Here is a 55266-nt window from a genome sequence, read left to right as displayed (position 1 = left end):
GCCGGCGTGCGGGTCGGCTCGGCCGTGGGCGGCGCGGTGGGCTGTGCAGTGGGCTGCGCGGTCGGCGCCGTGGTCGGCTCAGCCGTCGGCGCCACCGTCGGCTCGACAGTCGGTCCCGGAGTCGGCACCGTCCCCGCCCCGAACACGGACGCCGCGGAGCCGAGCGATGCGAGCACCGTCTCGCCGTTCGCGTCGTCCACGCCGTCGTTGTCGGTCACCGCGAACACCTCGCCGGAGCCGGTGATCCCGAGGCCCTCGAGCTTCTCCTGGGTCCAGCCGTTCCCGGCCTGCAGCGCGGGCAGCACGTCGACCGCGAGGGTCTTCTCGAGCATCGGCAGCGTCTCGCCGACCGCCGCGCCGGCCTCCGTCGGCAGCGGCACCGAGTACACGGCCTTCAGCGCGGCGTCCGGCCCGTTGAGCTTGTCGCGCTCGATCACCGCGAGCGTGCCCGCGGGGGTCAGCGTGATCTCCGAGAGCCCGTTCCAGTCGCCGTCCGCCCCGGAGACGGCCTCCAGCGGGTAGCCGAAGAAGCTCCAGCTGTCGGCGGCGACGTCGTAGCGCCCGATCCGGACCACTCCGTCGGCGTCGATCGAGGCCTCGCGCTGCAGCGCCGTCCAGACGATCTCACCGGCGGCGCCGTCCTCGACGGTCACGCCCTCGAAGCCCTGCTTGCCCAGCGCCGAGGCGAGCTCCGCGGGCAGGGCGATCCGCTCGGTCACCGCGGCGTCCGCGTCGAGTCGCAGGAGCGCGTTGCCGTCGCCTGTCCCGCCCTCCGTCACGGCCCAGAAGCCGCCGTCGACGCGGGCGGCGATCCCCTCCAGATCCAGAGCGGCGGGCTCGCCGCCCTCGGTCACCGTGAGGGTCGTGTCGAGCAGCGCCGGCGAGACGGAGGTGTCGATCGAGTGGAGTGTGCTCGGCGCGTAGGCGCTGTCGCTCACCGCGTACAGGCGGTCGGGCGCCGCCGGGTCGGTCGAGAGGCCCGAGAGCGCACCCCAGGGCAGCGGCGATCCGTCGACGTCGGCCGACAGCACGGTCGGGAACGCGGGGGCGGAGGCGCCGAGCGCGTAGAGCTGCACGCTCGCGCGGACGGCGGCCTCGGCGTCGTCGGTCTCGCTCGAGACGACCAGCAGGTCGCGCTCGGGCAGGGCGAGCAGCCCCTCCGGGCCGGGCGTCGACGGCAGCGCCTGCACGAAGCGCGGTGCGGTCGGCTCCGACACGTCGTAGACGGCCACGAAGTTGGCCCGCTCGGCGCCGACGAACACGTAGGGGACGCCGTCGAAGGTGGCCGAGAGCAGGCCCTCGGGCTCGGAGCCCTTCGCGTCGGAGCGCTTGTCCGGGTAGAGCCCGAGGCGCACCGCGAGGTGGTCGAACGAGTTCCCGGCGTCCCACTGCACGGCCCCGGTCGCGGCGTCGAGGATCGACCAGCCGCGCGTGCCGCCCTTCCAGTCGCCCTCGTTCGCGATCGCGACGTGGTCGTCGCCGACCCAGCCGATCGCGTCGGGCTCGCGCGGGACGTCGGTGATCGAGCCGGTCAGCGAGATCGAGTCGTCGTCGAGCGTGTCGATGCCGCTGACGGAGGCGGTGCCCGCGGTGTACGAGGCGGTGACGGAGCGGGTGGCCAGGTCGACGATCGCGACGGCGTTGTTCTCCTGCAGCGTCACGGCGACGGCCGTGTCGGCCGGGTTGATCGAGACGTACTCGGGCTCCGGGTCCGACGGGGTGTCGAGGCCGGCGAGACCGGTGAGGTCGACGTGCTCCGGCACCCAGGCGGAGGGGTCGCCCGCGAGGTCCATCACCACGAGCTCCCCGGCGGGCGCCTGCGGGAGGTCGCCCTCCTCGCCGCCCTCGGGGGCGAGGTCCTCGTCGCGCTGGTTCTCGATCGCGATGACCGCGGTCGAGCCGTCGGTGGTGACGTCGATGGAGTCGGGCTGGCCGCCGAGCTCGATGCTCGCGACGGGCGCGAGGTCGTCGGCGTGCAGCACGCTGACGTGGCCGGAGGGGTTCGCGAAGTCGCCGTCGCTCGTGTCGACCACCGCGAGGACGTACTCGCCGGTCGCGTAGACCGACGTCGGCTCGCCGCCCACGCCGACGCCGCCGCGCGGCTCGGGGGCGTCGGGGTCCGAGATGTCGAGGACGTCGATGCGCTGCCCGGCGGAGTCCGTCGAGTAGACCAGGCGGCCGTCGGGCGACGCGCTCGAGATCTCGGCGACGGCGGAGTCGGCGGACGGGTCGGCCGCGTTGAGGTAGGCCGGCACCGTGGCGATACGGGTGAAGAAGGAGTCGCCCGCGGCGGAGGCGGGCAGGGCCGCGGCTCCGAGGGTGCAGCCGGCGAGGGTGACGGTGAGGGCGAGGGCGGCGGTGCGGGTGCGGGTATGACGAGAGGACACGGGTCTCCTGAGCGGCTTCGAAGGAACCCGCCCACGCTGGCCGCCCCCGGTGAACGCGCCGCCGCCCGCAGGTGTCCGCCCGGCGAACGCGCGGTGGCGGAGCCGCGACCGGGCGGGGTCTCGAGACGCCGCGTGCCGCAGTCCGCCGGCACGGACGCCTCGAGATCCGCCAGGCGGCGTGGTCAGCGCGCGAGGCCCTCCGCGGCCGAGCCCCAGGAGCCGAGGGCCGCGCGGACGCGCTCGTCGCGCGCTAGCGTCAGCGCCTCCGCGTACCCCTCCTCCAGCACGTCGTCGAGCCGCACCCGCGCACCCGTCTCGGAGGAGCGGACCGCCGCCTCCACCATCGCGAGGCTCCGCACGTTCGAGTGCACCTCGCCCGAGGGGACCGCCCCCGAGCCCAGCACCCGCACGAACTCCGCGAGCGAGCCCGCGATCTCCTCGGGCACGGGCTCGAGCGTGGCGGTCCGCACCGCCTCCGACTCGCGCGACTGCCACTCCGGAGCGCCGTCGCCGTCCCAGTGCGCGGTGCCGCCGGCCCCGTTCACGCGCCAGTCGCCGTTCCACGAGGTCTCGAGACCGTCGGCGCACCAGCTGCCGGTGTAGCTGAAGCGCACTCCGCCGGCGAACTCGAACACGGCGCTCGCCGCGGCTCCGTCGGCGTACCAGCTCCAGCCCGGGTTGTACTCCTCGCAGTAGACCGCGACCGGGTCGCTGTCGAGCAGGTACCGCGCCGCGTCGAAGGCGTGGATCGCCATGTCGACCAGGAGCACGTGGTCCATCTCGTCGCGGAAGCCGCCGAAGCGGGGCGCCTTCGCGAAGTGCACGGAGGCGGTGCCCAGCTGCCCGAGCCCGGCGATCTGCTCGCGGAAGGCGGTGATCGCCGCGTAGTAGCGGCGCGACTGGCTGGTCATCAGGAGCCGGCCCGAGGCCTCGGCCGTCGCCGCGAGCACCAGCGCCTCGGCGATGGTCGGCGCGATCGGCTTCTCGGAGAGCACGGGCAGCCCGGCGAACAGCGCCTCCGAGCTGACGGGCAGGTGCGCCCGCGGCACGGTCACGTTGACCACGGCGTCGGCGCCGGAGCGCGCGGCGACCTCGGCGACGGAGGTGCCGACCGCGACCGGGCCGACCCCCTCCTCCTCCGCGGCAGCCGTGGCGAGGTCGACGTCGAGGTCGACCAGGCCGACGAGCTCGGCGTCCGGGGAGTCGCGGATGGTGCGGATCCAGGCGCGGCCCATCGCGCCGGCGCCGACCTGGACGAGGCGGACCGTCATCGGACGAGCGCTCCCTCGTAGTCCTGGCCGTTGTGGAAGTCCTCGGTCTCGTAGCGCTGCAGCACCGGGAGGCGGCGCTCGGGGCGCGAGGAGCGCACCCACTCGACGCCGTTCGCGATCACGCGGCGCACCTCGGCCTGGTGGTAGACGGGGTAGTCCTGGTCGCCGGGGGAGAAGAAGAAGATGCGCCCGTGGCCGCGCTTCCAGGTCATGCCGGAGCGGAAGACCTCGCCGCCCGAGAAGGTCGAGAGGAACACGAGCTCGTCGGGCGCCGGCACGTCGAAGAACTCGCCGTACATCTCCTGCTGCGGGATCAGGAAGGGGTGCGGGATCCCCTGGGCGATGGGGTGCGTGGGGTCGACGGTCCAGACCAGCTCGCGGTCCTGCTCCGAGCGCCAGCGCAGCGTGCAGGTGGTGCCCATGAGCTTGCCGAAGATCTTCGACCAGTGGCCGGAGTGCAGGACGACGAGGCCCATGCCCGAGAGGACGTGGCGCTGGACGCGCTCGACGATCTCGTCGGAGACGTCGCCGTGGGCCATGTGGCCCCACCAGACGAGCACGTCGGTGGCGTCGAGGACGTCCTCGGTGAGGCCGTGCTCGGGCTCGTCGAGCGTGGTGGTGGAGACGGAGGCGCGCTCGCCGAGGTTCTCGCGGATGCCGTCGGCGATCGTGCTGTGCATGCCGTCGGGGTAGATCGCGCGGACCTTCTCCTCGATCTGCTCATGGCGGTTCTCGCCCCAGACGAGGACGCGGACGGGGGAGGAGGGTGTGGTCACGGTGTTCCTTCTTCGACGGTGGAGACGGTGCGGCAGTGGGCTGCCCGACACGGGGTTAACCGCTTTACCGGCCGCGTCTCCTAGGATGCGGGAGACGTCCGCCCCGCGTCAACCACGGCCGGGCGGCGCGAGCGGAGGAGGCGCGGTGGCCACGATGAGAGATGTCGCGCGCCTCGCGGGGGTCTCGATCGCGACGGTCTCGTTCGTGGTCAACGACACCAAGCCCGTCTCGCCCGAGACCCGCGAGCGTGTGCGGGCGGCGATGCACGAGCTCGGCTTCCGGCCGCACGCCCTGGCCCGCGCCCTCGCGCGGCGCCGCTCGGGGATCGTCGCGGTCGTCTATCCGCTCGTGTCGAGCCGGCCGCTCAACACCGCCACCTCGTTCCTGCTCGGAGCCGCCGAGGCCGCGGCGGAGCAGGACCACTCGATCGTCCTGTGGCCGACGGTCGGCGGCTCCGACCGCCTCGCGGACCTGCGCGCCGACGGCCTGATCGACGGCGTCGTGCTGATGCAGGTCACCAGCGAGGACGAGCGCGTGCCGGTCCTTCGGGACTCCGGAACGCCCTTCGCCCTCATCGGGCGCACCCGCGACCCGTCCGCCCTCGACTGGGTCGACATCGACTTCGAGGGCATGGTCGAGGAGGCGCTCGGCCGGCTCGCCGGCCTGGGGCACGCGCGGGTGGCGCTCGTGCTCGGCCCGGACCGCGACGCCGCGGCCGACTTCGGCCCCTACGCGCGCACCCAGGAGGCGTTCGCGCTCGCCTGCGCGGCCCGCGGCGTCGAGGGCGTGCTGCTGCGCTGCGAGGAGTCGCCCGCCGGTGGCCGCACCCTCGCCCGCTCGTTCGACCCCGCCTCCGCGACCGCCGTGGTGATCGTCAACGGGGGCGCCGCCGTCGGGTTCGCGCACGAGGTGCGGCACCGCGGGCTGCGCGTGCCCGAAAACCTCTCGATCGTCCTGCTCGCCTCCGACCCCGACGTCGCCGACCTGGCCGACCCGGCGCTCGACCTGCTCGTCGCGCCCGGCCGCGAGCTCGGCCGCCGCGGAGTGGAGGCGCTGCTCGCCCGCCTCGCCGACCCGGCGGCGCCGCTCCTCCAGGAGCGCATCGGCGGCCCGTGGCGCCCCGGCGGCTCGGTCGCCCCTCCGCACTGACGGGCGCCCCGGGAAGCCCCGGGAGCGCGCGCTACGGCACGATCGAGTCGATGTAGCCGCCGTCGACGCGCACGGCGGCGCCCGTGGTGGCCGAGGCGAGCGGGGAGGCGAGGTACGCCACCATGTGGGCGATCTCCTCCGGCTCGATGAGGCGCTTCAGCAGAGACTGCGGCCGGTGCAGGCGCATGAACTCGCGCTGCGCCTCCTCCCACGGGAGCTCGCGGTCGACCAGCTCGTAGACGAAGTCCTCGACGCCGCCCGTATGGGTCGGCCCGGCGAGCACGCTGTTCACCGTCACCCCGGTGCCGGCGGCGGCCTTGGCGAAGCCTCGCGAGACGCCCAGCAGCGCGGTCTTCGACACTCCGTAGTGGATCATCTCGGCGGGCGTGACGACGGCGGAGTCGCTGCCGATGTAGAGGACGCGGCCCCACTCGCGCTCCATCATCCCCGGGAGGTAGGCGCGGGTGAGGCGCACGCCGGTGAGCACGTTGACCTCGAAGTAGCGGCGCCACTCGTCGTCGTCGATGGAGAGCGCATCGGCGGAGCCGAAGATCCCGAGGTTGTTGACGAGCACGTCCACGTCGGCGGCCGCGCGCAGGAGGGAGGCCGTGCCCTTCTCCGTCGACACGTCGGCCGCGACTCCGCGCACCCGCGCCTCCGGCACCGCCGCGCCGACGGCCTCGATCGCCCGGCGGATCGACCGCTCGGAGCGGGCGTTCACGATCACCTCGGCGCCCGCCTCCGCGAGCGTCGTCGCGATGGCCAGCCCGATGCCCTGCCCCGACCCCGTGACGAGGGCCGTGCGCCCGGTGAGATCCAACCCGATCATGCTGCTCCGCTCCGCGCCGCCGCCCGCCGGCCGCGCTCGGGGTCGAGCATGCCACCGAGCCCTGACATCCGGCCCGCTTCCGGCTGAGGACGCCCGCGGGTCGCCGCGGCATCGCTCGGAACGGCGGAGACCGTTGCCAACCGGACACTCGTGCGTTACGGTCTAATCAATCGGCAATACGTATTACCCGCGGGTAGTAGGCCGATGACCCAGACTGTCGACGAGGACGAGGCGGACGCGTGACCCCGATGCAAGCAGATGTCGCCGTGATCGGCGGCGGCCTCGGAGGAGTGGCGGCGGCGATCGCCCTCGCCCGCAACGGCCTCTCGGTCGTGCTGACCGAGCAGTACCCGTGGCTGGGCGGCCAGCTCACCTCGCAGGGCGTCCCGCCGGACGAGCACACCTGGGTCGAGCAGTTCGGCGTCACCGCCGACTACCGGCGCCTCCGGGACGGCATCCGCGGCTACTACCGCCGCAACTACCCCCTCACCGCCGAGGCGATGCGCGACGACCGCCTGAACCCCGGCCGCGGACTCGTGAGCCGGCTCTGCGCTGAGCCCCGAGTGGCCGTCGCCGTGCTCGACGAGATGCTCGCCCCCTACCGCTCGAGCGGAGCGATCCGCGTCGTCACCGGCGTCGTCCCCTTCGCCGTCGACGGCGGCCCGGGCCGGATCGAGCGCGTCCTGCTGCGCGACCCGGTCTCGGGCGAGGAGCTCGCCGTCTCCGGACGGTACGTGGTCGACGCGACCGAGACGGGGGAGCTGCTCCCCCTCGCGGAGGTCGACTACGTCACGGGGTCCGAGTCGCGCGACGAGCACGGCGAGCCCAGCGCTCCCGCCGTCGCCGACCCGATGAACGTGCAGGCCGTCACCTGGTGCTTCGGCTTCGACAGCGCGGACGGCGACCACACCATCGAGCGCCCGGCCGACTACGACTACTGGCACGAGTACGAGGTGCCGTTCTGGGGCGGGAAGCTCCTCTCCTTCACCGCGCCGAACCCGAGGACGCTGCGCCCCGAGACCCGCACGATGCACGTCAACGCCGTGGGCGACACCCGCACCGCCGACCAGCGCGCGCAGGGCGGGGACACCGACCTCTGGATGTTCCGCCGGATCCTCGCGACCGAGACCCTCCGACCGGGCGCGCTCGACAGCGACATCGTGCTCGCGAACTGGCCGATGCTCGACTACCTCGACAGCTCGATCCTCGACGTGCCGGAGCCGGAGAAGCACCTCGCCGGCGCCCGCGCGCTCTCGCTGTCGTACTTCTACTGGCTCCAGACCGAGGCGCCCCGGCCCGACGGCGGCCGCGGCTGGCCCGGGCTCCGGCTCCGCGGCGACGTGATGGGCACCGCCGACGGCCTCGCGCAGGCCCCCTACATCCGCGAGTCCCGCCGGATCCGCGCGCTCACCACGGTGCGCGAGCAGGACGTCTCCGTCGCCGCCCGCGGGACGGGGAGCCCCGCGCGCTTCGACGACTCCGTCGGCGTGGGCATGTACCGGATCGACCTGCACCCGACCACCGGAGGCGACAACTACCTCGACGTGGAGTGCTCGCCGTTCGAGATCCCGCTCGGCGCCCTCGTGCCGCGCACCCCGACGAACCTGCTGCCCGGGGGCAAGAACATCGGGACGACGCACATCACCAACGGCGCGTACCGCCTCCACCCCGTGGAGTGGAACATCGGCGAGGCCGTCGGCGAGCTGGCGGCCCTCGCCCTCGCCGAGGACCTGTCGCCCCACGAGATCGCCGCCGACCCCGCCCTCGTCGCCCGCCTGCAGGCGAGGCTCGAGTCGCGCGGCGTAGAGACCCACTGGCCCGACGTCGTCGGGTACTGACCGGGAACACCGAGAAGACCATTGGAGAAAGAGAGACGATGAGACCAGCGAAGAAGCTGATGGCCTCGCTCGCCGCAGTCGGAGTGATCGCCGCCCTCTCGGGCTGCGGCGCCGCCGGCGGCGGGGACGACTCAGCACCCGTCGCTCTGAGGATGTCCGTCTGGACCTCCGACGAGAAGCAGCTCGCCCTGTTCGACTCGATGGCCGACGAGTACATCGCCGACCACCCCGAGATCGAGTCCGTGACCTTCGAGTCCCTCCCGTTCGCGGACTACAACTCGACCCTGACCACGCAGGCCGCGGGCGGCAACGCCCCCGACCTCGCCTGGGTGGGCGACATCGCGAAGGATCTGATCGACGCCGGAGCACTCGCTCCGCTGAGCGAGACCTTCGAGGGGACCGAGGGCTACGAGTACGACGACATCCTGCCCAGCGTGGCGCAGTCGTTCAGCCAGGACGGCGAGCTCTACGCGTACCCGTTCTCCAACTCGCCGTTCGCGCTGTACGTGAATCAGGACCTCATCGCGCAGGCCGGGCAGACCGTCGACCCCGCGACGCTCAGCTGGGAGGACGTCGACCGCATCGGCGCGGCCGTCAACGAGTCGACCGGCAAGGCCGGCTACATCATCCGCGACTTCGACTTCTCGGGCTGGCTGAGCCTCGCGAACCTCTGGGCGGGCTGGGGAGCCCAGCCGTGGAGCGACGACGGGACCCAGTGCACGATGGACTCGCCCGAGATGGTGGAGGCGTTCCAGTTCTTCCACGACTCGGTCTACGTCAGCGGCGCGACCCCCGGACCCGGCGTGACGGCGGACTTCTTCGCCGGCGACGCCGCGTTCACGACCGCGCAGGTCTCGCGGGCGAGCCTGCTCGACGGCTCGTTCCCGTTCGAGATCTACCCGCTGCCCGTCGGCCCCGCCGGCGAGTACGGCAACATCGGCCAGGCCGGCATGGCCGCGCTCGCAGGCGGCGACCACGTGGAGGAGGCGACCGGCTTCCTCTCGTTCATGACCAACCCGGAGAACTCCGCCAAGCTCGCGCAGTTCTTCCCGCCGCCCCGCGAGTCGCTGCTGTCCGGTGAGGAGCTGGCGAAGGTCAACACGCGCCTCAGCGCCGAGCAGCTCGACCGCGTCGTGGTCGACGAGCTCGCCGACGTGTCCGCCACCCCTCCGGTGACGAGCCCCGCCGAGATCACCTCGGTCGGCAAGACGGCGCTGGACCGCATGTGGTCGGCCGATGCCGACGTCGCCGAGGTGCTCGGACGCGTCTGCGACGCCATCGCGCCCGTCCTCCAGGGGAAGTGATCCCGTGACCGCGACCTCGACGGACAGCCGCCGATCCGCTCCCGCCGGCGCCTACTGGAACCTCCGGCGCCGCGACGCGCTCGCCGGCTGGCTCTTCATCGCGCCCCAGCTACTCGGTGTGATCGTGTTCGTGCTGCTGCCCGTCGGGCTCGCGGTCTGGTTCAGCCTCAACGAGTGGAACGTCTTCACCGGCTCCATGACCTTCGTGGGCGGCGAGAACTACGAGCGGGCGATCAACGACCCGAGCATCGGCGCGGTGCTCGGCACGACCGCGGTCTTCTCCGGGGGAGTGGTCGTCCTGAACCTCGCCCTCGGGTTGGGCCTGGCCGTGCTGCTCAACCGGAGGATCCCGGGCGGCGCCCTGTTCCGCACGCTCTTCTTCTCGCCCGTCGTCATCTCGGTGGTCGCCTGGACCCTCGTCTGGGGCTTCCTCCTCCAGGACAACGGCGCGATCAACGGCCTGCTCTCGCTGGTCGGCCTCGACGGGCCGAACTGGCTCCAGGAGGGACCCACCGCGATGGCGAGCGTCATCGTCACGCAGGTCATCCGCAGCGTCGGCGTCAACATGGTGCTCTTCCTCGCCGCGCTGCAGGGAGTGCCGGGCGACCTCTACGAGGCGGCTCGCCTGGACGGCGCGAGCCCCCGCGCGATCTTCTTCCGGATCACGCTCCCGCTCATCTCGCCCACCCTGCTCCTCACCGCCATCCTCACGATCGTCGGCTCGCTGCAGGCGTTCGCGCAGGTCGCCGTCCTGACCGAGGGCGGGCCGGAGCTGTCGACGACAGTGCTCGTCTACTACGTGTTCCAACAGGCCTTCGAGTTCAGCGACATCGGCTACGGCGCGACGCTCTCGCTGATGCTGCTCCTCTTCGTCCTGATCCTCACGGTCGTGCAGTGGCAGCTGCGCAGGAAATGGGTCTTCTATGAGAACTGACGCCGTCGTCGAGCAGGGGACCCCGCTCACGCCACGCCTCGAAGCCGTCCCGGAGCCGCCCGTCAAGCGCCGCCGCGGCCGCAGCCCGCTCATGACCGCCCTGCTCGTCGTGACGCTGATCCTGCTCGTGCTGCCGTTCGCGGTGCCGACGTTCTGGATGATCGCCTCGTCGTTCAAGCCGGTGAACGAGATCTTCTCGAACCCGCCGACCCTGCTGCCGGACTCGCCGAGTCTGGCGGGCTACGCCGAGGCGTTCCGGTTCCAGCCGTTCGCGCTCCAGTACTGGAACAGCCTCTACATCGCGGTCACGGTCACCGTGGTCACGCTGCTGGTGTCGAGCCTGGCCGGCTACGCCTTCGCCCGGATCCCGTTCCCGGGACGCAACGCGGTGTTCCTCGTCGTCCTGACCGGCCTGCTGGTGCCGACGGAGGTGACGATCATCCCGCTGTTCCAGATCTTCCGGCAGCTCGGCTTCATCGACACCCACGTGCCGCTGCTGCTGGTGCCGATGGTCGGAGCGCCGGCGGTGCTGGGCACGTTCATCATGCGGCAGTACTTCATCGCGATGCCCGGCGAGCTCGAGGAGGCCGCGCGCCTGGACGGCCTCGGCCGCTTCGGGATCTGGCGGCGCATCTTCCTGCCGCTGTCCAAGCCCGCGCTGTCGGCCGTCGCGATCCTGACCTTCCTCGGGTCCTGGAACATGTACCTCGAGCCGACGGTCTACCTGACCTCACCCGAGCTCTTCACCCTGCCCCAGGCGCTCACCCGCTTCACCGACGCCTACGGCGGGGAGATGTGGGACGTGCAGCTCGCCGCGGCGACGATGACGGTCGTGCCCGTGCTGGCCGTGTTCCTCCTCGCTCAGCGGCAGTTCGTGGAAGGGCTCGCGCACTCCGGTCTGAAAGGCTGACCCGGTGTTCACGGATCGCCCCCTCGCCGCCCTCCGCGAGTTCCGTGCGGAGGTCGCGGAGCCCGACGACTTCGACGCCTTCTGGCGGGCCACCCTCGCGCTCGGGCGGGAGGGCGGCCCCGCCGTGAGCGCCGCGCCGGTCGACGCGGGCCTCCCGCTGGTGCGGGTGCGGGACGTGCGGTTCCCCGGCTTCGCGGGCGAGCCGATCGCCGCCTGGCTGGTGACCCCCGCGGTCGACCCGGGCGCCCCGCTCCCCGTGGTGATCGAGTACCCCGGGTACGGCAGCGGACGGGGCCGTCCGATCGAGCACCTCTGGATCGCCGCCGCCGGGTACGCGCACCTGGTCGTCGACGCGCGAGGCCAGGGAGCCGGCCGACTCGCCCGCTCCGGAGCCACCCCCGACCCCCACGGCAGCGGACCCGCGTACCCCGGGGTCACGACCCGCGGCATCGAGTCGCCCGAGACGTACTACTACCGGCGCCTGATCGCGGACGCGGCGCTCGCCGTCGACGCCGTGGAGGCGCTCCCCGGGCTGGACCCGGACCGCGTGTCGGTCTTCGGCGGCAGCCAGGGCGGAGCGCTCGCGACCGCCGCGGCGGCGCTGCGCCCCCGGGTGCGCGCGGCGATCGCCCTGGTGCCCTTCCTCTCCGACGTCCTCCGCGCCACGACCGTCACGAACGAGGCGCCCTACGTCGAGATCGCCCGCTACCTGGCGACCCGCCCCGAGGACCTCGACGCCGTCGAGCGGACCCTCTCCTACGTCGACGGCGTCCACTTCTCGCGGCGCCTGCGCTGCCGGGTGCACCGCTCGGTCGGCCTGATGGACCCGATCTGCCCGCCCTCGACGGTCTTCGCCTCCCACAACGTCTCCGGCGGCGAGACGTCGATCGACGTGTGGCCGTACAGCGGGCACGAGGGCGGCGGGGTCGGCGACCGCGAGCGGGCGCTGGAGGTGCTGCGGGAGGTCCTCGGGTGACCGCGCGGGCGTGACCCCGCGTCTCAGGACGCCGGCGCCTCCTCCATCCCGAGCCGGATCGCCAGGTCCATGGCGCGCAGGCGGGCCGGCGAGACGTCGTAGGGCAGGCTCCGGATGATCTCGCCGGCGCTCCGGGCGCGGGAGCCCTGTGCGGGATCGGGGGCCGGCGCGGGGTCCTCGGGCGGGTGCGCCTCGTCCCACGCGTCGAAGATCGCCTCGTCCTCCTCGAGCTGACCGGACTCCTCGACGACGCGCATCAGCCGGGCCTCGAAGGCGTGCCGCTCCCGCGCCACCTGCTCCACCCGGGGGTCGTCCTCGGCGACCGTGTCGTCGAGGGCCTCCTCGGCGGCGTCGACGCGGTCGGCCTCCGCCCGCAGCGCCGGATCGGCGGCCAGGACCACGAAGCGGCCGGCCTGGGAGACGGCGCCCAGCGGGCCGAACATCCGCTCGGTGACCAGCAGGGTGTCGAGGTCGGCCTGGCGCAGCGAGCCCTCGGGTGCGCCCTCGAGGCGGCGCGAGACGATGTCGTCGAGCAGCCCCAGCCGGCCGCCGAGGGTCCGCATGCGCCGGACCGAGGCCCGCTTCCGCTGCAGCTCCTCCTCCTGCGCGGCGAGCGCGGCGTCCAGCCGCGCGAGGACGCCCGCGACCTCGTCCTCGCGGTCGGCGCCGTCCTCGGGGCCGGCCGGGGCTGCGACGGCGAAGGCGTCCCGGATGTCCTCGAGCGCGACCCCGGCGTCGGCCAGGCGGCGGATCCAGAGCAGCCGGATGATGTCGTCGTAGCCGTAGCGCCGACGACCGTCTCCGCCCCGCTCGCGCTCGGGAAGCAGGCCGAGCCGGTGGTAGTGGCGGATCGCCCGCGGAGTGACGCCGGCGAACGCGGCGGCGTCGCCGATCTGCACCTGGCGGGGCGGGGCGGGGAACGACTGCATGGGGGACCTCTCCGATCGGGACGGTGTGCATCGAGCAGACCACATGACGCAGGGGCAGGAGCAAGCCGGCCCGGCCTGCTCCCGCCCCTCGTCCCCTCGCGCTCAGCGCGCCAGGCGCACCGTCGCGATCTCGAACGGACGCAGCTCGAGGCGCACGTCGGCCGACTCCGCCTCGACGGAGCTCTCGATGCGGACCTGCTCGGTGGGACGCTCCATCAGGTCGGTGCGGGTGACCGCCCGGACGGCGAAGGCGGCGCGGAGGGTCGCTGCGGCGCGGCGGCCGAGCGACTCGTAGAGCCGCACGATCACGTCGCCGCTCCCGTCGTCCGCCGCCTTCACGGCCTCGACGATCACCGAGGGGTCGTCGATCGACACCAGGGGATCGACGGGCGCGGCGCCGGTCAGCCTGCGGACCGGGGTGTTCAGCGCGTAGCCGGCCTCGACGGCGTCGGGCAGCTCGGCGCCGACCACGAGCGAGACGGCGAGGCGGTGGCGGCCCTGGTCGGCGTCCGGGTCGGGGAACAGCGGCGCGCGCAGGAGCGAGAGCCGGACCGTGGTCGTCGGGGTGCCGGCCGCGGCGCGGTCGCGGGTGATGTCGTGCCCGTAGGTGGAGTCGTTAACGACCGCGACGCCGAAGCCCGGCTCGCCGACGTGCACCCAGCGGTGCGCGACGGTCTCGAAGCGGGCGGCGTCCCACGTCGTGTTCACGTGGGTCGGGCGGTGCACGTGGCCGAACTGGATCTCGGACGTCGCCCGGTCCGAGAGCAGGTCGAGCGGGAAGGCGAGCTTGAGCAGCTTGCGGCGCTCGTGCCAGTCGATGTCGAGGCCGAGGTCGACGGCCGCCCGGCCGATCTGCAGCGAGACGGTCTGCACGACCGTGGAGCCGCCGAACGAGCGGGTGATCACGACCGCCGGCACCTCGCGGCCGAGCGGGTCGCTCACGGTGCCAGCGCGGACCGAGTCGACGCCGACGAGGTCCTCCACCGTGCGGCGGTAGTTGTCGTCGAGGTCCCAGGCGTCCCACTTGTTCGGGGTGTCGCGGTGGAGCTGGAGGAGCCCCGCGGCGGCACCGGCGGGCACGACCTCCCGGCCGCTCGCGAGGTCCACGACCGACTCGAGGAGCCCGGAGGCGCCGATCCGCACCCGGACGAGCCCGTTGTCGAGCACGTGGGCGTCGCCGTCTGAGCGGAGCGTCGGGGCCGAGTGCTCCGCGGCGGGGTCGGCCGCGGCCGCGCCGAGCGCCGGCACGCCCCCGACGGCGAAGGGGGAGGAGTTCACCAGCAGCTCCGCGGAGCCCTCGCCGGCGAGGGCCCGGACGGCCTCGGCGATCATCTCCTCGATCCGCTGCGCGATGCGGGCGTAGTTCTCCTCCGCCTCGCGGTGCACCCAGGCGATGGAGGTGCCGGGCAGGATGTCGTGGAACTGCTGCAGGAGGACCGTCCGCCACATCTCGCGCAGCTCGTCGGCCGGGAACGGGACCCCGGCGCGGACGAGGGCCGTGGTCGCCCACAGCTCGATCTCGCGGAGCAGGTGCTCGCTGCGGCGGTTGCCCTGCTTGGTGCGCGCCTGCGACGTGTAGGTGCCGCGGTGGAACTCGAGGTAGAGCTCGCCCGACCAGGTGGGCGCGTCCGGGTACTCGGCCTGCGCCTCCTCGAAGAAGCGGCGGGGTGTGGACAGCTCGACGGTCGGCGAGCCCTCGAGGCTGCGCGTGCGGCGGGCGGCCGCGATCATCTCGCGGTTGGGGCCTCCTCCGCCGTCGCCGTAGCCGAAGGGCACGAGCGACATGGTGCCGCTGCCCTTCTCGGCGTACTGGCGCTCGGCGCGGGCGAGGTCCTCGCCGGAGAGGTCGGAGTTGTAGAGGTCGACGGGCGGGAAGTGCGTGAACACGCGGGTGCCGTCGATGCCCTCCCACCAGAAGGTGTGGTGGGGCATCGTGTTGGTCTCGTTCCACGAGATCTTCTGCGTGAGGAACCAGCGCCCGCCCGCTCCGGCGATGATCTGCGGCAGCGCCGCGGAGTAGCCGAAGGAGTCCGGGAGCCAGACCTCCTCGGTGTCGATCCCGAACTCGTCGAGGAAGAAGCGCTTGCCCTCGAGCAGCTGGCGCACGAGCGCCTCGCCGCCGGGCATGTTCGTGTCCGACTCGACCCACATCCCGCCGACCGGCACGAAGCGGCCCGCGAGCACGTGGCCGCGGACGCGCTCGAACAGCTCCGGGTGGTCGCGCTTCAGCCACGCGTACTGCTGCGCGGAGGAGGCGGCGAAGACGAAGCCCTCCTCGCGCTCGATCAGGTCGCAGACGTTCGAGAAGGTGCGGGCCACCTTGCGGGCGGTCTCGCGGGCGGGCCAGAGCCAGGCGGAGTCGATGTGGGCGTGGCCGACGGCGTGCAGGTGGTGCGCGCTGGCCGAGGCGGGCCGCTCGAGGACGGTCCGCAGCGCCTCCCGGCCCGCGGCGGCGGTGCCGGACACGTCGTCCGGATCGAGGACGTCGACGGCGCGGTCGAGGGCGCGCACGATCTCGGCGCGGCGCTGGGAGGACTCGGGCAGCTGCCCGATCAGCCCGACGAGCACGGCCATGTCCTGCTCCAGCTCCCAGACCTCCCGGTCGAGCAGCCCGAGCTCGAGGCGGCGGAGGCGGTAGAGCGGGTCGGACGGCAGGGCGCCGTCGGCGGGGCGGCCGCCGAGCGCCGTGGGGGTGAAGGACCAGTCGCCGGTGATGTTCGGGTTGGCGGCGGCCTCGATGTAGAGCTCGACCGTGCGGTCGCCCGCCTCGCGGCCGGGCAGCCGGTCGAGCGGGACCGACTGGTTGAACGGCTCGACGGCCTTCACGACCGTGCCGGTCGCGGTGAAGACGAGCCCCTCCGCCTCGAAGCCGGACTGGGCGCCGGTGTAGCCGAGGTCGACGACGAGCTCGGGCTCGCAGCCGTCGACGCCGACCCAGGAGGCGGGGATCTCGCCGCGCACGTGGAACCACACGGTGCCCCAGGGGGCGCCCCACGGCTCCCCGATGCGGGCGGGCGCGTAGGACGCGGCCCGCGCCTGCTCGAAGGGGACCGGCTCGCCCGGAGCGGTCCACGACTCGATCCCGAGCGGCTCGACCGCCCGGTGGATCGCCGGCCGGAGGCTCTCGGCGCGGAAGCGGGCGATGCGGGCTTCGATGCGGGTGCTGTCGTCATGCATGCGTTCTGGTGCTCGTTCCGTGTGCGGTGGGGGAGGGCGGCGGCGCGGAGGGCGCCGCCGCCCGGGGTCAGGAGGCGATGACGACGCGGTGCCCGTCGGGGAAGACGGCCACCTTCCGCCAGGTGTCGCCGGAGCGCTCCCAGCCCTCGTTGACCTGCCCGGCCGGAGGGGTCGGGATGGTCTCGGGGGCGCGGGCGACCGTGGTGTAGCCGGCCGCGCGCTCCACCCGGCCGCGGCCGAGCTCGAACGAGGTCAGGCGTCCGTCGTCGACGATCAGCGAGCCCTCGTCCACTCCCGCGGCGCCGCGCTCGATGAACGGGTTCACGAGGCGCGTCTGCGAGGAGTCGCTGCCCAGCACGATCGCCTTCTGCTGCGGGAAGCGGCCGAGGCTGAGCCCGTAGAAGCCGCCGAGGACGGTGAGGTTGCGCACCTCGAAGTCCGCTCCGCCGTTCGTCAGGCCGACGCCGAGGCAGTTCGCGCCCGAGGTCGGGAAGAAGTTCGGGTTCACGATCATGTGGCTCGTGCCGGCCTCGATCAGGACCTCCCAGCCGTCGCGGGAGCCCTCCGAGCGGAAGTTGATCAGGGTCAGGCCGGAGTTGACCGAGCGCCGGTTCTCGTTGCGGATCGACCGGAGGCCGACCGTGCCGCCGATGGCCTGGCAGTCGAGCAGCGTCATGTTCGTCGGCGCGAGGAGGAAGCCGCCGAGGCCGGGGCTGATCGCCTCGACGTTGGTCATCGAGCCGCCGATGGAGGCCTTGCCCGAGTCCTCCACGCCCCAGCCCGCGGGGGCGACGATCTTGATCTTGTTCCAGGAGTTGGCGTACGAGTACTCGTCGTCGACGCCCGACACGAAGGTGCCGCGCTCGCGGAAGATGCCCGACTTGCCGGTCTTCTGGATCCACAGGTTGCGGAACTCGCAGTTGACCAGCGAGCGCAGCGACATCCCGTGGCCGCCGGAGGGCGTGCCCGTCATCTCGAAGTCGGCGAGGACGACGCCGGTGGCCTTGTTGTTGTTGGCGGGACCGGCCGCGTCGCCCGTCTGGCCGGAGACGGTGAAGATGTCGCGGGTCGAGCCCTCGATCTGGACGATCCTCGTCTGGCGCATGCCGGCGCCGACGATCTTCGGCCCGGCGTAGCCGTAGGGCGGCCCGTTCTCGGGCTGCACCGGGTAGCCGCGGTAGTCGACCGCGAGGCCCGTCACCCGGATCTCGCCGGCGGGCAGCGACACCTCGCCGCCCGGAGCGGTCATCGCCTTATCGATGGCCGCCTGCACTGCGCGGGTGTTGTCGGCGCCGGCGCGGTCGTCCCAGCGGAACTCCTTGTCGAGCGGTGAGATCGGCCCCTCGGTGACGCTCAGGCGCTTCTTCTGCCCGGGAGCGTCGGCCGGGGGTGCGGCGGCGGCCGGAGTGGCGGCGCCGACGGCTCCTGCCGCGCCGGCGAGGGCGGCGGCGCCCCCAGCGAGGAAGAGGCGGCGCGAGTTGTCGGGCCTGCGCTGCGGATCGTGCTCGGGCTGGTGATCGGGCTTGTGCTGCCGATCGGGCCTCGGGGAGGCCGTGGTCTGGTTGTCTGGGTCTGCGGGATTCATCATCGTCGACGTTCCGCCCTCTCTCGCCCCGGATGGGCGTACGGCGATCCTTCGTCATCGGTAGCCTGAGGTCAAGACGTAATACCTATTACCAGGATGAAGCGGGGGTGTCCGGGTGCCGCGGATCACGCAGAAGGACATCGCGCGTCTCGCGGGAGTCAGCCAGACGACGGTGTCGTTCGTGCTCAACGACAAGGGCGAGCAGCTCGCCCGGGTCCCGGAGGCGACGCGGGCGCGGATCCTCAAGGCGATCCAGGAGACGGGGTACGTCGCCGACCCCATCGCGCGCCGCCTCAAGCAGGTCGGCACCGGCATGATCGGCGTCTACACCTACGAGAGCCTGTTCCCGCTCGATCGCGAGGACTTCTTCCATCCGTTCCTCGCCGGCATCGAGGAGGAGGCGCAGAACCGCGACATCGACCTCCTCCTGCTGACCAGCGGCCGCGTCGGCGGCCGCCGCGGCGGCCTGAGCGGCGGCACCACCCGGCTGCGCCTGGCCGACTCCTGCATCCTCCTCGGGCAGCGCATGCCCCGTGAGGAGCTCGAGTTCCTCAACGCGAGCGGCTTCTCCTTCGTCAGCGTCGGCCGCCGCGACGACGCCGGCGGGCCCGTGCCCTACGTGGCCGCCGACTACGCGTCGATCGTCCGCGAGCTGATCTCCTGCGCGCGCGCCCTCGGCCACACCCGCTTCGCCTACGCCGGCCACGGCGAGGGCGTCGAGTCGTACACCGACCGCATGGCCGGCGCGCGGGCCGAGCTCGGCGACGGCTTCCTCCACCTCGTCCCGGGGCCGGAGGCGTCGCCGCGGGAGTGGATCCGCCGGATCGCCGCCGAGGGCGTCACGGTCGTCCTCGCCGAGCAGGAGGAGCAGTTCGTCCTCCTGCAGGAGGCCGCCGAGGCCGAGGGGGTGGCGGTGCCGGGCGACCTGTCGCTGGTGTCGCTCTCCGGATCCGCCGATCGCACCGGCTGGCAGGCCGGCTTCGAGCTGCCCCGGCGCGACATGGGGCGCCGCGCCGTGCAGATCCTCATCGAGGGCGACCCCGCGCGACGGGAGCAGCAGCTCCTCCGCTGCACGCTCGTCGACGGCGCCTCCCTGGCCGCGGCCCCGGCCTGACCGGCCGGCCCGGACCGCTCGGCCCTGAACGGCCGGGCTCAGCCCGAGTGGTGGCGCCCGATGGGCAGCACCAGCGGCGTCCGCGAGACCGGGTCCTCGATCACGCGCGACTCCATCCCGAACACCGCGCGCACCGTCTCCGGCGTCACCACCTCGGCGGACGTGCCCGAGGCGTACAGGGCTCCGTCGCGCACGGCGACGAGGTGGTCGGCGTAGCGGGCGGCGAGGTTGAGGTCGTGCAGCACGATCACGATGGTCGTCCCGCGCGAGCGGTTGAGGTCGGTGAGCAGGTCGAGCACCTCGACCTGGTGCGACACATCGAGGTAGGTCGTCGGCTCGTCCAGGAGGAGCACGTCGGTCCGCTGGGCGAGGGCCATCGCGATCCACACCCGCTGGCGCTGCCCGCCCGAGAGCTCGTCCACAAGGCGGTCGGCGAGCTCGAGCGTGCCGGTGTCGCGCAGCGCCTCCTCGACGATCGCGTCGTCGTCCGATCCGGAGCCGCGGCCGAAGAGGCCCCGGTGCGGGTAGCGGCCCCGGGCGACCAGGTCCGAGACGGCGATCCCCTCCGGGGCGATCGGGGTCTGCGGCAGCAGCCCCACCTGCTGCGCGACCTGGCGCGTCGGGAGCCGGTGGATCGCGCGCCCGTCGAGCAGGACGCTCCCCGAGCGCGGGGTGATCAGCCGCGCCATCGCGCGCAGGAGCGTCGACTTGCCGCAGGCGTTCGCGCCGACGATCACCGTGATCCGGCCGGGCGGCACGGCGAGCGAGAGCCCGTCGACCACGACGCGCTCGTCGTAGGCGAGGGTGACCGCGTCGGCGGCGAGGGTGGGCGGGGCGTCGGTCACAGGGAGCCTCCGGAGCGGTTGCGGCGGGCGAGGAGCCAGAGCAGGAAGGGCGCGCCGAGGGCGCCGGTGACGACGCCGACCGGGAAGCGCGCGCCCGAGAACAGCGCGCCGACGACGTACTGGGCGAGCAGGTCGGCGGCGAGCACCACGACCGCGCCGACCAGGGCGGAGGGGATCAGCAGCGTGCGCGCGCTCGGCAGGATCCGCCGCGCGATCGGCCCCGAGACGAAGGCGACGAACGCGATCGGGCCGGTGGCGGCGGTCGCGACGGCCACGAGGCCGACTCCGACCGCGAGCAGGGCCAGCCGGCTGCGCCGCACGTCGAGCCCGAGCGCGGTCGCCGACTCGTCGCCGAGCTGCAGCACGCCGAGCCGGCCCGAGAGCAGCAGCGCCAGCGGCACCAGCACGAGCATCGTCAGCGCGAGCGGCGGGACGGAGGGCCAGGCGGCCGAGTTGAGGCTGCCGGTCAGCCAGCGCAGCGACTCCTGGACGTCCTCGAAGTCGGCGCGGGTCTGCACGTAGGCGATCACGCTCTGGAACATCGCCGCGACGCCGATGCCGATGAGGATCAGCCGCGCCCCGATCACTCCGCCGCCCTCGGCCAGCCCGGCGATGATCAGGGCCGTCGCGAGCCCGGCCGCGACCGCGATCACCGAGACCGCGCCGCCCGAGAGCCCGAAGAACGCGATCGCGACGACGGCCGCCGCGCTCGCCCCCGACGTGATGCCGATGATGTCGGGGCTGGCGAGGGCGTTGCGCAGCATCGTCTGGAAGATCACGCCGCCCATCCCGAAGCCCACGCCCACCAGGACGGCGGTGATCGTGCGCGGCAGCCGCAGCGTGCCCACGGTGAAGGAGGCGCCCGGCACGGTCTCGCCGAGGACCACGCGGACGACCTCCGGCACCGAGTAGACCGTGCTGCCGACCGTGAGCGAGACGACGACGAGCGCCAGCGCGAGCACCGCGAGGACCGCGCAGCCGATGACCGTGCGTTGACGGCGCAGCGTGCGGCCGGCCGCGATGCCGACCGCGGCGGGCGCCTCCGCGGTCCTCACAGCGCCCGCACCTTCGAGCGGCGCACGATCGCGATGAGCACCGGGGCGCCGATCAGCGCGGTCACGATGCCCACCTCGACGTCGCTCGGCCGGGCGACCACGCGGCCGACCACGTCGGCGACGAGCAGCAGCAGGGCGCCGAGCAGAGCGGAGGAGGGCAGCAGCCAGGCGTGCGCGGGGCCGGTGACGCGGCGGGCGAGGTGCGGGACGACCAGGCCGATGAATCCGATCGGTCCGGCGATCGCGGTCGCGGCGCCGCAGAGCAGCACGGCCGCGAGCCCCGCGACCAGGCGGATGCGCCCCACGCGCCGGCCGAGGCCGGTCGCCAGGTCGTCGCCGAGCGCCAGGGCGTCGAGCCCTCGCGCGCTGGAGAGGGCCAGCACCGCGCCGACCGCGAGGAACGGGAGGACCTGCAGGATGCTCGCGGTCTCGGCGCCGCCGACTCCGCCGACCTGCCAGAAGCGGAAGCGGTTCAGCGTGGTCTCCTGGGTGAGCAGGACCGCGCTGATGAGGGAGGTGAGCGCGGCGGCGGTGGCGGCTCCGGCGAGGGCGAGCTTCAGCGGAGTGGCGCCCTCGCGGCCGAGCGAGGCGACCGCGTAGACGAACGCCCCGGCGGCGGCGGCTCCGAGGAACGCGAGCCAGATGAACTGCGGCAGGCTCGTCGCGCCGACCCCGGCGATCCCGAGCACGACCGCGAGCGAGGCGCCCGAGTTGAGGCCGAGGATGCCCGGATCGGCGAGCGGGTTGCGGGTCAGGCCCTGCATCACGGCTCCGGCGAGCCCGAGCGCGGCGCCGACCAGGATCGCGAGGACCGTCCGCGGCACCCGCCCCTGCACCGCCGCGTCGACGATGGACGCCGGATCGGGCGAGGTCAGCGCCGGCCAGACCTCGCCGAGCGGGATCTCGCGGGAGCCGTACACGAGCGAGAGGACCGACGCGACGGCCAGCGCGACGAGGGCGACCGCCAGCGCGGTCGCCCTCGTCTTCCGGGTGGGTGCGGTGCGGGTCACGACACCTTGTCGGCGGCCGCGGCGAGGCCGGCGGTGTACTCGTCGAGCACCCACGGGATGCTGAGCAGGTTCGGCGACGAGGTGGCCATGGCGGCGGAGGAGCCGTCCTCCAGCACGTAGACGGAGCCGCGCTCGACGGCCGGGATCTTGGAGAGCAGCGGGTCGGCCTGCAGTGCGGCGAGGGTCGTGTCGTCGCCGTAGACGACGAGCACGTCGGCGTCGAGCTGGTCGGCGTTCTCGGAGCTGATGGTGCCGCTGAACGCCTCCGAGTCGCCGGAGAGCTCGACGACGCTCGGGGCGACGTCGAGCCCGAGGTCCTCGACGAACTTCACGCGCGCGTCGTTCGGCGTGTAGTAGGTGAAGGTGCTCGCGTCGGTCGGGTCGTACCAGCCGTACATGAACGTGGTGCCCGCGAGCTGCGGGTAGGACGCGGTGGTCTGCGTGATGTCGCTCTCGATCTCGCCGACCTTCGCGACGGCCTCGTCCTCGAGGCCCAGCGCGGCGCCGTCGAGCTTCGCGGAGTCCTGCCAGGTCGTGCCCCAGGGCAGGCCCGGGTAGGCGACGGTGGGGGCGATCTGGCTGAGGGTGTCGTAGTCCTGCCGGGTGATGCCGGAGTAGGCCGAGAGGATCACGGTCGGGCTGAGGTCCGAGATCGCCTCGAAGGGCACGCCGTCGGTCTCGTCGAACAGGGTCGGGGTCTCGGCGCCGGAGGCGTCGAGCGCCTCCTTCGTCCACACCAGCAGGCCGTCGCCGTCCTCGTCGCCGTAGGAGGCGCGGGTGAAGCCGACCGGGGTCACACCCAGCGCGAGCGCCACGTCCTGGTTGGTCCAGCTCGTCGCGACGACGCGGTCGGCCGACTCGACGGTGGTGCTGCCGAAGGCGTGGTCGACGGTGACGGGGAAGCCCTCGCTGCTCTCGGCGGCGCTGCTCTCGGACGTGCCCTCGGAGCCGGCGTCGGCTCCTCCCGAGCAGGCGGTGAGCAGCAGCGCGGCGAGGCCGAGCGATGCGACGGCGGTCAGGCGGAGGGGGGTGCGAGTGGCGGGCACGGCGATCCTTCGAAGGGGGTGGTGGGGGTTGCGAAGGTTAACCTAACCTAACCGCCTGGACGGGGCCAGTGGCCGGGCGGATCAGCGGTCCGGTCGCGCCTCCGCGGCCGCGTCGATCCGTCGTCCGCGGCCCGTGCCCGCCGCCGGGACGGGCCGCTGCTGACGGATCGATCGCGGGTGCGGCCCAGCGGGAGCATCGTTAGCGTGGAGGTCCGCGCCGATGGCCGGCGCCGAGGGGAGCCCCATGGATCAGACAGTCGAGATCGACGCCCGGGCGGAGGCCCTGCGCGCCGACCCCGAGAGCTTCGCCGCGATGGACGCGCTCTGGCGCAGCGTCTACGCCCTGCCGATGTGGTGCTTCATCGCGCGGGGGCCGGACGACGCGCCCACCCCCTTCGTCGGCGGCCTGGAGTCGGGGCCGATGGTCTTCGCCTTCACCACGGGGGAGCGCGCCCGCGCCGGGGCGCTGCACGCCGGCCTCTCCGACGAGGACGCGTCGCGCGTGCTGAAGGTGCCGATGCCGGCCGCGCTCGAGTGGATCGCGGCGATGGGATCCTCCGGAGTCGCGGGAGTGGTCTTCGACCTGCCCCGCTTCGGGTACTTCGCGCCCCTCCAGAACCTGCTGCCGATGCGCGACTTCATGTCGGCGAACCCGCCGGCCTGAGCCCCGCCCCGTCGAGACCAGCGGATCCGCCGATAGCAGCTGATCCGGTGGTTGTCGCCGCCCCGAACTGGTCACTGGACGACACCCGAGGATGGTGGGCCGGAGGCGCGCCCGTCCTCCGAGGACGAGGCCGGGAGACGCCGATGGGGAAGCTGCACTACGACGGATCGGTCGAGATCGACGTCGAGGACCGGGTGCTCGCCCACCTGCAGATCGTCCTCACCGCGAAGCTGCGCCGGGGGGAGTCGTGCCTGCTCACCTGGCGCGACGAGAACGGGATGAGCGACGGCCGCAGCGCGATCTGGCTGCACCCCTCGCACACGCTCCGCTACACCTACGCCGGCGGCCGCATGCCCCGCATCAACCCCGCCTGGATCTTGGCGCTCACCGATCTCGCGAACTCCGCCGGCGGCCTCCGCTTCGTCCCCGAGCCGCCGGAGCCCGTGCATCCCCCCGGCGGGAGCGCTCGCCGGTGACCGGCGGCCGGCCCCGTGCCCGGCCTCGGGCTCAGCAGCCGGGGTCGGCGGTGTCCGCGTCGAGCGCCGCCGTGGTGCCGAGCGCGATCAGCGACTGATCCGTCGCGACCGCGACCCTCGGGAAGCCGAGCGCTCGCAGCAGCCCGGCGCGCTCGCGGTCGCCCGCGTAGGCCCCGGCGCCCTTGCCCGCGCGCCGGGCCGCCGCGGCGATCCTCGGCAGCGGGTCGTCCGGTCCGTCCGCGGCGAGCAGGTCGGACAGGTCCCGTCCGAGGCCGATCGCGAGGTCGAACGGGCCGACGAACACTCCGCTCACGCCCGGCACCGCGAGGATCCGATCGACGGCGTCGAGGCCGGCCTGCGTCTCGATCATGACCCAGAGCGCGGTGCGCGCCTCGGCGGCCGACGGGGGAGCGGCGCCCCAGAGATCGGTCATCGGTCCCCAGCTGCGGCGGCCGAGCGGCGGGTAGTGCGCGGCGCGGACGGCCGCGAGCGCCTCCTCGACCGTCTCGATCATCGGGACGACCACGATGTCCGCTCCGGCGTCGAGCGCCCTGCCGATCAGCGCGTCGGAGAGCCCGGCGACCCGGACGCCGACGGGCGGCCTCCCGCTCACGGCGCCGAGTGCGCGAAGGGAGGCGAGGACCGCGGCGTCGTCGAACGCGCCGTGCTGCGCGTCCAGGCACAGCCACGCGGGCCCGCCGCGAGCGATCTGCGCGACCGTCAGCGGCTCCCCGAGCCGGCACCACACCCCGTCGGCCCGTCCGTCTCCGAGAACCCGTTCCGCATCCACGGGTCCGATCCTCGCGCACGGGGCGCCGCCTAGGCGAGGACCGCCAGTGCCGTCGACAGGATCCCGAGGACGACGCCCGCCCCGAGCAGGATCAGGCCGGTCAGGCGCAGCGCCCGCACCGCGTCGCTCCACCGGTGCAGGCGGATGCGGTGCGGATCCTCCTCGCGGTAGTGCACCTCCCGCTGGTCCGACCGCGTCGGCGTCAGCGGGTCCCCGGCGGACAGCGGACGCGATCGCACCTCGCCCGCCCGGGTCACCCAGTGCAGCGCGAGGGGCGGACCCTCCTCGAGGTAGGCGGTCGTCGTCAGCCAGCGTCCGTCGATCAGCGCCGCGACGAACTCGGTGAGCAGGAACAGCACGCCGAGGGGGAGGGTGACCAGCGAGAGGGCCTCGGAGATCGTCTCCAGCATGCAGCGTCCCTCCGACCGGATCCGGTGCTGAGCGTACCGAGTCGGCGGCCGGCGCGTCCGCAGTGGGACGCGCCCCGCCGCCGAGCCCGCGGGCCTCAGCCCCAGGCGACCTCGAGGTCGACGACGAACGTCACTCCGAAGCGATCGCGCAGCATCCCGTAGAGGGGCGACCAGGCCGCCGGGGCCAGGGGCACGACGACCGCCGCCCCCTCCGAGAGGCCGTCCCAGAGGCGGTGCAGTTCGTCGGCGTCGGAGCCGCGCAGCGACACGAACACCGGGATCGTGCCCGGGTCGTAAGCCGTGTGCGCGGGGACGTCGTACGCCATGACGCGGAAGCCGGCCTCGGAGACGACCTGGCCCCACATCAGCTGGTCGGCCTCGTCGGGCGCGGTGACAGCGTTCGCGTCCGCGTAGGACATCGCGTCGACTCGGCCTCCCGTGACCGAGGCGTAGAACTCCAGTGCCTCGCGGGCCTGTCCGCGGAAGTTGAGGTGGGTCGTCGTGGTGATGCTCATGGTGCGCTCCTCGAAGTCGTGCCGGGTCGATCACCCGGTGCCCCGACGCTCCCAGGAGAAGAGGACGGTGACGGTCCTCTTCTCGGAATACCCTCGGGACGTGCCCACGACGACCGAGCGGCTCCTCCTGCTCCTCTCCCTCCTGCAGACCCGCCGCGACTGGCCGGGCGGAGTGCTCGCCGAGCGCCTGGGGATCGCGCCGCGCACGGTGCGTCGCGACGTCGACCGGCTCCGCACGATGGGCTACCGGATCGACGCGGCGAAGGGCCCCGACGGCGGGTACCGGCTCGAGGCCGGCGCCGAGCTCCCGCCGCTGCTCTTCGACGACGAGCAGGTGCTCGCCCTCACCGCCGCCCTGCGCGCGCCGGTCGCGGGGCTCGAGGAGGCGTCGGCCCGGGCGCTGGCGACGGTGCGGCAGGTCCTGCCCGCCCGGCTCCGGCCCCGAGCGGATGCGCTGCGCTTCACGGTCGCGGCGGTGCCGGCCCCCGCGGTCCCTCCGGAGCGGCTGGTCGCGGTCGCGGCGGCCGTCCGGGCCTCGGAGGTGCTCCGCTTCGCGCACGCGGAGGCGGTGCGCCGCGTCGAGCCCCACCACCTGGTCGCGCGTCAGGGCCGCTGGTACCTCATCGGCTTCGACCTCGACCGCGACGACTGGCGGGTGTTCCGCGTCGACCGGCTCGAGCCGCGCTCGCCCCGCGGGGCTCGCTTCCGCCGCCGGGTGCTGCAGGGCGGGAGTCCCGCCGAGTTCCTGGAGGCGCGGTTCCGCGGCGGAGCGCCCGGGGAGGGGTGGCCGTGCCGCGGCTCGGTGGTGCTCGAGGCGCCCGCCGCCGAGGTCCTGCCCTACGCGAGCGACGGGGAGGTGGAGGACCTCGGCGACGCGGGCTGCCGACTCGCCCTCGGCGCCTGGTCGTGGGAGGCGCTCGCCGCGTCGTTCGGCCGGTTCGACGCTCCGATGGCCGGGGCCGAGCCGCCCGAGCTGGCCGCCGCGTTCCGCGTGCTCGCGGAGCGGTACGCCGCGGCGGGAGCCTGACCGGACCGCGGCGGCCGTCCGGCGCCGCTACTTCACCGAGTACCGGGCGCTCCCCGTGCTGCCGTCCGCCGTCGTGACCGTCAGCGTCCAGCAGGTGCCCCGCTTCGCGGGCACCGTCCACGCCTTCACGTAGCGGTTCGTCGCGGTGTCGTAGCGGAGGCGTCCGGTCAGGGTGGTCGTCGGCGCTCCGGTGAGGACGGCGCCGGCGGTGCAGGAGGTCTGCCTCTGCGTGACGCTGCGCACGTCGGCGAGGGCGGAGTGGCGGAACGTTCCCGCGGAGGACGTCGAGGTCACCTGGAACGTCATGCCGGTCGCGGCTCCGGCGGCCACGCTCTTCACCGAGGTGCTGAGCCCGCCGATCGTCCACGGGGTCACGGTGTAGGACGCGGTGAGGGTCGAGACGTTGCCCGCCCGGTCGGTCGCGGTCGCCCGGTACACGTGCGGACCGACGGAGCGGCCGCCGCCCGTGATCACGCAGGCGCCGGTGAGGCCCGAGAGCGCGTCGTCCGCGAGGCAGCGCGCCTCCGGGAGCACCGTGCCGTAGGGGTAGGACCCCTCGGGCCTCGACGTGAACGAGAGCTGCGGCTTCGTGGTGTCGATGGCGATGCCGCTGCGGGTCGTCGTGGCGCGGTTGCCCGCGTTGTCGACGGCGGTGCCGGTGACGCTCTGGCCGGGGCCCTCGCGCAGGATCCGCGCGGGGGTGCAGCTGCGGATCCCGGAGCCGCTGCCGTCGGCGCAGGAGAAGCCGACGGAGACGGGGGAGCGGAACCAGCCCGCGGCGTTCGGAGCCGTCGGCGCGGTCGTCGCGGCGATGGTGGGGACGCCGGTGTCGACGATCCGGTAGGTCGCGGCGGCGGTCGTGGTCAGTCCTCCGGGGTCGGTCCAGGTGCAGGTCGCCGTGCGGGTGCCGAGGCCGTTCACGAGCGTGCCGGTGACGACGGCCTCCTCGCTGAACGTTCCGCTCTCCGCATCCGTGATCGCGCAGGCGGCCCTCGGCTCCGAGCCCTTCTCGTAGGAGGCGCCGTCGGTGGCGGAGGCGACCGTCACGACGGGCGGGGTGTTCGCGGGGACCACGGTGACCGTGTGCGGCACGCCGGCCGTGGTGCCGTACGCGTTCCGCGCGCTCACCGTGAAGGTGGAGTCGCCTGCGGTGGTCGGCCTGCCCGAGACGACGCCCTCCGGCGAGAGGGCCACCCCCGCGGGAAGGGCGCCGGACGAGACCTCGAAGGTCGCAGCCGGGCCGGACGCCGTGAAGGTCGCGGAGTAGCGGGTCCCGGTCTTGACGAGCGTCTCGGCGGTGTCGGCGGTGAGGGTCGGCAGCGGGCCGATCGCGAAGGCGTGGTTGAAGCCGACCGCGATGCCGGTGGCGCCGGTGATCCCGGCCGGGACGTCCAGCTCCGTGTCGCCGTCGGGGTGCAGGGAGACGACGGTGCCGTCGGACGTCAGCAGGACGCTGAAGCCGATGCCGGCGGCGATCGCGGTGATGCCGCCGAGATCGGCGGGGACCCGCGGCAAGCCGGAGTCGACGGGGTCGCCCCAGGTGACGACGGTGCCGTCCCGCTTCAGGGCGAGGCTGTGGGAGTAGCTGACCGAGACGGCGACGACGTCCCGGAGGCCCGCCGGGGCGGTGTACGCGCCCCTGTCGTCGCCGCCCCACGCCACGACCGTCCCGTCGGCGCGCAGCGCGAGGCTGTTCCAGCCGCCCGCGGCGATCGCGACCACTCCGGAGAGACCCACCGGCACGTCGGTCGCTCCGAACTGATCCGAGCCCCAGGCCGCCACGGTCCCGTCGCCCCGCAGAGCGAGGGTGTGGTGGCTGCCTGCGGCGACGGCGGTCACGCCGCCGAGTCCGGCCGGGACGTCGGTCTGGCCCTGACGGTCGTCGCCCCACGCGACGACCGTCCCCTCCATCGTGAGGGCGATGCTGTGGAGGTACCCGGTCGAGATCGCGGTCACCTCGCGGAGCCCGGCCGGCACGTCCCGCTCGCCCTCCAGATCCGCTCCCCAGGCCTCGACGGTGCCGTCGGTGTGGAGCGCGAGGGTGTGGCTGTAGCTGCTCGCGACGTCCGTGAGGTCGGACATGCCCGCCGGCACGTCCCACTCTCCGTTGAGGTAGCGCCCCCAGGCGGCGACGCCGTTGGCGAGGTGGTCGTTCCCGACCGGCACCGGGTCCGGCTCGGCGGAGGCGAGGGGAGCCGCGGTGCCGGCGAGCAGGGCGACGGTCGCGGTCAGAGCGAGCAGAGTGCGGCGCAGACCCGCGGCGGTGCGGGCGGGGCGAGGAGAAGCGGGGTCGGTCACGGGCTCACGCTAGGGGCCGGCTCTCCTCCGCGGCGGGGGCGGGGGCGCCCTGTAGCGGACATGTCCTCTAGAGGGCGGAGCGCCGCTCCTCCAGGGCGGAGCCCGGGCCCTCCAGGGCGGAGCCTGGCCCCTCGGGGCCCGCGGCGGAAGGGCTTGCCCGGATCCGCGGCGGGCGATTGGCTGGAGGGCAGGAGAGAGAGGTGTCACCATGACGCAGACCTTCCCCGCCTGGTTGCGGGATCAGCAGAAGAGGGACGACGAGGTCGGCCGCTTCGCGCAGGCCTTCGGCGGTCGCGACGACCTGCCCGAGCACGGCGGCCGCGCGATCTACGACGGCTACTTCGCCAGCGAGCCCGAGTCGGCGCAGGCCGATCTGGACCGCGCCTGGATGGAGTTCGAGGCGCACCCCGAGCCGTCCGCCACGTCCGACGAGCCGGAGGGACTCCGATGAGCGACCAGACCCCGAGCCCCGTCGAGGACCCGGACGACCAGTCCGACAAGCCGTCGCAGGCCGAGGGCGAGGACGAGCGCGACACCCCGCACGAGGTCCTGCCCGCCGAGGGCAAGCCCTCGAAGGCCGAGGGCTGAGCCGACGCACTGAGCCGACGCACTCCCCGGAGGGGCGAATCCTGCAGAGGGTGCGCCCCTCCGTCGCGTCAGCGCCCGGTGACCGCCAGCAGCTCGTGCGCCGCGGCGCTGTCCGGGTAGCGGGAGAGCACGCGCTCCAGATCGCGCCGAGCAGGAGCCGTGCGCCCGTCCGAGAGGAGCGTGCTCGCGCGCTCGAGCAGCGCCTCCGCCCGCAGCTCCACGGGCCGCGCACTGGTGACGGTCGGGCGCACCACCCGGTCGAACGCCTCGAGGGCGCCCTCGATCAGGCCGAGCTCGCGAAGAGCGACGCCGCGGCGGATGAGCACCGCGGCGGAGGCGGCGTCCACGTTCTCGACGGGCGCCGAGAACTCGGCCACGTCGCTCCAGCGTCGGCGGGCGGAGTAGAGGGAGGCGAGGGTCGACGCCGCGAGGTCGACGGCTCCAGGGTCTCGACCGCCACGACCGCTGCAGCCGGATCCATCGGTGCTGCGAGCTCGGCGTAGAGCAGGCGCAGCGCCGGGGCGTCAAGCGGCACCTCCACGTCGAGGCCGCCGCTCAGCGGCAGGCGGACGGTCAGCGCGATCCCGTAGCGGCGGAGGAAGGAGTCGGCCGACGGGTCGTAGCGGATGCGCACCAGCCAGCCGGTGAGCCGCAGAGCGCGGTCGTCGTCTGCGGAGTGCAGGGCGTCGCGGACGAGCTCGACGACGGCCGCGAGGCGCGAGCACTCGGGGGAGCCGGTGGTCGCCTCGTGCAGGTCCTCCGCCGGCGCCCCGGCGCGCACGAGCCGGAGCAGGGGCGCCTCCCACGCCGGAGCGAGGGCGGAGGGGCGCACGAGACCCGGCCCGCCGGGCATGCCGAGCCAGCCGGACAGCCGGGAGCGGTGGTCCTCGGGGGAGAGCGGGTCGCCGGCCGCCCGGAGCCGGGGGCGCGCGAGGGCGCGGAGCTCACCGCTCCGTCGGAAGCCGACTGCCACGGCCGATCCCCCTCCGCGTGCGACGACGGCTGAGGACCGTCGATCCGCCGAGTCTACGGCGTCGCGCCCCGCCGTCACCCCCGAACGGGGGCGACGCGCTGGCGGCGATCCCCCGCCTCCCGTCGTCGCCCCCCGGCGCTGTCAGGCGCCGATCGAGCCCGCCGTGCGCAGCGGCATCACGTCGGGCTTCTCGGCGGTGCTCGCGATCGTCACGACCGCCTTCTCCTCGTTCGAGCGGAGCACGGCGTCCATGATCTCGAGCACGTGCAGGGCCACGCGGCCGGAGGCGCGGTGCGGGCGGTCCTCCGAGATCGCCTCCGCGAGGTCGGCCAGTCCCACTCCGCGACCGGTGTCGATCACGCCGGCGGAGTCGGGGACGACCCGCCAGTCCTCGTCGCGGACGGCGACCTCGACCGGGTCCGAGAACATGTTCGGATCCGGGACCGAGATGGTGCCCTCGGTGCCGTAGACCTCGAACTTCGGGGCCCGGCTGCGCCAGACCTCGAAGCTCACGGTGACGGTGGTGGCGACTCCGCTCGCGTGCTCGAGCAGCGCGGTGATGTGCGTGTCGATCGTCACCTCGATCGGCGTGCCCGCCTTCGGCCCGGTCTCGATCGTGCGCGGGCGGTCGGAGCGGGTGGCCAGGCCCGTGACGCGGACGACCGGCCCGAAGAAGTGCACGAGCGCCGTCAGGTAGTACGGGCCCATGTCCAGCAGCGGGCCGCCGCCGGGCTGGTAGTAGAACTCGGGCGCCGGGTGCCAGCGCTCGTGGCCGGGAGCGGCCCAGTGCACCTGCGCGGCGATCGGGGTGCCGATCGCGCCGGAGTCGAGGGTGAGGCGCGCGGTCTGCACGCCGGTCCCGAGCACCGTGTCCGGGGCGCTCGCGAAGCGCAGGCCCAGCTCGTCCGCGAGGTCGAGCATCGGCGCGGCCTCGGCCGGGTTCAGCCCGAGCGGCTTCTCGGCGAAGACGTGCTTGCCCGCCTTCAGGGCGCGGGTGCCGATCTCGACGTGCGCCGCCGGGATCGTGAGGTTCAGCACCGCGTCGATCTCCGGGTCGTCGATCAGCGCGTCGACGGTGAGGGCGCGGACGCCCTGCTCGTCGGCGACCTGCTGCGCCCGCTCCTGGTTCAGGTCGGCGACCGCGACGAGGCGGAGGCCGGGGAAGGTCGGGAGGTTCGCGAGGTACTGCTCGCTGATCTTCCCGACGCCGATGATGCCGACTCTCAGCGGGACGCCCACAGCATTCCCCTCTCGATGATCGTGCGGACGTTGTCGTCCTGGAGGATCTCGACGCGGTGGCCCGGCGTCGAGACGAAGATGCGGCCCTCGCCCCAGAGGCGGGTCCAGATCGCGGGGGAGGTGATGGGGCGCTTCCACGGGTCCCACGGGCGGACGGCCTGCGTGGTCGTGGCGAGCACGTCGTTGTAGTCGTCGTGCAGCACCCAGTACTGCTCCGTGACCAGCTCGAAGTCGGTGATGCCCTGCGTGATCGGGTGGTCGGCGGCGAGGGCCGTCATCTCGATCGTGTGCGGCATGTAGTTGTCCGACTGCTCGCCGGTGCGCTCGTCCGGGTGCTTGCCGGGGTGCGAGGCGAACTGGCCGCCGATCAGCTGCAGGTAGTCGGAGTTGTCGCGGTAGGAGTCGGCGATCCCGCCGTGCCAGCCGGCGAGGCCTGTGCCGCGCTCGACCGCCGCGCGGAGGCCCAGGAACTCCTCCCACTGGATGGAGGTCATCGTGTTCGACTGCACGATCAGGTCGACCGTCCGCATGTACGCCTCGTCGGCGTACACGGCGGTCGACTCCTCGACGCGCACGTCGTAGCCGTTGTCGCGGAGGAACGGCAGGAACAGCTCGGTCGCCTCGACCGGTTGGTGGCCGTCCCAGCCCCCTCGGACGACGAGGGCCGTCTTGCCGGGAGTGGTCGGGGAGTGGTCGGTCATCGTCGTCCTCACGTGCGGGCGGATCGCTCCGCGGTTCGTCATCGAACAGGACTTGCGCAACTTCTGTGCGGGAGCCCCGGCGTCCGACCATCATGCACCGCGGTTCCCGACGGAGCAAGCCGTCCTGGCGCAGGGCTAGTTGCGAAAGTCGGTATCCGCTACGGTGAGCACATGCCCGACCACGACGACGTCTCCGGAGCGACCACCCGCCCGACCATGGCGCTGATCGCCGAGCGCGCCGGGACGAGCGTCCCCACCGTCTCGAAGGTGCTCAACGGCGGCACCGACGTCTCGGAGGCGACCCGCCTGCGCGTGATGGAGGCGGCGCACGCGCTCGGCTACCGCCGCCGCCCGCGCCTGCGCCCGCCGGTCGAGGATCCGCACTCCGCCCAGATCGTCGACGTCGTCGTCGGCCACATCGGCGGCACCTGGATCGGACCGGTCCTCGAGGGGATCGAGGCCGAGGCCTCCGCCGCCGGGGTCGACCTGGTGCTCACCCGCGCCCGCGACGACGGCGCCTGGATCAGCCGCCTCCTCCGCCGCCCCTCGCTCGGCGCCATCGTGGTGCTGGTCAACGTCTCGGCCGCGCAGCTGCACCTGCTGACCACCGCCGAGCTGCCCGTCGTCGTCGTCGACCCCAGCACGCGGCCGCCGGCCGACGTCGCGAGCGTCGGCGCGACCAACTGGGACGGGGGCCGCATGGCCGCCGAGCACCTCCTCGACGCCGGCCACACCCGCTTCGGCGTCCTCGGCGGCACCCGCACCCAGCTCTACAGCAGCGCCCGGATCGACGGCTTCACCACCGCGCTCCGCGCCGCCGGGGTCGAGGATCCGCGCGTCGCCTACTGCGACTGGGACCGCGAGCTGGCCCGCGAGGCCGCCGGGCTGATGCTCGCCGAGCCGGACGCGCCGACCGCCTTCTTCGCCTGCTCCGACGTGATGGCGCTCGGCGTCTACGAGGCCGCCGACGACGCCGGCCTCCGCATCCCGCGAGACCTCAGCGTCATCGGCTTCGACGACGTCGAGGAGTCGGCCTGGGCGACCCCGCCGATGACCACGATCCAGCAGCCCATCGGCGAGATGGGCGCCATCGCCTTCCGGATGCTGCACCAGGCGCACCGGTCGGCGACCCCGCTCGCCTCGGGAGCCTCGGCCACCCGCATGGAGCTGGAGACGCGGCTGATCCGCCGCGCCTCCGTCGCACCCGTGCGCGTCTAGCGCCGCCCGCGGGCCCTCCCGCCTCCCGCCCTCCCCGAGATCGATGCGTCACGATCGGCCCCTCTCCCGCGCCCGTGACGACCGTTCGTGACGCATCGACCCCGGCGGGCGCCGCGGTCGGTGGCGACCCGGGTCGCACCGCCTATGCTGCCCGGATGCGCAGCGCGACCGGGGGGATGGTGGTCGCGTCGTTCGTCTCGCGGATCCTCGGGTTCGTCCGGCTGGCGCTCCTGGTCGTGGCGGTCGGCGGCACGAGCGCGTCGGTCGGCGGGCAGGTGTTCGAGGTCGCGAACTCCGCGCCCACCTACCTGTACGGGCTCATCGCGGGCGGGGTGCTCGGTGCGGTGCTCGTGCCGCAGATGGTCCGGGCGCGGGCCGACGGGCCGGAGGGCGTGCGGACCCTCGAGCGGCTGCTCACCGTCTGCCTCGGCGGAGCGGCGCTCCTCACGGCCGCCTGCACGCTCGCGGCGCCGCTGATCGTCGGGCTCTACGCCGGGGGTTGGTCGGCCGACTGGGCTCTGCTCGCCACCCAGATGGCCTACTGGTGCCTGCCGCAGATCTTCTTCTACATCGTCTTCGCCGTCTTCTCGCAGCTGCTCAACTCCGCCGAGAAGTACGGGCCGGGCGCGTGGGCGCCCGCCTGCGCGAACGTGATCTCGGTGCTCGGGATCGCGGTGTTCCTCCTGGTCCACCCCGAGGCGGCGTCGACACCCGCCGACGAGTGGACGCCGGAGATGGTGGCGCTCCTGTGCGGCACTGCCACTGCGGCGATCGTGGTGCAGGGGGTGATCGCGGTCGCGTTCTCGCGGTCCGTCGGCGTCCGCCTGCGGCCGCGCTTCGGCGTCGCCGGGCTCGGCGGAGTGTCGCGGGACGCGGTCTGGGTGTTCCTCGGCGCCCTCGTCGCAGAGGTGTCGTACATCGTCGTCTCGAACGCGGCGACGGCGGCCGGCCAGGCCATGAACCGCGCCGGCGTCGACGGGCCGAGCCTCAACTCCTTCTCGAGCGCGCAGCTGCTGCTCCTGCTGCCGCACGGCATCCTGGTCGTCTCCGTCGCCACGGCGATGTTCACGCCGCTCAGCCGGGACCTGCACCGCGGCGATCGGGCGGCCGCGGCGGTGAACCTCCGACGGACCGAGGACGCGGTGCTCGCCGTCACTCTGCTCGCGACGCTCCTGTTCGTCGCGGCGGCGCCACTGCTCACGCAGCTCGTCTTCGGCACACCGGTGATCGGCGGAGTCCTGCAGCTGCTCGCCCTGAGCCTGGTCGGCTTCAGCCAGACCTACGTCCTCAACCGGGCGATGTTCGCGCTGGGTCGGGCCCGCGACTCGCTGGCGACCCAGGTCGTCTCGGCCGTCGGCGTCGCGGTGGGGGCGCTCGTCGGCGGGCTCCTCCTGCCTGCCGAACTCGTCGTGCCGGCGATCGCGGGCGGCACCGCCCTCGGGACCACGGCCGCGTGGGCCCTCGCCCACCGGCTGGTCCGGCGCCGGATCGGCGTCGTGCCGCAGCCGACCCGGGACCGCCGCGCCGCTCTCGTCGCGGCGCTGGTCGCAGCCTGCGCGTCGGTGCCGCTCGGCCTGCTGCTCGCCGTGCCCGCCGACCGCCTCGCGGCCGGCGCTGTGCTGCTGCCGGTCGGACTCGCGATCACCGCCCTGTTCGTCGTCGTGCACCGGGTCGTCGGCGGGCGCTGGCTCTGGTCGCTGGTGCTCGCGCCGCTCTGAGGGGCTGCGCGTGCGGTCCCGCAGCCCCGCCCTCAGTGCCCCGCGCCGAGGTTCCCGGCGAGGCGGCCGTGCATCCGGGTGGAGGCGTCGTTCATGCCCGCGATCACGGCGCGGGTGCCGTGGCGCTCGTACTTGGTGGTGACGGCGTCCAGCGCGGCGACGGTCGAGGCGTCCCAGATGTGGGAGCCGGAGAGGTCGATCACGACGTGCGCAGGGTCCTCCGCGTAGGAGAACTGCGTGGTGAGGTCGTTGCTGGAGGCGAAGAACAGCTCGCCGGTGACCGTGTAGTGGGCCGTCGATCCGTCGGCCGAGAGGGTGCGCTCGACGGTGGCGAAGTGGGCGACCCGGCGGGCGAAGACGACCATGGCGGCCAGGACGCCGATGACGACTCCGATCGCCAGGTTGTGGGTGAGGACGACCACGACGACCGTGGCGATCATGACGACCGTCTCGCCCACGGGCATCCGCTTCAGGGTCGACGGGCGGATGCTGTGCCAGTCGAAGGTCGCCACCGAGACCATCACCATCACCGCGACCAGCGCGGCCATCGGGATGATCGCGACGAGGTCGCCGAGCGCGACGACGAGGATCAGGAGGAACACGCCGGCGAGGAAGGTCGAGATGCGGGTGCGGGCGCCGGACGCCTTCACGTTGATCATCGTCTGGCCGATCATCGCGCAGCCGCCCATGCCGCCGAACAGGCCGGAGAGCACGTTCGCGGCGCCCTGCCCGAGCGACTCGCGGGTCTTGCGGGAGGGGGTGTCGGTGATGTCGTCGACGAGCTTCGCGGTCATCAGCGACTCGAGGAGTCCGACGAGCGCCATCGCGACGGCGTACGGCGCGATGGTCGTGAAGGTCTCCCAGGTCAGCGGTACGTTCGGCAGGAACAGCTCGGGGAGGCTGCGGGGCAGCTCGCCCTGATCGCCCACGGTGGGGACGGCGACCGCCGTGACGACGACCGCCGCGGTGATCAGGACGATGGCGACGAGGGGCGCCGGAACGGCCTTCGTCAGGCGCGGCATCATGACCATGATCACGATGCCGACGGCGACCAGCGGGTAGACCAGCCAGGGCACGCCGATCAGGTTGGGGATCTGCGCCGAGAAGATGAGGATCGCCAGCGCGTTCACGAATCCGACCATCACGCTGCGGGGGATGAAGCGCATGAGCTTCGCCACTCCGAGCAGCCCGAGCACGATCTGGAGCACGCCCGCGAGGATCACCGTCGCGATGAAGTAGTCCATCCCGTAGTCGCGGGCGACGGGGGCGATCACGAGGGCGACGGCGCCGGTGGCGGCGGTGATCATCGCGGGGCGTCCGCCGAGGAACGCGATCGACACGGCCATCACGAACGACGAGAAGAGGCCGACCCGCGGATCCACGCCCGCGATGATCGAGAACGAGATCGCCTCGGGGATGAGCGCGAGCGCGACCACGAGGCCGGCGAGGACCTCGCGGGTCAGGATGCGGGGGGTGCGCAGCGCCGTCATCACGGTGGGCTCGGCGTGCGGGCGGGCAGGGGTCTTCGAGGCGAGGGCCATCGCGGCGGCTCCAGGGAGTGGGAGGGGTGCTCGACGAGGAGCGCGGAGGGCTGCGGCATCGGGTCGGCGGAAGCGGGCGGGGATGCCAAGCTTGCAGAGGCGTGTCAGCAGCACGGGCAACCCTACCCTCACGTAAGGGTAGATCTGAAGGGGTGAGCAGGATCGGCACCATGCACATCGGCGAGCTCGCCGAGCGGACCGGCCTCTCGCTCCGGACCCTGCGCCACTACGACGAGATCGGCCTCGTGAAGGCGTCCGGCCGCACCGAGGGCGGCTTCCGCCTCTACACGTCCACCGACTACGACCGCCTGATCCTCATCCGCCGCATGAAGCCGCTCGGCTTCTCGCTGGAGGAGATGGCCGCGCTGCTCCGCGTGATCGACACCCTCGAGGCCGAGGGCGACGACGCGCCGGCCGAGGTCCGCGCGCAGCTCGACGCCTTCGTCGCGCAGGCCCGCGAGCGCCGCGAGGCGCTGAGCGCCCAGCTCGCGATGGCCGACGAGTTCGTCGAGCTGCTCACCAGCCGCTGAGCCCGGCCGCCGAGGCCCGTCGCCCGGCCGCCTGCGCGACCGATGCGTCGCGATCGGCTCCCACGCGGCTCCGATGACGACCGTTCGCGACGCATCGGATCCCGGGAGCGCGGGAGAGCCGCTCAGGTCGCGCTCGAGTCGGGGAGCTGCTCCGGGCACTCGCCGCCCGGCTGGGTGGCGAGCTCGAAGTGCCAGATCTCGTTCGCGTAGATCTGGCAGAGCCCGTAGTCGGTGCCGTGCTGTGCGAGCCAGCTGTCCGCGGCCGTGTAGCCGATGTCGACCGCGCCGCCGGTGAGGTGGGCGGAGGAGGTGACGGATGCGACGCGGCCGCCGCGGCCTGACGGCGGCCGTCAGCCGCGCGGGCCGCGGGCCAGCAGGGCGTGCAGCAGCGGCAGCGCCGACGCGATCATCAGCACCGTGCCGAAGCCGCTGTCGTCCGGGCGCACGACGGCGCCCGCGATCAGCAGGCCCGCGAACAGCACGGCCGAGATCACGCGGCGGACGGTGCCCTCGAGCCGGTTCAGCCGGCGCTCGATCGTGGGGACGGTGACCGCGAGCTCGCCGTCGTCGAGGGTCGTGACGAGCTCGTCGAGCCGGCGCGGCAGGCGCCAGATCAGGCCGAGCGTGTCGACGGCCTGCTTGCCGACGTCCTGCACGACGGAGCCGCGCTCCTCGCGGATCAGCTGCTGCGCGTAGGGCTCGACCGAGTCCCACAGGTTGAAGGCCGGGTCGAGCGCGCTGCAGACGCCCGAGGTCAGCGACATCGCGCGGATGACGAGCAGGAAGTTCTCGGGGAGCTGGAACGGCAGTGCGCGCACCACGTCGCCGAACTGCACGGCGAAGTCGCGGAACTCGCGCGGATCCACCTCCCGCAGCTCGGCGAAGCCCATGCCGCCGAAGCGGGCGAAGAGCTGCGTGAGCGCCCGCTCCAGCTCGCGGGAGTCGGCCGAGGGGAGGAGGACGCCGACCGCTCGGGCCGCGTCGACGAGCCCCTTGCCGTCGCGGGAGGCGGCGGCGATCAGCATCCGGCGCAGGCCCGCGCGGGTGCTCGGCGGCACCTCGCCCATCATCCCGAAGTCGATGAAGGTGAGGCGCCAGGGCAGCTCGCCCCCGGGGGTCGGCGTGACGAAGACGTTGCCGGGGTGAGGATCCGCGTGGAAGTAGCCGTTGGTGAAGAGCTGGTCGAACATCACGGCCGCGAAGACCGGAGCGACCTCCCGCGGGTCGATCCCGGCGGCCAGCAGCGCGGCGTGGTCGGTGATCTTGATCGCGGTGACGTCCTCGAGCGTGAGGACCTTGCGGGTCGAGCGCTCCCAGACCACGTCCGGGACGGCCACCCGGGCGTCGCCCGCGAAGTCGGCGGCGAAGCGGACGGAGTTGGCCGCCTCCTGCAGGTAGTCGATCTCCTCGAGGCTGGTGACCGCGAACTCCTCGACGAGGGCCGGGGCGTCGACGCGGTCCGAGACGAGGCGCACGTGGCTGAGCCAGCCGCCGACGCGGCGCAGAGCCGCGAGGTCGACCTCGACGATCTGGTCGATCCCCGGCCGCTGCACCTTCATGATGGCGGCGGAGTAGCCGGTGTCCCCGGCGTCGACGGGGGAGAGCCGGGCGCGGTGGGCTTGCCCGAGGGAGGCGGCGGCGACGGGCGACTCGTCCACTCCGGCGTAGGCACGCTCGAGCGGCAGCCCGAGCTCGGACTCGGCCAGCGCCCGGATCCGCGGGAACGGGACGGGCGGGACCTCGTCCTGCAGCCCCTCCAGCTCGCGCGTGATCTCGGGCGGCAGCACGTCCAGGCGCGACGACATGAACTGGCCGACCTTGATCATCAGGCCGCCGAGGTCGACCGCGAGCACGTGGAAGCTGCGGGCGAAGCGGCGCATCCGGCCGGGCCGGGTGCGGAGCGCGACGCGCGTGAGCCCCACCCGCGGCAGGAGCAGGTCGAAGAACCAGGTGACCGCGAGATGCCACGCGGCGAAGCGGAGGATCCGGCGGTAGCGCCGCCGGTCCTCCCGCTCTCGGTGGCCCGGGGCGGCAGGACCCGGGCTGACCGAGGCCACCCGGGTCAGTCCTGCGCGAGGATCGCGTACAGGCGGCGGCGCACGTCCTCGAGTTCGGCGACGGCCTTGCGGATCTGCTCAGGGGTGCCCGAGCGTCCGACCTGGGCCGCGGCCTGGGCGAGCTCGAGGCCCGCCTTGGGCAGGGCGCCGAAGTCGACGTGGTCGGAGTCGTTCCACGGGGTCGAGGTGCCGTGCTCGGCGACCGTCGCGCGGCCGGCGTCGGTCAGCGTGTAGGTCTTGCGGCCGTTCTGCTCGTCGGCCGTGATGAGGCCCTCGTCCGCGAGGAGCTGGAGGGTCGGGTAGACGGAGCCGGGGCTCGGCTTCCAGTCGCCTCCGCTGCGCTCCTCGATCTCGCGGATGATCTGGTAGCCGTGCATGGGCTGCTCGGCGAGGAGCGCGAGCACCGCGGTGCGCACGTCCCCGCGGCCGACCCGGGAGCCGACGCGCTTCTCCATGCGGGAGCGGGCCTGCTCCATCGCGCGCCAGATGCTCTCGATGGGCGTGCCGGTGCCGAACGCGCCGGTCGATGACGATCCGTTCATGATGACCTCCTGTTTCTCCGAACGATACTCAGCGATATGAGTGGCGACTGTGAACGACTGCCGCGTCGGCTCAGAGCTTCGCGAGCTTCGCCCGGGCGACGAGGAACAGCCCGTACATGACCAGTCCCGCGCTGACGAAGGTCAGGGCGATCGTGCCGTACGGAGGGACGTCGAGGAAGCGGATGGCCCCGTCGAGCCCGGTCGCCTGGCGGGCGTCGCCGGTCAGCGCCGCGACCACGAAGATCCCGCCGGCGAGGCCCAGAGCGAGCCCCTTCGTGATGTAGCCGGTCGCGCCAAGGATCAGCACGGCGGTTCCCGTCGGGCCCTCGGGGATGCGGACGAGCTTGCGGAAGCCGCGCCGGATCCCGATCGCCACGAAGCCGATCCCGCTGCCCAGCACGATCCCGCCGACGATCACGAGGATCACGACACCGACGGTGCTCGTCAGCAGCTCGGTGTTGATGCGGCGGATCGTGGCCGAGGAGCTCGTCGAACCGCCGAGGGCGAAGACGAGCGTGGTGCCCGCGAGCGTGAGCGAGGCGAAGCCCTTGCCCGACTCGACGATCCGGCGGCCCAGGCGGGCGGGGAGCCCCGGCGCGGAGGAGCGCCCGCCGAGGGAGAGCTGCCAGAGGCCGAGCGCGACCAGCCCGACCAGCGCAGCCCAGACCACCACGAGCCCGACGGGGGAGTCGGCCATGCGCCCGATCGCTCCGGACGCGTCCGCCTCCCGCGAGGTCTCGTCGCTGACCGCGACGCGCAGGGCGAGGCCGCCGATCAGGAGGTGGATCAGTCCGTTGACGGCGAAGCCCGTGCGGGCGAGGCGCCGGAAGCGCCGGGTCCGGACTCCGGCGCGCGGCGACGGCACGCTCGCAGTGGACATCGCGCAACCCTCTCATCCCCGGCGCCTCCTGACCCGCCGACGCGCGCGTGGCAACCCTCTCCCCGGCCCGGGTGCCCACGTCGTGTGATGGAGGTGCGGTGCGGTTCGCGCCGCAGCAGGACGAGAGAAGGAACCCCATGCGTGCACGCCGACGTCGCGCGGGCGGTCGCCGAGGGCCGAGGCGGGGCGGACGTCCCGGACCGGTCCCGGGCAGGGGAGGGCGGCGACGATGACCGGAGCGACGCTCCTGGTCCGCCGCCCGTCGAGCCCGGCCTCGCGGGTGCTGGTGCTCCACGCGACTGCGGTCGAGCTGGAGCTGCTGGTGGCCGCGCTGCTCGGGCTCGCCGAGGAGACGCCGTGCCTGGACGTGCGGGTGGCGGCGAGGTCGCGGGCGGCGCTCCTGCTGGCGACCGTCGATCCGGAGGCGGTGCTGCCGCTGGCCGAGGCGCGGCGGGTCCGCGTCGGGCTCCGCCGCGAGCGCGAGGAGCTGGAGCGCGGCGGGATCGGGTGCCGGCACGTCGTCGAGGCGCGGGCCGGCCGTCGGTAGCTCCGGAGCGGGTCCGATCGGCCGCCGGCCTCGCGACGAAGTCCTGACGGAGGTCGTCCACCGCCGATGTGCACCGCGTCGTCCCGCCCCCGTCAGCAGCAGCCGCAGGCCTCGGAGTCCTCGCTCGTCAGCGCGGAGATCGGCGTCGTGCAGGACTCGCCGCGCCAGGCCTCCAGGCCCTCGCGGACGGCGACCGCGGCGATCACGAGGCCGGCGACGGGGTCGGCCCACGTCCATCCCAGCGTGCTGTTCAGCAGCAGGCCCACCAGGACGGCGGCGGAGAGGTACGAGCAGAGGAGCGTCTGCTTCGAGTCCGCGACGGCCGAGGCCGAGCCGAGCTCGCGGCCGGTCTGGCGCTCGAGCAGGGAGAACGCGGGCATCACCAGCAGGCTGACGGCGGCCAGCACGATGCCGACGGGGGAGTGCTGGGCCTCCGAGAATCCGAGCAGCGCCCGGACCGAGTCGACGGCGACGAACGCGGCCAGGCCGAGGAACGAGACGGCGATCACCCGCAGCGCGGTGCGCTCGCGCGCCTCCGGATCGCGGCCCGAGAACTGCCAGGCGACGGCCGCGGCGGAGAGCACCTCCACCACGGAGTCGAGGCCGAAGGCGACGAGCGCGGTGGACGAGGCGACCGTCCCGGCGGCGAGGGCCACGATCCCCTCCACCACGTTGTAGCCGATGGTCGCGCCGACGATCCAGCGGATCCGCCTCTGCAGCACGCGGCGGCGGGCGGGGAGGAGCGGAGCGCGCAGGGCGGTCATGCGCAGCGGCAGTCGTCGCCGGAGCAGCAGTCCGGATCGACGACCAGGGCCAGGCGGAGCAGGTGGTCGAGCGCCCCGGCGATCCGGGTCTCGGCCAGCCGGTACCAGGTGTACCGGCCGTCCTTCACGGCCTCCACCAGCCCGCATCCGCGGAGGCACGCGAGCTGGTTCGACATCACCTGCCGCGACACCCCGAGCGCGTCCGCGAGGTCGGAGGGGACGGCCGGAGCCTCGCGCAGCGCGAGCAGGATCCGTGACCGGGTCTCGTCCGCCAGGGCGGATCCGAGGCGCGCGAGAGCAGCGGAGTGGGTGAGGGTCGCGGAGGCGGGCACGGGAGCAACGGTACACGCGATGCTGTATCGAGCGCGAGGGCGGTGGTCTCTCCTCGAACGGGTGAGCTCCCCTCCCGCTCCCCCCGTCGGGTGGGCGGACGGGCCGCACTGCCGCGGATCCCCGGGGCCAGCCTCCACGGCGCGCCCCGAGCGGCCCGCGCGCCGTGACAGGATCCCCTTGATCACGGCGCCCGTCCGCCGCTCCGCCGCTCGGTCTCCTGGAAGGGCCACGGACCCGCCTTGCTCGATGCCACGACCCTCCGCGTCGCCTTCGGGGTCACCGCCCTCACCCTCTTCCTGCTGTTCGCGCTGGTCACCTACCGGTCGACGCGCTCGTCCTTCAGCTTCTGGTGGTGCACGGCGCTCGCGCAGTTCATGGGCGGCTCGCTCGCCTACCTCCGCGACGGCACGGCCGACCAGGTGTGGGCGAATCCGCTCGGGAACGGGCTCATCGTGGCCGGCGCCGCCGCGGTCTGGGCGGCGAGCCGCTCCCTCCGCGGCCGGCCGACGCCGTGGTGGCTGGTGGTCGCTCCGACCGTGGTGGTGACGGGCGTGTCCAGCCTCGACTCGCCCGCCGTCAACGACTGGTCGGGAGGGCCGCTCTACCTCGCCTCGATGGCGCTCCTCATCGGCCTGTCGACCCGCGAGGTCGCGCTGCTCGGCGCCGGACGCTCGCGCACGCGCTGGCCGCTGCTGCTCAGCTCCGGCGCCCTCTCCCTCTACTACGCGCTCCGGTTCGCCGTGTTCCTGGCCGCGGGGCTGCGCAGCGAGCTGTTCGCGACCTGGTTCGGGACCCCGACCACCACGCTGATCACGCTGGTGCTGCTGGTCGTGGTGTCGTTCAGCATGGCGTCGCTCAGCGGCGAGCAGGTCGCGCAGATGCTCACCGCCGGCGCCGCCCGCTCGCGGCAGGAGCTCGCCGACGGCGAGAGGGTGCAGCGGCGGCTCGAGCCCCGCTCGGTCCCGGACCTCCCGGGCTACGACGTCGCCGGCGCCTGCGTGCAGAGCGGGACGGTGAGCGGCGACTTCTTCGACTGGCGCTGCACGCCCGACGGGCTCGCCGTCACCGTCGCCGACGTCATGGGCAAGGGGGTCGGCGCCGCGATGATCGCCGCCACGGTCCGCGCCGCCCTGCCGACGCGGTCGCCGGCGTCACCCGCCTGGCGGCCGAGGGGCTGCTGGCGGACGACGTGACCGTGGTCGCGATCCGGCGGACCTCGGGGAGCTGACCCGGCCTCAGCCCCGCCCCGCCTGCAGCCGGAGCCCGGCCAGCAGCAGGTCGAGGCCGGAGCGGAACACGTCGAGGTCGTCGTGCGTCGCCATGACGTCGGCCGCGTGGTGGCCGAAGGGGAACTCCTCCGGATTGAGGGCGCGCCAGCGGTCGGCCAGGTGCTCGAGGAACTCGCCTCTCTCCATCCCGCTCTCGAGGAACTCGCGGGGCGGCGGCTGCGCCAGGTCGGCCGCGACTCCGACGACGTAGCTGACGATGGACGACACGGCGTGGAACCGCTGCCGGGGCGTCAGGTCGAGAGCCATGAGCTGCTGCCCGAGGCGCTCGTACATCGCCATCGAGTTGGGCTGCACCCCGGTCGTGCGGAGCATGTAGAGGCCGAACCAGGGTCGGCGGACGCACTCGTCGAAGAGGGCCAGTGCGACGGCGCGGACGTTGTCGATCGGGTCCGGCCCGTGGGTGAGCGGCTCGCTGTCTGCGAGGACCCGACCCATGACCTCGTCGGTCGCCCGCTCCAGCAGCTCGTCGCGGCTGCCGACGTACCAGTAGATGCTCGCCACACCGCCGCCGAGTCGGGCCGCGAGCGCGCGGAACGTGAGGGCCGACTCCCCGGACTCGTCGAGGATCGCGATCGCCTCGGCCAGCACGGTGTCGAGCGAGTGCGACGCTCGGCGGCGGCCCCGGGCGGGGGAGGGCGCGGCAGCGGTCTCCGTCGGGCGATCTGCAGGCATGGCTTGCATCTTACCGAACGGCGTTCCATACTATCGAACGCCGTACGAGAGTCGAACGGCGTTCGATAGAAAGGCGCCTCGATGTCCGCTCCGACGACCACCTCCGCCGAGTCCCGCGCTCACACCTCCCTCCGCTCCGCGGCACTCCCGCTCGCCGCTCTCTGCCTCGCGTTCTTCGTCGAGATGGTCGACAACACGCTGCTCTCGATCGCCCTCCCGACGATCGGACGCTCACTCGACGGGTCGACCGCCGGACTGCAGTGGGTGACCGGTGCCTACTCCCTGACCTTCGGCGGGCTGCTGCTGACAGCCGGGTCCGCCGCCGACCGGTTCGGCCGCCGCCGCGTGCTCCTCACCGGCCTCGCCGCGTTCGGGCTGATCAGCCTCGCCGTCGTCCTCGTCACCGACATCGGCCAGCTGATCGCCCTCCGCGCGGCGCTCGGCTGCGCCGCGGCCGCCATGGCGCCCGTCACGATGTCGCTGGTGTTCCGGCTCTTCGACGACGAGAGGCTCCGCATGCGGTCGATCACGATCGTGATGATCGTCGGGATGTCCGGCATGGTCCTCGGCCCCCTCCTCGGCGGCTCGATCCTCAGCACCGTCAGCTGGCAGTGGCTGCTCGTCGTCAACGCCCCGATCGCGCTGCTGGTCTGGATCGGCGTGCGCCTCGGAGTCCCCGCGGACCGGCGCGCCGACCTCACCTCCGGTCGGCTCGACCTGCCGGGGACCGCCCTCACCGTCGCCGCGGTGGGGCTCGGCTGCTACACGCTCACCAGCGGAGTCGAGAACGGCTGGCTGTCGCTCCTCACGATCGCCTGCGCCGCGGGCACCGTCGCCGCCGTCGCGGGATTCGTCGTCCGCGAGCGCCGCGCCGTCTCGCCCATGATCGACCTCGCGATCTTCCGCGCCGGCCCCGCGCGGGGAGCGGCGCTCACGCAGCTCGGCGCCTCGGTCGCCTTCGCGAGCGTCCTGTTCGGCCTGATCCTGCACTTCCAGTACGCCTACGGCTGGAGCCCGGTGCGCGCCGGCCTCGCGAACCTGCCCGTCATCGTCACGATGCTCGCCGCCACTCCGGTCACCGAGCGCCTCGCCGCGAAGCTGGGGCACCGCGCGGCCTGCCTGATCGGCACCGGGCTCCTGGTCGGCGCGCTGCTCGGGATGTCCTGGGCGGTGGACCGGGGCTACCTCGCGATCGCCGTGATGATGGTCGTGATGACGGTGGGCCTGCGGACGATCATGACCATCTGCGCCGTCGCCCTCGTCGAGGCGATGCCCGCGAACCGCACCTCGATCGGTGCGGCGCTCAACGACACGGCCCAGGAGATCGGCACCAGCATCGGCACGGCCGTCGTCGGCACGCTGATCGCCGCACTGGTGGCGACCACCCTCCCGGCGGGCGCGTGGAGCGCGGACCTCGTCCGGAGCTTCTTCGCGGGTGAGCGGGTCGCTTTCCTGGTCGTGGCGGTCCTCGTCGGCGTGATCGCGACGATCGGCTCGCTGTCCCTCAGCGACTCCCGCTCCACCGAGGAGCCGGCGGCGGCCTAGTCCATCGGGTCGCGCCGGGCGTCCTCGAGGTCGGCGATGTCCGTGTACTCGAGGAAGTCCAGCGGCGGGATGTCCGTCATCTCCTCGCTCCACGAGGGACGGGCCGGCTGCATGCGGCGCGTCTCGAGCTCGATGTGGGCGATGACCTCCGCGTCGTCCGGCTCCTCCACCTCGCTGCTGTCGATCGGCAGCGACCAGAGCTGGCTCGCCGGCCCGATCAGCAGGTGGGCGTAGGCGCGGCCGCCGCCCTCGGTCAGGACAGGCACCGAGACGACGTCCGACTTGTTGACGTCCGCGAGGGCCCGGGCGTATCGGAGGACCGCCTTGCAGGTCAGGTCGCCGACGAGGAGGTGGCCGCTGGAGTAGTGCAGTTTCCGCATGCGTCCAGCCTCCGCGCGCCGCCCGCGGGGCCTCAAGAGGGTTGCCCTGGGAAGGCGGTGCCCCTAATGGGCCGGGAGGTCCCGCCCGATCGGGATCACCGCTCGGGGCGCCCGGCGCTCTCGCGGAGCTCGCGGCCGTCGGCGACGTCCTCGGCGTGCTTCTCCGCCTTCTTCTCGCTCTGCCGGGTGTCGCGGGGCGGCAGCTGGATGTGCTCCTCGGCTTCGATGCCCGCCTGCAGCTGGCGGCCGCGCTCGAGCTCGGCGTCGAACTCGGCCCCGAAGAGCAGGGCGAGGTTCGTGATCCAGAGCCAGAGGAGGAAGACGATCACGCCGCCGAGCGCGCCGTAGGTCTTGTTGTAGTTGCTGAAGTTGGCGACGTAGAACGCGAAGCCGGCCGAGGCCAGCGCCCAGACGACGAGGGCGAGGATCGAGCCCATGCTGGTCCAGCGGAACTTCGGCTGCCGCACGTTCGGCGACCAGTGGTAGAGGACCGCGACGATGACGACCATGATCGCGATCAGCACCGGCCACTTGGCGATTCTCCACACGGTCAGGGCGACCTCGCCGAGGCCGATCGCGTCGCCGATGGTCTGCGCGATCGAACCGCTGAGCACGAGGATCAGTCCGGCGATGACGAGCAGGAGGACCGTCACGAGGGTGACGGCGAGCATCGTGGGGCGCAGCTTCCAGATCGGGCGGCCCTCGTCGATCTCGTAGACGCGGTTCATGCCGCGCCCGAAGGCGCCGACGTATCCGGAGGCGGACCAGAGGGCGCCGAGGACACCGGTGACGAACGCCAGGCCGGCGGCGGGGCTGGAGGTGAGCTCCTGGATCGGGCCGCGGACCGTGTCGAGGACGTCGGCCGAGACGAACCCGCCGGCGATCTCGAGCACGGTGTCGGTCGTGGTCTCGGCCTGGCCGAAGAGGCCGAGGATCGAGACGATCGCGAGCAGCCCGGGGAACAGCGCGAGGACGGCGTAGTAGGTCAGCCCCGCCGCGATGTCCGTGCACTGGTCGGCGCCGAACTCGCGGAGCGTCTTCTTGAGGACGTAGCCCCACGAGCGCTTGGTGACGTCCGTCGGTCCGTCGGGCTTGCGGGAGTCGTCGGGGTCGGGCGCGGTGCGGTCGTGCTCGGTGCTGGTCTGGGCCACGGTCGTCCTCCATCTCGAGCGTCTGCGGATCGTCGGCAACGGAAGGACCGCCTGCGATCGCTCCGAGCCCCGACGACGCCGTGCTCGCCACCGACCGTAGGAGCGCCGGACGCGCAGGGCAGGACGGTTGACAGCCGCCCGTCGAGTCCGGTGGGGGAGGTTTCCCGCGGTGGAGCCCGCGCTCAGAGCTGCGCGAGCAGCCTCTCGCACGCCTGCTCGCAGCGGCGGCAGGCCTCGGCGCAGATCCGGCAGTGCTCGTGCATCCCGGCGTGCTGCTCGCAGTCGTCGGCGCAGGCGCGGCAGGCCAGGAGGCAGGCCTCGACGAGGGCGCGGACGGCCGCGGATCCGACGACGCCGCGGCGCGAGAGCACGGCGCCGGTCGCGGCGCACACGTCGGCGCAGGCGAGGTCGGTGCGGATGCAGTGGACCAGCTCGGCGACCGACTCCTCGCCGAGGCACGCGTCGGCGCAGGCGGTGCAGGTGAGCGCGCAGGCGCCGCACGCGTCGATGCACTCGGCCAGGACCTCCGGATCGACGCCGCGCAGCTCCTCGGGGTGGCTCCGGATCATGTCGCTCGTGCTGCTCATGGCGCGTCCTCTCGTCGTGACCCCGGCGGGTCGATCGGTCCGGGCGACGCTACGGGCCCGCCCGCCGCCGGGCGAGGGCCTGGCCAGGCACCGCGGCCGGTGGTAGCCGGGCGGTCAGCCCCTCACGACGAAGGCGTCGTGGATCAGGTTGCCCCCGGTCGCTGCGGGGTTCCGCGTGCTGCCGCGGGTGATCGTGACGGTGTGGGTGCCGGCGGGCAGGGTCCCGCTGGTCCAGACGGTCTGGGCGGAGCGGGTGGTGGCGCTGTAGCGGTCGACCGAGGCCACGAGGACGCCGTCGAGGCGGACCTCGTCGATCCCGGACGTGCTGGACCGGCGGCTCACCCACGAGACTCCGGTGCCGGTGAAGCGGAGGGTGGCGGAGGCGCCCCCTGTCGACGAGAAGGAGACGCCTCCGCCGCTGTCCGCGGAGGAGGAGGTCGTGGACCAGGTGCCCGTGACGGCGACGGCCGGCGAGCCGTTCTGGTGGGTGCCGGCCCCGACGGCGGCGAGCGGAGTCGCGGTGGCGGTCGGCGTGGAGGTCGAGGTCGGCGCGGCGGTGGCGGTCGGCGTGGGCGTGGCCGTCGGCACCGGAGTGGCGGCCCTCTTCGCGAGCACGATGGACGCCGTCGCTCCCTTCAGCCCGTTCGGCCGGAACGTGATCGTCGTCGCGGTGCTCGTCCTGCTCGTCACGCTCAGGGCGGCGCTCGAGGACACCGTGCCCGCGGTCGGCCGCGCGAGCGTCACGGTGAGCGCGCTCGTCGAGACCTGCGTCGGGTCGACGGTCGAGACGGTCACCGTGTCCGCGTCCTCCCGGATCGAGACCAGTCCGGCGCCGGTGATGCTCGCGACCCGGGCGCCTCCGACGAGGACGGGGCTCGTGGTCCCGGCCTTCCACGACACGGCGCTCACGGTGCCGGTCGAGCGGTCGCGGGCGGCGCTCAGCTGGGGTGTGTTGCTGAGCACGGTCACGTCCGGGTCCGCCGCGTACGCGGCGGTCGCCGCCTCGGAGGCGCCGGGGAGGACCGTGTACGCGTACGAGGCGCCGGTCGGGTTCGTGCCGTGGCTCGTCGTGAGGGAGTAGTAGTGGCCGGTCACCGGCGCCGTCGGACCGGCGGCGCTCACGGCGCTCCAGGCTCCGGTGCGGGTCCGCCCCTGCGCGGTCAGGGCGATCGGCGTCGGGAAGACGTAGCCCACCGACTCCGCGGAGCCGGTGATCGAGGCCCAGCGGGCGGTGCTCGTGGCGGTCGCCTCCGCACCGCGGAGGACGCCGTCGACGCGGAGCCTCGCGTCGGGAGCGACGTCGCGGCGGTCGTCGATCACCGTCTCCGCGCGCCGGCGCACCCCGTCCCAGCCGGTCCCGGACATGTCGGTCGCCGTGATCCCGGAGCCGAGCGCGAGGATCTCGTCGTCGAAGGTGAACCAGGCCTTCTTCGCGACCAGGCTCACCGACGCCGCGTCGAAGTCGAGCGCCGCGATCCCCGTCCGCCGCGACGGGCTCTCGAGGCTCCCGGTGAAGGTCGTCGTCGGGCGGGACGACGCGCCCTCGCCCGCGCTCCGGACGATCGTGTCCTCGGTGGTGCCGGGCATCCGGTACGGGTTCGCCGTGGCCCAGTAGCCGTCGTCGTACTGGCGCCCGCTGCCCAGGTGGAGCGAGGTCGCGCCGTCGCCGGTGTACCAGCCGCTGCGGTTCTCGCCGTTGAGCGACTCGTAGCGGGCGATCCGTGTGCTCGACAGGCCGACGGCGAAGCCCGAGGTCGCCGTGGTCCGCGTGAAGCGGTCCATGCCGGCGAAGGCCCGGACGCCCGAGCCGATCGGGGTCGCGGTCAGGCCCGTGTCGGCGAGGACGAGCCGCGCGCGCACGACGTCGCTGACGGATCCGGCCGTCTCGATGCTCACGGGGCTGCCGGCGTTGCAGGCCAGCCAGCTCTTCGCCAGCGCGTTCGTCCGGGTCCGGGCCGCGGGCGGGGCGCTGTCGGCGAGGCGCAGCACCGCCGCCTGCAGCTGGACTCCGACGTCGCCGTCCTCCGACTCCGCCCGCGCGGTCTCGCGGCCGCGGACCGTCGACATCACGGCGCCGCACCAGGTGACGGGGGCGAAGGAGGAGGCGAGCCGGTCGTACACGCCGAGCCCCTCCGGGCTCGTGATCTCCCAGCGGGAGCCGTCGAGTAGCGCGTACAGGTCGTCGAGGGTGTCGAGCATCGAGAGCCCGTACCCGCCGCTGTAGGCGAAGACGCTGTGCTGCACGAAGGAGCCGTCGGCGTGGAAGCCGTCGCCGGACGCCACCGTCCGCAGCGCCGGGTCGATGCCGGCGGCCGCCTCCGCGATCTTCGCAGGCTGCTTCAGCAGCACCGCCCGCCCGGCGATGACCGCCGCCGTCCAGACGCGGTTGGCGCCGGTCCGGGTGACGGTGTCGGCGAAGCGCGTCGAGGCCGACAGGTAGGCCTGCACCTGCGCCGCCGAGAGGTCGGGGTAGAGGAGGGCGGTGATGCTGTTCAGCTCGAGCGGGATGCCGATCTGCTGCTCCCACCAGCGGGAGGTGCCGGTGGTGGAGCGGTTGTAGCGGTTCGCCGAGAGCCAGTCGGCGGTCGTGACGACGTCGCGGAGGAGCGCCGGGTCGCCGCTGAGGGCGGTGCCGGGGGTCTTCAGCGCGGTCGCGAGGACGGTGACCCGCTTGTAGGCGGTCCACACCTCCACCGCCGAGGTGCCCGTGACCAGATCGGGCCAGGGCTCGCCGCCGTCGGTCTCGAGCGTCGACCAGTAGCCCTCGGCCTCGGCGACGAGGCGGCCCTTCGCCGCGGCGAGGCCGCCGACGCTCCCGCTTCCCGGGATCGTGCCCGTCAGATCGGCGACGAGGGCGAGGCGCATCGCGTCGTACTCGTCGCCCGCCGAGTCGACGGCGGACGCTGTCGGCGCGGCGGCGAGCGGGAGGATCAGGACGGTCACGAGCAGGAGCGCCGCAGCGAGTGGGCTCCCGCGCCGGGGCGCGTCGGATCGAGAGGGTCGGTTCGTCTCCGCGCGCGATCGGCGGAGGGGACGCGGCTGGGTGGGCACGGGCGCTCCTGAGGCGACGCCCACGAGCCTGCGGGCTTCGGGTGCTCGCGGGTCGCCGGGGGAGCGTCGGGTGAAGAGTAGGGGTCCGCTCCGTCCGGCGGCAAGAGGCGGAGGCGAGGACGGCCGGGATCGGCCACCGCCGACGCTCCCGACCGCGCGATCTGCGACAGCCGTACCCCGTGAGGGGTACAGAGGCGCCGAAGGTCCCCCACCCGTCAAGCGGGGCGATACGGTCGGAGGTGCGTGTGCGCTCCGGGGAGTCCCGGCGCGGCGCGCAGGGGGAAGGGGGCACGGATGATCGAGGCCGAGCAGGATCCGCGGCTGGTGGCGCTCGAGGCGCTCGAGATGATGGGGTCGGCTCCGGAGGAGCGCTTCGACCGGATCACACGGATGGCCGAGGAGCTGTTCCGCGTGCCCGTGGCCGAGATCCACTTCCTCGACGACACCACGCTGTTCACGAAGTCCCCGCAGCGTCCGGACGCCGTGCTCGCCTACCCGCGCGCCGGCACCTTCTGCGACGCGACGCTCGAGAAGCGCACCACCTTCGTCGTGCCGGACCTCGGTGCCGACGAGGCGTGGGCCGGGCACGAGCACGTGGCGGGGTACCCGCACGTCCGCTTCTACGCCGGGCGGCCGCTGTCGGTCGAGGGCGACCTGCAGCTGGGCACCCTCTGCCTCATCGACTTCGTGCCCCGGAGCCTCACCCCGGACGAGCGGCAGCTACTCGAGGAGTTCGGCGAGTGGGTCGAGCGGGAGCTGCGCGACACGGCGGAGCGCGACCGCGCCGCCGACATGCAGACGCAGATGGCTCCCTCCTCCCTCCACCACCCCGCCGGCTACGAGCTCTCGGGGCTCTCGCTGCCGCGGTGGACGATCACCGGCGACTTCTACAGCTGGCGCGGCGACGACGAGACGGTCGACCTGACCCTCGTGGACGTGATGGGCAAGGGGACGGCAGCGGCGATCGTGGCCGCGTCGATCCGCTCCGCGTTCCGGGCGCGCCTGGGCGGCGACCCCGACGCGGTCGTCAGCGCGGTGAGCGCCCAGCTGCACGACGACTTCACGGCCACCGAGACCTTCGCGACCCTCTTCCACGGGCGCCTCGACACCGCGTCCGGCCGGATCGACTTCGTCGACGCGGGCCACGGGCTCACCGTCCTCCTCCGCGCCGACGGCTCGTTCCAGCGGCTCGCGGCACTGGGCCTCCCGCTGGGCATCGCGGAGGACGGCGGCTGGATCACCCAGACCGTGGAGCTCGCGGTCGGCGACTCGCTCCTGGCCTTCACCGACGGCGTCCTCGACCTCTACGACGGGACCCTGCAGTCCCTGGCGCGCGCGGTCGACCTCGCCCGCGACTCCGCCGACACCGCCGAGTTCCTGCAGGCGCTGAGGGCGCTCGCCGCCTCCGGCTCCGCGTCCGACGACATCACCGCCCTCGTGCTGACCCGCACGGGCGCCGACCGCTCCGCCGAGAAGGACCCCGCATGACGTTCACGACCGAAACGATCGCCCCCGACATCGCCGTGCTGCGGGGGGAGGGGCGGCTCAACGCGGCCTCGGCTCCGGAGCTGCGCTCGGCCGTCCGCCGGGCGATCGACGAGGGCAGCCCCCGCATCGTCGTCGAGCTCAGCGCGGTGACGTTCATGGACTCCTCCGGCCTCGGCGCCCTGGTCGGCGCTCTCAAGACCGCGCGGCAGGCGGGCGGCGACCTGCGGATCGCGGCGCCCAGCGAGCAGGTCGTGATGGTGCTGCAGCTGTCCAATCTGGACCGGGTGCTCACCCTCTTCGACACGGCCGGCGACGCGTACCGTGACTGAGCGCAGCGTCGGGTTCCGCACGCCCCCGGACGACAGCGAGGTCGTCCACGAGATGCTCGCCGGGCTCTGGGGCGAGCGGCCGGACCTGCCGGCCCGCGACCGCATGGCCGTCGAGACGGCGCTGGTCGAGCTGGTCGACAACGTCATCCAGCACGCGACGTCGACGACGACGATCGTCTGCCGCCTCGTCGTGCGCGTCGAGGGAGACGCGATCCACGCGGAGCTGGTCGACACGGCCGATCCGCCGGACATCGGCACGGGGCCGCGGGAGATGCCGGACGTCTTCGCGGAGTCGGGCCGCGGGCTCGCTCTCATCCAGGCTCTGACGACCACGTTCGAGCACGAGCGCTCGGAGGGGCGCAACGTCTGGACCCTGACCCGGGCGCTGGACTCCTAGCGACTGGCGCGGATCAGCGGATCGTGTGCGCGGTGATGACCGCGGCGGCACGCGCCAGGTCGTCCGCCATGCCGTTCAGCCCGGGGGAGGCCTTCAGCACCTCCGCGCTGACCTCGTCGTAGCGCTCGTCCACCTGCGCGAGCAGCTGCTCCCCGGAGGCGGTGAGGCGCAGGAGGACGCTGCGGCGGTCCTGCGGGTTGGCGAGCCGGTCGACGTGGCCGGCGGTCGCCAGCCGGTCGAGGAGCGCGGTCACGGCGCCCGTCGAGAGGGAGAGCTCGAGGCCCAGCCACTTCGGCGTGAGGTCGGGCGACTCGCCGAGGACCTCGAGCGCGGTGAGCTCCGAGATGCCCACGCCCACGCCCGCGGCGATGCTCGCGCGGAGGTGCCGCTGCGCGTTCTCGAGCAGGCGGAGCGACTGCCGCAGCTGCACGGCGGGCGCGTCCTGGTCGACGTCGCGCGGGGTCGGTCTCTCGGTGGTCATTCGTCCTTCTCGGGGTAGGGCTGGGGTCATCGTACGGGTCGCCCTCGGGGGTCCCGGACTGTCACCCGGACAGGGGGTGAAAGAACGATTGCAATGTATCTTTGCCATCAAGTAACTTAGCGGTCAATCGAGTTCGGCGGAACACCAGCCGGACCCTCCCCCTTCAGCATCAGCCCGCCCCACCCGATCAGGAGTCCTGCCATGTCGACCCACACCGCCAAGTCCAAGCGCGTCCGCTTCGCTCCCCTCGCCATCGCGACGAGCATCGCCGCCGCCGCTCTCCTCTCCGTCTCGATGTCCGGCACCCTGTCCGGCTTCGTCGCGAGCATCTCCAACACCGGCAACACCGCCGCCTCCGGCTCGCTCGTCATGGAGGAGAAGTCGACCGGCGCCAGCCCCATCACCTGCCTCAGCACCGACGGCGGCTCGATCAGCACCAACACCGCGACCTGCGCGACCATCAACAAGTTCGGCGGATCGACCACGATGGTCCCCGGCCAGACCGTCACCACCGCGATCACGCTGAAGAACACCGGCACCGTCAACGCCAACACCTTCACGCTGACCCCCGGCGCCACCTGCTCGCAGAGCAACAACGTCGCGGCCGGCGCCTCCGGCTCCGCCACCGACTTCTGCGGCAAGCTCAACGTCGTGATCACCTCCGGCGGGACCACCGTCTTCACGGGCACCGCCGCGACCCTCGCCGGCTCGGCCGTCAAGACCCTCAACACCGCCCCGGTCACCCCCGGCACCTCCACCCCCTTCTCCATCGCCGTGACCCTCGACTCGTCGGCCACCAACGCCTACCAGGGCCTGTCCGCCTCGCTCCCGCTCACCTGGACCTTCGCGAGCTGAGCCCCTCTCCACCCGGCCCGGAGCGCCCCCGCGCGACGGGCCGGGGGAGGAGCGTCCCGCAGCGCTCCTCCTGCACCGCCCCCGAGAATCCCCC

The 55266-nt window shown here is 73.5% G+C and carries 53 protein-coding genes; 22 read left to right on the top strand and 31 right to left on the bottom strand.

All coding sequences use genetic code 11. The features are described 5' to 3' along the window. From C5C95_RS12840 to C5C95_RS12830, 3 genes are all read right to left on the bottom strand, one after another. Positions 1–2387, bottom strand: a 2387-nt coding sequence (locus C5C95_RS12840) for an esterase-like activity of phytase family protein (RefSeq protein ID WP_219814763.1), incomplete at its 3' end; no start/stop codon positions are given. A 182-nt stretch (positions 2388–2569) separates the two neighbouring features. Beyond that, entirely contained in the window at positions 2570–3658 is a 1089-nt protein-coding gene (locus tag C5C95_RS12835) for a Gfo/Idh/MocA family protein (protein ID WP_104267971.1), read from the bottom strand. Beyond that, a complete protein-coding gene (locus C5C95_RS12830) occupies positions 3655–4434 on the bottom strand; it encodes a ThuA domain-containing protein (RefSeq protein WP_104324580.1) in 780 nt (259 codons plus the stop codon). The genes C5C95_RS12835 and C5C95_RS12830 overlap by 4 nt, the downstream gene beginning before the upstream one ends. A 154-nt stretch (positions 4435–4588) precedes the next feature. On the opposite strand from C5C95_RS12830, the gene C5C95_RS12825 reads away from it, so the two are divergent. After that, positions 4589–5584: a LacI family DNA-binding transcriptional regulator gene (locus C5C95_RS12825; protein ID WP_258072667.1), complete on the top strand. Its 996-nt coding sequence runs from the start codon at positions 4589–4591 to the stop codon at positions 5582–5584. Positions 5585–5615: 31 nt separating this feature from the next. Here the strand turns inward: C5C95_RS12825 and C5C95_RS12820 are convergent, their stop codons facing one another. Further along, positions 5616–6410, bottom strand: a complete 795-nt coding sequence (locus C5C95_RS12820; protein ID WP_104238803.1) for an SDR family NAD(P)-dependent oxidoreductase — start codon at positions 6408–6410, stop codon at positions 5616–5618. 251 nt (positions 6411–6661) lie between these two features. On the opposite strand from C5C95_RS12820, the gene C5C95_RS12815 reads away from it, so the two are divergent. From C5C95_RS12815 to C5C95_RS12795, 5 genes are read left to right on the top strand one after another with little or no spacing between them, the layout of a single operon-like run. Continuing rightward, the gene (locus tag C5C95_RS12815; protein WP_104315513.1) at positions 6662–8251 is read left to right on the top strand and encodes an FAD-dependent oxidoreductase; all 1590 of its coding nucleotides are present in this window, start codon (positions 6662–6664) and stop codon (positions 8249–8251) included. Positions 8252–8289: 38 nt separating this feature from the next. Further along, on the top strand, positions 8290–9555 hold the full coding sequence (locus tag C5C95_RS12810) for a sugar ABC transporter substrate-binding protein (protein ID WP_104324578.1): 1266 nt from the start codon (positions 8290–8292) through the stop codon (positions 9553–9555). A 4-nt stretch (positions 9556–9559) separates the two neighbouring features. Then, positions 9560–10489 carry a carbohydrate ABC transporter permease gene (locus C5C95_RS12805; RefSeq protein WP_104234014.1) on the top strand — a complete coding sequence of 310 codons (930 nt, stop codon included), beginning with the start codon at positions 9560–9562 and terminating at the stop codon, positions 10487–10489. Beyond that, the gene (locus tag C5C95_RS12800; RefSeq protein WP_244229554.1) at positions 10479–11399 is read left to right on the top strand and encodes a carbohydrate ABC transporter permease; all 921 of its coding nucleotides are present in this window, start codon (positions 10479–10481) and stop codon (positions 11397–11399) included. Before C5C95_RS12805 ends, C5C95_RS12800 begins: the two co-directional genes overlap by 11 nt. A gap of 4 nt (positions 11400–11403) precedes the next feature. Next, positions 11404–12375, top strand: coding sequence for an acetylxylan esterase (locus C5C95_RS12795; protein WP_104324576.1), 972 nt, complete (start codon positions 11404–11406; stop codon positions 12373–12375). A 23-nt stretch (positions 12376–12398) separates the two neighbouring features. Here C5C95_RS12795 and C5C95_RS12790 read toward each other — a convergent pair whose 3' ends face one another. The 3 genes from C5C95_RS12790 to C5C95_RS12780 form a co-directional block, all read right to left on the bottom strand. Beyond that, entirely contained in the window at positions 12399–13304 is a 906-nt protein-coding gene (locus C5C95_RS12790; protein WP_219814762.1) for a MerR family transcriptional regulator, read from the bottom strand. 102 nt (positions 13305–13406) lie between these two features. Beyond that, the gene (locus C5C95_RS12785) at positions 13407–16481 is read right to left on the bottom strand and encodes a glycoside hydrolase family 38 C-terminal domain-containing protein (protein WP_104324574.1); all 3075 of its coding nucleotides are present in this window, start codon (positions 16479–16481) and stop codon (positions 13407–13409) included. A 67-nt stretch (positions 16482–16548) separates the two neighbouring features. Next, positions 16549–18069: a hypothetical protein gene (locus C5C95_RS12780; RefSeq protein WP_104324573.1), complete on the bottom strand. Its 1521-nt coding sequence runs from the start codon at positions 18067–18069 to the stop codon at positions 16549–16551. Between the two features lie 112 nt (positions 18070–18181). Between C5C95_RS12780 and C5C95_RS12775 the strand changes: the two genes are divergently transcribed. Continuing rightward, positions 18182–19180 (top strand): LacI family DNA-binding transcriptional regulator, encoded by a 999-nt coding sequence (locus tag C5C95_RS12775; protein WP_104309977.1) that lies wholly within the window; start codon positions 18182–18184, stop codon positions 19178–19180. A 38-nt stretch (positions 19181–19218) separates the two neighbouring features. Here the strand turns inward: C5C95_RS12775 and C5C95_RS12770 are convergent, their stop codons facing one another. Genes C5C95_RS12770 through C5C95_RS12755 form a run of 4 tightly spaced genes read right to left on the bottom strand, consistent with a single transcriptional unit; the run spans position 19219 to position 23136 of the window. After that, on the bottom strand, positions 19219–20025 hold the full coding sequence (locus C5C95_RS12770) for an ABC transporter ATP-binding protein (protein WP_104324572.1): 807 nt from the start codon (positions 20023–20025) through the stop codon (positions 19219–19221). After that, positions 20022–21080 carry an iron chelate uptake ABC transporter family permease subunit gene (locus C5C95_RS12765; protein WP_104273799.1) on the bottom strand — a complete coding sequence of 353 codons (1059 nt, stop codon included), beginning with the start codon at positions 21078–21080 and terminating at the stop codon, positions 20022–20024. The genes C5C95_RS12770 and C5C95_RS12765 overlap by 4 nt, the downstream gene beginning before the upstream one ends. Beyond that, the gene (locus C5C95_RS12760; protein ID WP_104224306.1) at positions 21077–22090 is read right to left on the bottom strand and encodes an iron ABC transporter permease; all 1014 of its coding nucleotides are present in this window, start codon (positions 22088–22090) and stop codon (positions 21077–21079) included. The genes C5C95_RS12765 and C5C95_RS12760 overlap by 4 nt, the downstream gene beginning before the upstream one ends. Further along, on the bottom strand, positions 22087–23136 hold the full coding sequence (locus C5C95_RS12755; RefSeq protein WP_181125670.1) for an iron-siderophore ABC transporter substrate-binding protein: 1050 nt from the start codon (positions 23134–23136) through the stop codon (positions 22087–22089). The genes C5C95_RS12760 and C5C95_RS12755 overlap by 4 nt, the downstream gene beginning before the upstream one ends. A 244-nt stretch (positions 23137–23380) precedes the next feature. On the opposite strand from C5C95_RS12755, the gene C5C95_RS12750 reads away from it, so the two are divergent. Both C5C95_RS12750 and C5C95_RS12745 read left to right on the top strand, forming a co-directional pair. After that, the gene (locus C5C95_RS12750; protein ID WP_104333950.1) at positions 23381–23800 is read left to right on the top strand and encodes a hypothetical protein; all 420 of its coding nucleotides are present in this window, start codon (positions 23381–23383) and stop codon (positions 23798–23800) included. Between the two features lie 143 nt (positions 23801–23943). Then, complete coding sequence (locus C5C95_RS12745) at positions 23944–24276, top strand: ATP-dependent DNA ligase (protein WP_104324570.1); 333 nt, start codon at positions 23944–23946, stop codon at positions 24274–24276. Positions 24277–24307: 31 nt separating this feature from the next. Here C5C95_RS12745 and C5C95_RS17515 read toward each other — a convergent pair whose 3' ends face one another. The 3 genes from C5C95_RS17515 to C5C95_RS12735 all read right to left on the bottom strand — a co-directional run bounded on the left by C5C95_RS17515 (position 24308) and on the right by C5C95_RS12735 (position 25991). Beyond that, entirely contained in the window at positions 24308–25066 is a 759-nt protein-coding gene (locus C5C95_RS17515; protein ID WP_181125668.1) for an HpcH/HpaI aldolase/citrate lyase family protein, read from the bottom strand. Between the two features lie 29 nt (positions 25067–25095). Then, positions 25096–25476, bottom strand: coding sequence for a hypothetical protein (locus C5C95_RS17510; protein WP_181125667.1), 381 nt, complete (start codon positions 25474–25476; stop codon positions 25096–25098). Between the two features lie 95 nt (positions 25477–25571). Beyond that, positions 25572–25991: a VOC family protein gene (locus C5C95_RS12735; RefSeq protein ID WP_104224302.1), complete on the bottom strand. Its 420-nt coding sequence runs from the start codon at positions 25989–25991 to the stop codon at positions 25572–25574. A gap of 100 nt (positions 25992–26091) precedes the next feature. Between C5C95_RS12735 and C5C95_RS12730 the strand changes: the two genes are divergently transcribed. Further along, positions 26092–27018, top strand: coding sequence for a YafY family protein (locus C5C95_RS12730; protein WP_258072666.1), 927 nt, complete (start codon positions 26092–26094; stop codon positions 27016–27018). 27 nt (positions 27019–27045) lie between these two features. Here the strand turns inward: C5C95_RS12730 and C5C95_RS12725 are convergent, their stop codons facing one another. Then, entirely contained in the window at positions 27046–29316 is a 2271-nt protein-coding gene (locus tag C5C95_RS12725; protein WP_104324568.1) for a PxKF domain-containing protein, read from the bottom strand. Positions 29317–29524: 208 nt separating this feature from the next. On the opposite strand from C5C95_RS12725, the gene C5C95_RS12720 reads away from it, so the two are divergent. After that, on the top strand, positions 29525–29767 hold the full coding sequence (locus tag C5C95_RS12720; RefSeq protein ID WP_104227148.1) for a hypothetical protein: 243 nt from the start codon (positions 29525–29527) through the stop codon (positions 29765–29767). After that, a complete protein-coding gene (locus tag C5C95_RS17505) occupies positions 29764–29904 on the top strand; it encodes a hypothetical protein (protein WP_159940045.1) in 141 nt (46 codons plus the stop codon). The genes C5C95_RS12720 and C5C95_RS17505 overlap by 4 nt, the downstream gene beginning before the upstream one ends. Before the next feature lie 68 nt (positions 29905–29972). Here C5C95_RS17505 and C5C95_RS12715 read toward each other — a convergent pair whose 3' ends face one another. The 4 genes from C5C95_RS12715 to C5C95_RS12700 form a co-directional block, all read right to left on the bottom strand. Continuing rightward, entirely contained in the window at positions 29973–30281 is a 309-nt protein-coding gene (locus C5C95_RS12715) for a tol-pal system YbgF family protein (protein ID WP_104324567.1), read from the bottom strand. Then, positions 30188–30877, bottom strand: a complete 690-nt coding sequence (locus C5C95_RS12710; protein ID WP_104324566.1) for a hypothetical protein — start codon at positions 30875–30877, stop codon at positions 30188–30190. The genes C5C95_RS12715 and C5C95_RS12710 overlap by 94 nt, the downstream gene beginning before the upstream one ends. A gap of 141 nt (positions 30878–31018) precedes the next feature. Next, positions 31019–32116, bottom strand: a complete 1098-nt coding sequence (locus tag C5C95_RS12705; protein ID WP_104224298.1) for a Gfo/Idh/MocA family protein — start codon at positions 32114–32116, stop codon at positions 31019–31021. Then, positions 32101–32817 carry a ThuA domain-containing protein gene (locus C5C95_RS12700; RefSeq protein WP_104227162.1) on the bottom strand — a complete coding sequence of 239 codons (717 nt, stop codon included), beginning with the start codon at positions 32815–32817 and terminating at the stop codon, positions 32101–32103. The genes C5C95_RS12705 and C5C95_RS12700 overlap by 16 nt, the downstream gene beginning before the upstream one ends. A 171-nt stretch (positions 32818–32988) precedes the next feature. On the opposite strand from C5C95_RS12700, the gene C5C95_RS12695 reads away from it, so the two are divergent. Continuing rightward, positions 32989–34035 carry a LacI family DNA-binding transcriptional regulator gene (locus C5C95_RS12695; RefSeq protein WP_104224297.1) on the top strand — a complete coding sequence of 349 codons (1047 nt, stop codon included), beginning with the start codon at positions 32989–32991 and terminating at the stop codon, positions 34033–34035. 155 nt (positions 34036–34190) lie between these two features. Then, positions 34191–35753 (top strand): murein biosynthesis integral membrane protein MurJ, encoded by a 1563-nt coding sequence (gene murJ, locus C5C95_RS12690; protein WP_104324565.1) that lies wholly within the window; start codon positions 34191–34193, stop codon positions 35751–35753. A gap of 32 nt (positions 35754–35785) precedes the next feature. On the opposite strand, the gene C5C95_RS12685 is transcribed toward murJ, so the two are convergent. Then, positions 35786–37294 (bottom strand): SulP family inorganic anion transporter, encoded by a 1509-nt coding sequence (locus tag C5C95_RS12685; protein ID WP_104324564.1) that lies wholly within the window; start codon positions 37292–37294, stop codon positions 35786–35788. A gap of 170 nt (positions 37295–37464) precedes the next feature. On the opposite strand from C5C95_RS12685, the gene C5C95_RS12680 reads away from it, so the two are divergent. Next, complete coding sequence (locus C5C95_RS12680; RefSeq protein WP_104227142.1) at positions 37465–37824, top strand: MerR family DNA-binding transcriptional regulator; 360 nt, start codon at positions 37465–37467, stop codon at positions 37822–37824. 350 nt (positions 37825–38174) lie between these two features. Here C5C95_RS12680 and C5C95_RS12675 read toward each other — a convergent pair whose 3' ends face one another. The 3 genes from C5C95_RS12675 to C5C95_RS12665 form a co-directional block, all read right to left on the bottom strand. Further along, positions 38175–39881, bottom strand: a complete 1707-nt coding sequence (locus C5C95_RS12675) for an AarF/ABC1/UbiB kinase family protein (RefSeq protein WP_104224293.1) — start codon at positions 39879–39881, stop codon at positions 38175–38177. Between the two features lie 5 nt (positions 39882–39886). Beyond that, positions 39887–40423: a PadR family transcriptional regulator gene (locus C5C95_RS12670; protein WP_104224292.1), complete on the bottom strand. Its 537-nt coding sequence runs from the start codon at positions 40421–40423 to the stop codon at positions 39887–39889. Between the two features lie 70 nt (positions 40424–40493). Further along, positions 40494–41303, bottom strand: coding sequence for a DUF1206 domain-containing protein (locus C5C95_RS12665; protein ID WP_104250996.1), 810 nt, complete (start codon positions 41301–41303; stop codon positions 40494–40496). A gap of 229 nt (positions 41304–41532) precedes the next feature. Between C5C95_RS12665 and C5C95_RS12660 the strand changes: the two genes are divergently transcribed. Next, positions 41533–41850, top strand: coding sequence for a hypothetical protein (locus C5C95_RS12660; RefSeq protein ID WP_104224290.1), 318 nt, complete (start codon positions 41533–41535; stop codon positions 41848–41850). 92 nt (positions 41851–41942) lie between these two features. On the opposite strand, the gene C5C95_RS12655 is transcribed toward C5C95_RS12660, so the two are convergent. Together C5C95_RS12655 and C5C95_RS12650 are read right to left on the bottom strand one after the other, a co-directional pair. After that, positions 41943–42614: a cation diffusion facilitator family transporter gene (locus C5C95_RS12655; RefSeq protein ID WP_104324563.1), complete on the bottom strand. Its 672-nt coding sequence runs from the start codon at positions 42612–42614 to the stop codon at positions 41943–41945. Further along, a complete protein-coding gene (locus C5C95_RS12650) occupies positions 42611–42946 on the bottom strand; it encodes a helix-turn-helix transcriptional regulator (protein WP_104224288.1) in 336 nt (111 codons plus the stop codon). Before C5C95_RS12650 ends, C5C95_RS12655 begins: the two co-directional genes overlap by 4 nt. A 240-nt stretch (positions 42947–43186) precedes the next feature. Here C5C95_RS12650 and C5C95_RS17865 point away from each other — a divergent pair, with 240 nt between their 5' ends. Then, positions 43187–44140: a PP2C family protein-serine/threonine phosphatase gene (locus C5C95_RS17865; RefSeq protein WP_104324562.1), complete on the top strand. Its 954-nt coding sequence runs from the start codon at positions 43187–43189 to the stop codon at positions 44138–44140. Positions 44141–44182: 42 nt separating this feature from the next. On the opposite strand, the gene C5C95_RS12640 is transcribed toward C5C95_RS17865, so the two are convergent. After that, the gene (locus C5C95_RS12640) at positions 44183–44908 is read right to left on the bottom strand and encodes a TetR/AcrR family transcriptional regulator (protein WP_219814761.1); all 726 of its coding nucleotides are present in this window, start codon (positions 44906–44908) and stop codon (positions 44183–44185) included. An 81-nt stretch (positions 44909–44989) separates the two neighbouring features. Here C5C95_RS12640 and C5C95_RS12635 point away from each other — a divergent pair, with 81 nt between their 5' ends. Then, complete coding sequence (locus C5C95_RS12635; RefSeq protein WP_104255961.1) at positions 44990–46453, top strand: MFS transporter; 1464 nt, start codon at positions 44990–44992, stop codon at positions 46451–46453. Here the strand turns inward: C5C95_RS12635 and C5C95_RS12630 are convergent. The 4 genes from C5C95_RS12630 to C5C95_RS12615 form a co-directional block, all read right to left on the bottom strand. Continuing rightward, the gene (locus C5C95_RS12630) at positions 46450–46833 is read right to left on the bottom strand and encodes a hypothetical protein (RefSeq protein ID WP_104227132.1); all 384 of its coding nucleotides are present in this window, start codon (positions 46831–46833) and stop codon (positions 46450–46452) included. The two genes, C5C95_RS12635 and C5C95_RS12630, sit on opposite strands and share 4 nt — an antisense overlap. A 95-nt stretch (positions 46834–46928) precedes the next feature. After that, positions 46929–47984, bottom strand: a complete 1056-nt coding sequence (locus C5C95_RS12625; RefSeq protein WP_104324560.1) for a YihY/virulence factor BrkB family protein — start codon at positions 47982–47984, stop codon at positions 46929–46931. Positions 47985–48166: 182 nt separating this feature from the next. Continuing rightward, positions 48167–48571: a four-helix bundle copper-binding protein gene (locus tag C5C95_RS12620; RefSeq protein WP_104255963.1), complete on the bottom strand. Its 405-nt coding sequence runs from the start codon at positions 48569–48571 to the stop codon at positions 48167–48169. A gap of 114 nt (positions 48572–48685) precedes the next feature. Continuing rightward, the gene (locus C5C95_RS12615) at positions 48686–51514 is read right to left on the bottom strand and encodes a polysaccharide lyase 8 family protein (RefSeq protein WP_104324559.1); all 2829 of its coding nucleotides are present in this window, start codon (positions 51512–51514) and stop codon (positions 48686–48688) included. 402 nt (positions 51515–51916) lie between these two features. Between C5C95_RS12615 and C5C95_RS12610 the strand changes: the two genes are divergently transcribed. The 3 genes from C5C95_RS12610 to C5C95_RS12600 are packed head-to-tail and all read left to right on the top strand — an operon-like array spanning position 51917 to position 53836. Then, positions 51917–53110: a PP2C family protein-serine/threonine phosphatase gene (locus tag C5C95_RS12610; RefSeq protein ID WP_104224280.1), complete on the top strand. Its 1194-nt coding sequence runs from the start codon at positions 51917–51919 to the stop codon at positions 53108–53110. Further along, positions 53107–53439, top strand: coding sequence for an STAS domain-containing protein (locus C5C95_RS12605; RefSeq protein WP_104224279.1), 333 nt, complete (start codon positions 53107–53109; stop codon positions 53437–53439). Before C5C95_RS12610 ends, C5C95_RS12605 begins: the two co-directional genes overlap by 4 nt. Then, positions 53432–53836 (top strand): ATP-binding protein, encoded by a 405-nt coding sequence (locus C5C95_RS12600; RefSeq protein WP_104324558.1) that lies wholly within the window; start codon positions 53432–53434, stop codon positions 53834–53836. The genes C5C95_RS12605 and C5C95_RS12600 overlap by 8 nt, the downstream gene beginning before the upstream one ends. A 13-nt stretch (positions 53837–53849) precedes the next feature. Here C5C95_RS12600 and C5C95_RS12595 read toward each other — a convergent pair whose 3' ends face one another. Beyond that, on the bottom strand, positions 53850–54317 hold the full coding sequence (locus C5C95_RS12595) for a MarR family transcriptional regulator (RefSeq protein WP_104224277.1): 468 nt from the start codon (positions 54315–54317) through the stop codon (positions 53850–53852). Between the two features lie 201 nt (positions 54318–54518). On the opposite strand from C5C95_RS12595, the gene C5C95_RS12590 reads away from it, so the two are divergent. Next, complete coding sequence (locus tag C5C95_RS12590) at positions 54519–55172, top strand: hypothetical protein (protein WP_104224276.1); 654 nt, start codon at positions 54519–54521, stop codon at positions 55170–55172. The last annotated feature ends 94 nt before the right edge of the window (positions 55173–55266 follow it).

The organism is Rathayibacter sp. AY1B7 (assembly GCF_002932735.1).
Classification (GTDB): Bacteria; Actinomycetota; Actinomycetes; order Actinomycetales; family Microbacteriaceae; genus Rathayibacter.
Note: the sequence above shows the minus strand (reverse complement) of the source record. Positions and strands in the feature narration are given on the sequence as shown.

Excerpts from the sequence above, each read along its gene's own strand:
- C5C95_RS12835 (WP_104267971.1), bottom strand. The coding sequence starts at position 3,658 with ATGACGGTCCGCCTCGTCCAGGTCGGCGCCGGCGCGATGGGCCGCGCC.
- C5C95_RS12825 (WP_258072667.1), top strand. The coding sequence starts at position 4,589 with ATGAGAGATGTCGCGCGCCTCGCGGGGGTCTCGATCGCGACGGTCTCG.
- C5C95_RS12815 (WP_104315513.1), top strand. The coding sequence starts at position 6,662 with ATGCAAGCAGATGTCGCCGTGATCGGCGGCGGCCTCGGAGGAGTGGCG.
- C5C95_RS12810 (WP_104324578.1), top strand. The coding sequence starts at position 8,290 with ATGAGACCAGCGAAGAAGCTGATGGCCTCGCTCGCCGCAGTCGGAGTG.
- C5C95_RS12800 (WP_244229554.1), top strand. The coding sequence starts at position 10,479 with ATGAGAACTGACGCCGTCGTCGAGCAGGGGACCCCGCTCACGCCACGC.
- C5C95_RS12790 (WP_219814762.1), bottom strand. The coding sequence starts at position 13,304 with ATGCAGTCGTTCCCCGCCCCGCCCCGCCAGGTGCAGATCGGCGACGCC.
- C5C95_RS12785 (WP_104324574.1), bottom strand. The coding sequence starts at position 16,481 with ATGCATGACGACAGCACCCGCATCGAAGCCCGCATCGCCCGCTTCCGC.
- C5C95_RS12780 (WP_104324573.1), bottom strand. The coding sequence starts at position 18,069 with ATGATGAATCCCGCAGACCCAGACAACCAGACCACGGCCTCCCCGAGG.
- C5C95_RS12750 (WP_104333950.1), top strand. The coding sequence starts at position 23,381 with ATGGATCAGACAGTCGAGATCGACGCCCGGGCGGAGGCCCTGCGCGCC.
- C5C95_RS12745 (WP_104324570.1), top strand. The coding sequence starts at position 23,944 with ATGGGGAAGCTGCACTACGACGGATCGGTCGAGATCGACGTCGAGGAC.
- C5C95_RS17510 (WP_181125667.1), bottom strand. The coding sequence starts at position 25,476 with ATGCTGGAGACGATCTCCGAGGCCCTCTCGCTGGTCACCCTCCCCCTC.
- C5C95_RS12735 (WP_104224302.1), bottom strand. The coding sequence starts at position 25,991 with ATGAGCATCACCACGACGACCCACCTCAACTTCCGCGGACAGGCCCGC.
- C5C95_RS12720 (WP_104227148.1), top strand. The coding sequence starts at position 29,525 with ATGACGCAGACCTTCCCCGCCTGGTTGCGGGATCAGCAGAAGAGGGAC.
- C5C95_RS17505 (WP_159940045.1), top strand. The coding sequence starts at position 29,764 with ATGAGCGACCAGACCCCGAGCCCCGTCGAGGACCCGGACGACCAGTCC.
- C5C95_RS12700 (WP_104227162.1), bottom strand. The coding sequence starts at position 32,817 with ATGACCGACCACTCCCCGACCACTCCCGGCAAGACGGCCCTCGTCGTC.
- C5C95_RS12695 (WP_104224297.1), top strand. The coding sequence starts at position 32,989 with ATGCCCGACCACGACGACGTCTCCGGAGCGACCACCCGCCCGACCATG.
- murJ (WP_104324565.1), top strand. The coding sequence starts at position 34,191 with ATGCGCAGCGCGACCGGGGGGATGGTGGTCGCGTCGTTCGTCTCGCGG.
- C5C95_RS12685 (WP_104324564.1), bottom strand. The coding sequence starts at position 37,294 with ATGGCCCTCGCCTCGAAGACCCCTGCCCGCCCGCACGCCGAGCCCACC.
- C5C95_RS12680 (WP_104227142.1), top strand. The coding sequence starts at position 37,465 with ATGCACATCGGCGAGCTCGCCGAGCGGACCGGCCTCTCGCTCCGGACC.
- C5C95_RS12670 (WP_104224292.1), bottom strand. The coding sequence starts at position 40,423 with ATGAACGGATCGTCATCGACCGGCGCGTTCGGCACCGGCACGCCCATC.
- C5C95_RS12665 (WP_104250996.1), bottom strand. The coding sequence starts at position 41,303 with ATGTCCACTGCGAGCGTGCCGTCGCCGCGCGCCGGAGTCCGGACCCGG.
- C5C95_RS12660 (WP_104224290.1), top strand. The coding sequence starts at position 41,533 with ATGACCGGAGCGACGCTCCTGGTCCGCCGCCCGTCGAGCCCGGCCTCG.
- C5C95_RS12655 (WP_104324563.1), bottom strand. The coding sequence starts at position 42,614 with ATGACCGCCCTGCGCGCTCCGCTCCTCCCCGCCCGCCGCCGCGTGCTG.
- C5C95_RS12640 (WP_219814761.1), bottom strand. The coding sequence starts at position 44,908 with ATGCCTGCAGATCGCCCGACGGAGACCGCTGCCGCGCCCTCCCCCGCC.
- C5C95_RS12635 (WP_104255961.1), top strand. The coding sequence starts at position 44,990 with ATGTCCGCTCCGACGACCACCTCCGCCGAGTCCCGCGCTCACACCTCC.
- C5C95_RS12630 (WP_104227132.1), bottom strand. The coding sequence starts at position 46,833 with ATGCGGAAACTGCACTACTCCAGCGGCCACCTCCTCGTCGGCGACCTG.
- C5C95_RS12620 (WP_104255963.1), bottom strand. The coding sequence starts at position 48,571 with ATGAGCAGCACGAGCGACATGATCCGGAGCCACCCCGAGGAGCTGCGC.
- C5C95_RS12610 (WP_104224280.1), top strand. The coding sequence starts at position 51,917 with ATGATCGAGGCCGAGCAGGATCCGCGGCTGGTGGCGCTCGAGGCGCTC.
- C5C95_RS12605 (WP_104224279.1), top strand. The coding sequence starts at position 53,107 with ATGACGTTCACGACCGAAACGATCGCCCCCGACATCGCCGTGCTGCGG.
- C5C95_RS12595 (WP_104224277.1), bottom strand. The coding sequence starts at position 54,317 with ATGACCACCGAGAGACCGACCCCGCGCGACGTCGACCAGGACGCGCCC.
- C5C95_RS12590 (WP_104224276.1), top strand. The coding sequence starts at position 54,519 with ATGTCGACCCACACCGCCAAGTCCAAGCGCGTCCGCTTCGCTCCCCTC.